Genomic DNA, 57,671 nt, shown 5'->3' with positions numbered 1-57,671 from the left:
AAAACTTGCTCGTTCGTGGTAAAACTTCTTTGATCATTGCTTTATCTTCATTTGGTAATTGGTGAAAGACAACCCAATCACCAACCGTTGGATAGTCCGCCTCATGTTGAACATGAAAGTGATAATTGCCAGGGAGGCTAGCGGGTAAAAAAGTTTGCTCTTTTGTCAATATTTTGTACATATGGTTATAGGCGATAGCAATTCGCCCGATGAGTTGTTTTTCATTGTTTTTTTTCACATTCATTTCCTCCATTTTTGTGATAAATAAAAAACCTTATGACCCGCAATTAAAGGATCATAAGGTTTATCCGCACATAAATGAAAGAAATGAATAATAGGGTATTAACCTATTTCCAATGAGCATGATAAATATGAAAACTTTAATTGCTTCGGTATGAAAAAGTTAATTAGATTCATCATGCTCACCCACTTTCAATATTTAGTAGCTTTAGTATATAATGCTATTTGAAAAATAGCAATAATTATTTTTTTTAGAAAAAGGAAGACGCCTTTATATGTACGGAAATTACATATAAAAGCGTCTATAGGCTATTTCTTATTGAGGTTCAAACGTTTTACAGTCAGTTTCCTTGCTCGTAGATGCCTGGTCTCGATGGCTGACTACATAAATTTGATCAGCACCACATAGATTGCCTTTTTCCCAGAAAGTACAATTATTGACTTCACATAATACATCTTTTGCCATCATTTTCACTTCCTTTTAGAAAAATCTTCAGATGGATTTCGCCATCATCACTATTCTTACCATAATTGGCTGATGATATAATCATAAGTTTTTTCAAATAAAGGGAGAGTAAACTAATTATCACTAACGACTTTTCTGATTCAATTGTAAAGCTTGAGATGCCCATCAGATGTGCTTATTAGTCCGGAACCTATATACGATATCTTTTAAAAAAAATAAGAACCAAAGCATTCATTTGCTCTGGTCCTACGATTAATTAGTTTAAACCTTTTTCCAGGTTATCAATATTTCTTTCCATTAATGTAAAATAGTTTTCTCCTTCATTAATATCTGCTTCAGTTAAGACAGCAAGATTATGAAGCTGTAAGCTCTCGGCACCAATTTCAGATTGAACGATTTCAGTTAATTTAGAGCTAACATTTTGTTCGAAATAAATCGTGTCTAATGTATTTTCATTTGCTGTTTGAATAATATTCTGTAATTGTTTTTGGGAGGGTTCACTAGATGTGCTAAGCCCGGCCACACTTATTTGTTCTAATCCATAACGCGATTCCCAATAACCATAGGCTGCATGAGAAACGATGAATTTATTTTTGTCTGCATTTTCAACCATTGAAGTAAATTTATCATTTAATTCATTAAGTTCTTCATTTAGTTGATCAAAGTTTGCAGTAAATTCTTCTTCATGCTCTGGAAGGGCAGTAATTAATTGTGTTTTGATTTCTTCTGCTAATTGCTGTCCGTATACTGGATCGATCCAAACATGTGGGTCAACATCGCCATGATCGTGACCATCATGACTATGACCATCATGGTCGTGTTCATGTTCATGATCATGATCATCGTGTTCGTGCTGCTCTGTGTTTTCTATTGCAAGATGTTCCCCAGCGGCAATCATTTTAACGCCTTCATTACTTAAGATATCTTTCGCTTGATCAACAAATCCTTCTAAACCAAGGCCCAAATAGATAAATAAATCAGAATCGGCCATTTTAATCATGTCCTTTTGTGAAGGTTCGTAAGTATGTTCATCAGAACCGGGAGGGTAAACAGTTTTTACATCAACAAGGTTTCCACCGATTCTTTCTGTGAAATATTGTAATGGGTAGACTGTCGTATAAACAGTTAACACTTCTTCTGATGATTGTGTTGTCCCCTTGTCACTCGCTGTTGAATTTGAGCATGCAGCAAATATGAAAATAAAAGGAATAAGTAAAATAAATAATTTCTTCATAGGTTTCTCCCCTTAATGTATCAAATCGTATTTGTTACGATTTATTTCTCGTATTAATCCGTAATCATTCCGATTCACATATGTAATCATACAAAAACTAAATCCAAAAATCAAGTATAAAATTTGTTAAAATGGATACTATTTTGTATCATAAAGGAAGAGCAAGCGATTTAACACATATTTAACAATATACGTAGTGGAGATGAAAAAAATGAGTCTTTTACAAGAGGTATTAGCATTTAATAAGGAGTTTGTGGAAACAGAGCAATATCGTGAATATGCCACAACGAAATATCCAAACAAACGAATGGTTATTTTAACATGTATGGATACAAGATTAGTGGAACTATTACCGAAAGCATTAAATGTAAAAAATGGTGATATAAAAATCGTCAAAACAGCAGGGGCACTTGTAAGTCATCCGTTTGGCAGTATTATGAGAAGTATTCTCGTTGCGCTGTATCAATTAAAAGCAGACGAAGTATTAGTTATCGGCCACCATGATTGTGGGATGAGTGGAATGAATGCCAATGCAATGATTGAAAATATGAAGGAAAGAGGCATTTCAGAAGAAACAATTTCTACTTTGAATTATTCTGGGATTGATATTGAGAGCTGGTTAGAAGGCTTTAATAAAGTAGAGGACAGTGTCTCACACAGTGTGGATATGATTAAGAACCACCCGCTGATTCCAGCAGTACCAGTACATGGTCTTGTCATCGATCCTAGTACAGGCAAACTGGACTTAGTAGTGGATGGATACGAGAGGAAATAAGTTACTTGCTTTGTTTGCGAGTTGGCCATTCTTCTGGCACGAAATCAACTCCACCAGGATGGAATGGGTGACATTTTAAGATTCGTTTGATGGTCAAATATCCGCCCTTGATTGCACCAAACCGTTTAACGGCCTCTAATCCATAATTGGAACAAGTAGGATAAAAACGACAAGTAGGTGGCTTGATGGGTGAAATGGCTACTTGATAGAATTTAAAAAATCCAAGCATGATTTTTTGTAACATATGAACCTTCCTTTGAAAAAGTTGCTCTTTTAGCACCAAGATATCATATAATAGGGTGAAAAGTCCAAATCATTGACTATGTATTTAAAGTTGATGAAATTAGTCGGATATTATAGTATAATGAAGGCAATGATGATAAAGGAGTGTATTTTATGCCATCAGTTGAAAGTTTTGAATTAGACCATAACGCTGTCAAAGCTCCATATGTGAGACATTGTGGCGTGCATAAAGTAGGAACAGACGGAAAGATTAATAAATATGATATTCGTTTCTGTCAACCAAACAAAGCGGCCATGAAGCCAGATTCTATTCACACACTTGAACATTTACTTGCGTTTAACATTCGAACACACGCAGAGAAATATGATCATTTTGATATTATTGATATCTCGCCAATGGGTTGTCAGACTGGCTACTATTTAGTTGTAAGTGGCGAGCCGACAGTGGAAGAAATTATCGACCTTTTAGATGCAACAATGAAGGATGCTGTAACAATTGAAGAAATACCAGCAGCAAATGAAAAACAATGTGGTCAAGCGAAGCTACATGACCTAGAAGGTGCAAAGAAGTTAATGAAATATTGGCTTTCTCAATCAAAAGAAGAATTAAAGCAAGTATTTGCTTAAATAGTTCTCCTTCCATCATTTTTGATGGAAGGTTTTTTATTTTTACTGAAGTGATTTGTTACTTCACCCACGCAAACAGAAAGTATAAACCTTCTCTGAACCAAGAGCCATTTTAAATCTAAAGGACGAAGAGAAATTAAATCTGTCACTCGTATAAAAGAATATCCACTCCAGTTATTACAGGTCATTACCCTTCTACCTTTATTTTTTATTAAAATTTATCTAGATTTTATAGAGAACCTGGAGGAATAATTTCAGTTAGCAGTAAGATGTAGAATATAAGTCCGATAAGAAAAAAAGTGAGGGAAGCGATAAAGAATGGTCCTCTTCTAAATATAGTTGGTGGTTCTACAAATGGTGTAAAGCCCGTTTCTGCATGAGTCTTGGCATCTTGTTGCTCCTTGATGTAAGAGAGCCCTCCAGAAAAGTAAATGCTTGTGATAAGAAATACAATGCCCGTAAAGAACATGACTTCAATAAAGCGAACAGAAAACTGAGAAGAGAGAAAATAAGTGATACCTGTTTCAATGGCAAAGGTAATGAGGAAAATAGTCCAAAACTTTATCTTCATCAACATGACTCCTTTTTTATCCATATATTTCTATTTTATGTTATCGATGTCCATAAATCTATACCAAAATCACCGACTCACAGAATCGGTGATAGTAGGCGCGATATAGATTCCTTGAACTTAATATAAAAGGAACGGTTATTGTAATCATCTAATGTAAGGTTACGTGATACTCTTACATCATTATAGAAGCTAGCTGCTACTTCCTCAGCTATCTTGCGGTCATAAATAAAGGCATTGACCTCAAAGTTGAGTCTAAAGCTTCGAACATCGATGTTGGCTGTCCCAACAGATGCAATTTCATCATCAATGACGATTGTTTTCGCATGAATAAAGCCATTATCATAAATCAGTACTTTTGCCCCGAGTTTTAATAATTCGCCAATGTACGAATAGGTAGCCCAATAAACAAACATATGGTCAGGTTTATTAGGAATCATAATTTTTACATTCACACCTGACAAAACAGCTATTCTAAGCGCATCAACAACACTGGCATCAGGTATAAAATAAGGAGTTTGAATAAGAATGGTTTCTTTTGCAGACATAATCATTTTTATATAACCAAGTTTGATTTGTTCGAGTTCGTTATCAGGTCCACTTGCTACAATTTGCATAGGGATACGCCCCTTAGTAGTGATAGGGGGATAATACTCAGGTAAATAGTGAATATCATGACGATGAGAAGCTTGATTCCAGTCAAGTATAAAGCGTGTTTGTATCGCATAAACTGCGCTTCCTTCAATCCTTAAATGTGTATCTCGCCAATAACCGAATTTCTTATTTAAACCTAAGTATTCATCTCCAACATTAAAGCCCCCAACATAGCCAATTTTGCCATCAATAATCACTAGCTTGCGATGATTACGATAATTTAACCGTAAATTAATAAAGTGGAATTTAGAAGGAAAGAACGCCTCAACCTCTCCTCCAGCCTCACGTAAGCTCTTAAAAAACCGTTTGGTTAAACTTCTTGATCCTAAATCATCATATAAAATGCGGACCTTTACACCTTCACGGGCTTTTTTATTCAGAAGTGTGATTAGCCTTTTGCTTAATGCATCCCTTCTTAAGATATAGTATTGAAGATGGATATGGTCAGTAGCGCCTTCTATATCTTTAAATAAAGCATCAAACTTGTCTTTGCCATCCGTATACATTTGTATATCATTATCTTGCGTGAGTACAGCATCATTATTGACTAATTGCATATGAATGAGGTCATAATGATTTTGAACCTGCTCATTCTCTGCAGGCAAACTGCGATTATGAAGCGCTGATATTTGCATTTTGAGCATTTCATCAATGCCTATTTTCTTACGATCTTCCCATTGAAACATTTTCTTCTTTTTAGAGAAGTTTTGTCCGAATAATAAGTAAATGGCAAACCCGAGTAGCGGGATAAAGAACAAAACGAGTAACCATGCCCATGTGGATGCGGCATCTTTTCGTTCAAGAAAAATAACGACAATGGCAAGAATCATATTTAAAAGGTAAATGAGTCCAATAAATATGGAGTAAATATCCATAGAAGTGCAGATTCCTCTCAAAAAGTATTAGTGTTACTTTATATCCTTGTCCTCTTGATTGGGTGCCTTATCCTCTTCTGAAAGAGGTTTAGGTAGAGGATCTACGGTATGTTTGAATGTGTAAGCTTTGGATGTTGTCATTACACTTAAAATAAGGATTGTAAAGACAATAATAATTGATATCATAATGACAATAATATAAGTCATCAATAGTCTCCCCCTTTACAAAAGCTATTTTACCATTTCTCTCTTTTAATCTGAACTAAAATATCTTTCCTTATCCGATAGTTATGTGTTTGAAAATTGGATAAGCGGGTATCTTATAAGTGGAGGTTGATAAATATGAGCGAAAAATTAATCCAATCAGTAAACAAACAAGTAGCAAACTGGACTGTAATGTATGTGAAGTTACATAACTACCATTGGTATGTTAAAGGAAGCAACTTCTTCGTATTACATGAAAAATTTGAAGAACTATATAACGAAGCTAATGACCATATTGACGAATTAGCGGAAAGAATACTTGCTTTAGGTGGAAATCCTGTAGCAACAATGAAGGATTGCTTAGATACGGCTTCAATTGAAGAAGCAACAGGTAAAGAAGACGCAAGAGACATGGTACAATCTGTATGGAGTGACTTCGAAAAAATGTTAGACGAACTACAAGAAGGTATTGAACTAGCTGATGAAGCGAAAGATGAAGCCACTGGTGATATGCTGATTGCAGTTAAACAGAGTGTGAAAAAACATAACTGGATGCTTAAAGCATTTTTAGGATAAGCGGAAAAAAGATCTCTTTTAAGAGGTCTTTTTTATTTTTGGGAAATATAAATGTGCAGGGAGAGACGATATGAAAGAATGTGGAATCTGAAAGACCCGAGTGTAAAGGAGATCTGAAATTGCGAACTTAAGTGGGCTGAAAAGAGCCGAGAATAGTTGTTAAACAAGAATACGAACACAAGGAAGTGTAAAGAATTGAGAACTCAAGCATTGACTTGACTAAGCTGTGGATTCTGCACAGATAAGTAGCGATTCGGGCAAAATCGCGACTAAACTATGGAACTCCGTCGAGATGAGTAGCGATTCGAACAAAATCGCGACTAAACTATGGAACTCCGTCGAGATGAGTAGCGATTCGGGCAAAATCGCGACTAAACTGTGGTTTTTCGTGGAGATAAGTAGCGATTCGGGCAAAATCGCGACTAAACTTTGGATCTTCGTCGAGATAAGTAGCGATTCGGGCAAAAGCGCGACTAAACTGTGGATTACCGCCCAGATGAGTAGCGATTCGAACAAAATCGCGACTAAACTATGGATCACCGCCCAGATAAGTAGCGATTCGGGCAAAATCGCGACTAAACTATGGAACTCCGTCGAGATGAGTAGCGATTCGAACAAAATCGCGACTAAACTTTGTATCTTCGTCGAGATAAGTAGCGATTCGAGCAAAATCGCGACTAAACTTTGTATCTTCGTCGAGATAAGTAGCGATTCGAACAAAATCGCGACTAAACTTTGTATCTTCGTGGAGATAAGTAGCGATTCGAGCAAAATCGCGACTAAACTATGGATCTTCGTCGAGATAAGTAGCGATTCGGGCAAAATCGCGACTAAACTATGGAACTCCGTCGAGATGAGTAGCGATTCGAGCAAAATCGCGACTAAACTGTGGTTCTTCGTCGAGATAAGTAGCGATTCGAACAAAATCGCGACTAAACTTTGTATCTTCGTGGAGATAAGTAGCGATTCGGGCAAAATCGCGACTAAACTATGGAACTCCGTTGAGATAAGTAGCGATTCGAGCAAAATCGCGACTAAACTATGGAACTCCGTCGAGATAAGTAGCGATTCGAGCAAAAGCCCGACTAAACTGTGGGTCTTCGTTGAGATAAGTAGCGATTCGGGCAAAAGCCCGACTAAACTGTGGATCACCGCTAAGATGAGTAGCGATTCCATCATCTTCCCGACTCAACGATGCATCTCATTCAGATGAGTCGTAATTCCAGCATTTACTTGAATCAACATCAAGCGAGAGAAGACCAAGATGCTTCTACCATGCCACTAACTAATTTGGCAATACAGCAGGGTTAAAGATAAATGGGTGAATATTCAGCTTCACTTTTAAACATGACACCAAGTTTAGCCTTATTTCCGAACCTATCCCTTTCTGTACCATGCCACTTTTGTATCCGAGGCCTATGTAGACTCAATGATAGTTTTGAGGCTTTGTAAAATCACTTTCTGCAAATTTTCCTTTAAGGGATTCAATAACGTAAAGACCCATTAAATTATATAGTTCTTGGTTATCCAGTTCTTGAATTAATGTAAGGATATCTTCTCGGGACATTTCCTCTAAGAAAGCAAACGTAAGCATATCAATATCTTCTTCGTCACCTGTAAGCTTATTACGATAATAGTCGTACAGTTCATCAATAATTTTCATTATTTGCACCTGCCTATTTTCTTCTTATTTTACGTTTAGTATATGTTAAGTTCATGGTTTTGCTCATTTTTCGTATAAATTCATTCATAATGAGGGAAACAAATAATAAGAAGAAAGGGGCTGAAAGTGTGGATCAGAAGAAAACTTATTATATTACGGTGAATGATGGTGAAATCTCACAAAGTTCTACTTCCTCATCATGGAATTTTAAAATAGAGGCAACTGATGATGAAATTATCGAATTAAGAGAGTTGTTTGATCAAAATTACTCAACAGAATGGGAAGGTTTTTTCCGGGCTCATGTCCCTTATTTACAGTATCATTTCGACAGGCAAAATGATAAGTATGATGATGGTTTAACGCAAATATATAGCGCCATTTATCGATTAGGCGATGAAGAAGCGAAAAATCATATTGTCAATATGGGGATTCTTCCCCCTGAACAACAATAAAGCTGTGCTCTAAACACCGTTATAAATATTGACGGTGTTTTCACCTTTTCCTGTACGTTACGTTTCTTTCAAAGTAAAATATACCAATAAGTATATGTAAAGTGAGAGGATTAAATGGAATATTTTATCGATCAGAACGGGAATCGTGTAGCACTCTCATTTAATGAAGAAGGATTTGAAATGGAGCCGCGTCATGTGTTGGTGTTATGTAAAAAAGGCGATGACTGGTTATTAACGAACCATAAAGAAAGAGGATGGGAGTTTCCAGGTGGAAAGGCGGAGGAAGGAGAAGATATATATTCAGCTGCAAAGAGAGAAGTAAAGGAAGAAACCGGAGCAGTCTTGTCTTCTATTGAACATATTGGTACATATCAAGTAATGGAAAAACATCGTTCCTTTATAAAGGCAATCATGTTTGCAGAGGTTGATTATTTGCAAAAAGTAGACCATTATTTCGAAACGGATGGTCCAAAATGGGTAGCGATTAATCAGCTCATGAGGGAGATTCATCAACCCAATTATAGCTTTATAATGAAAGATCGAGTAGTCGAGAGAAGTGTAGCTTATCTACAAAATCGCTTGAAATAAAGGGCTGCACGCTCATGCAAGCCCTTAGTTGTTTTTTATTAATTTCTTCTCTAAAAATTCTACTGCTTGATACATAATGGTAGCTAATACAGCTATGACAAGCAGAGAGAGCATAACTAAAGTAAAGTTAAATACTTGGAATCCGTAAATAATCATATAACCTAATCCTTTAGAGGCGACGAGAAACTCCCCGACGATCACCCCGACCCAAGATAAGCCGACATTGACTTTAAGTGTGGAAATAATTACAGGAAAGGATGACGGAAGAATGGCTTCCTTAAATATTTGGAAGCGGGTTCCACCAAAAGTTTGAAGCACTTTAATATAATTTGGATCTACCTCTCTAAAAGATGTATAAACGACGATGGTTGTGATAATAACGGAAATAATCGTTCCCATTGCTACAATCGACGTGAAGCTAGGTCCAAGAGCGACAATTAAAATCGGTCCTAAAGCCACTTTCGGCATACTGTTTAAAATGACGAGATAAGGGTCTAGAATCTTAGAGAGAAACGGTGACCACCATAGAATCGCAGCCAAAATCGTTCCCAATAATGTCCCTAAAATAAAACCGAGTATGGTTTCTGATAAAGTAAAACCTAAATCAAAAAACAGCGTACCATCTTGAACTTTAATTAAAAAGAGCTCCCATACTTTTGAAGGTGAACTGAAAATGAGAGGGTCGATCCACTTGTTTCTACTGGCAATCTCCCAGCCCGAGAAGAAAATAAGAAAAATAACGAGTTGATAAAATCGTACCCAATACTTTTCTTTCTTAAGGGAGCGGATATACGCATTATGGAGTGCTTTTGTGTGACTCTTGTGATCCAAGGGACTCCATCTCCTTCCAAATCGTTTGAAAAATTTCTGCATTCATTGGGTGGTTTCTAGTATCAAATGGAGAGCATTCTCTTAATTCCTCAGGTATTTCAAATACTTTATGAATCTTACCAGGGCTTGGTGCGAATAAATAGATACGATCGCTCATCGCAATTGCTTCACCGATATCATGTGTCACAAGAATAGCTGTTTTTCCAAATGATTTTAATGTGTCAGATACAAGATTTTCTAAATGCAATTTTGTTTGATAATCGAGAGCGGAAAATGGTTCATCTAACATGAGAAGTTTAGGTTCTGTTGCCAGCGTCCTTACAAGTGCTACCCTTTGTCGCATGCCGCCTGATAATTGTTTAGGATACAATGACTCCACATCTGATAAGCCCATTTGCATTAATAAATCTTTTGCATAAGCTTTTTTTTCTTCATCTAAGTGATGATTGATCTTTAGACCCAAAAGAATATTTTCCTCAATGGTTTTCCAAGGGAATAGATAATCTTGTTGCAACATATATCCTATTTCACTCTTTAATGTAGCTACCTGCTTTCCTTCTAACTCTACACGGCCCTCCGTTGGTTGGAAAAGACCAGCAATGATAGATAACAAGGTTGTTTTGCCACATCCGCTCGGTCCTAAAAATGAAATGAATTCTCCTTCATTCACTTGAAGTGAGATATTAGAGAGAGCCGTCACTGCATTTGATTTCGTAAAGTAAGTATGATGAATATCTTGCACTTTTAAGAATGTCATCTTGCAGTCTCCTCTTTTTTTTCTGGATGGTTGAGCGAACAGAATCATTCTATCCGCTCCACATAGTACTATTCTTTAATCACTTTCTCAGCAATGGATGTGTTGACAAGAGTTTCATAATCCACTCGAGCAGGCAGTTCACCTGCTTCATCCATAATATTTTGCAAGTTCTCCCATTCTTCTTTTTCTAAAATAGGATCGGTCGCAAAGGACCCTTGACTTTTATAACGATCAATTGACATGGTTAAAATTTCTAAATCGGTATTATCAAAGTATTTTGTAATGATTTTAGCTGTTTCTTCTGCTGAATGTTCATCTACCCATTGTTGCGCTTTATAGATGGCACGTGTAAATTTCTCTACTGTTTCTTCGTTTCCATTGATGAAGCTATCCTTTGTCATATATGCTGTATAAGGAAGGTGGCCAGATTCTTCACCGAAGGAAGCGACGATATGTCCAATGCCTTCTTTTTCAAACACACTCGCAGTCGGTTCGAATAATTGTACAAACTCACCAGTACCAGATGAAAAGGCAGGAGCGATATTGGCAAAATCAATATTTTGAATTAGCTCTAAGTCAGCATGTGGATCAATATCATGTTTTTTTAACGTATACTCACCAGCCATCTGCGGCATGCCACCTTTTCTTTGCCCGAGGAAAGTACTATCTTTTACCATATCCCAAGTGAAATCTTGGATATCTTCCCTTGCAACAAGGAAGGTGCCATCTGTTTGCGTCAGTTGGGCAAAATTTATGACAGGATCATTTGCTCCTTGCGCCTGAACATAAATGGATGTTTCAGAGCCAACAAGAGCAATATCAATACTATCGGATAATAGCGCAGTCATCGTTTTATCGCCGCCGGCAGTCGTGGTTAACGTAACATCCAAACCTTCCTCTTTAAAAAATCCTTTTTCAATTGCAACATATTGGGGAGCATAAAAAAGAGATCTTGTGACCTCACCGATACGTATTTTTGTCACATCCTCTTTTCCACAGGCTGCAAGAGGAATGAGTAAAACAGAAATACAGAGAAGCATGAAGCTCCATTTAAGCCATTTTTTCATTTGAGAACCTCCTCATTCAATGTTTCTTAGATTTTTGCATCTAAACTATCTTATGAGGGTGAAAAATTTGTGTGATTGCCCATGTGAAATTTTTACTATATGTAAAGGAGGGAAAAGCATTGATAATCGATAAATGGCGGTTTCCATCTCCGCATCCTCAAGTGAAATTATCAATCATTACATACTTATCTAATGATCTAAAAATTAAAGGTCTATTAGCTGAACCAGAAAATAAAAACGTATCAGAAGGTTTTCTATATTTAAGAGGTGGGATTAAGAATGTCGGTAAAGTGCGCCCAAGTCGGATTGTGCAGTTTGCCCTCCAAGGTTTCATCGTATTTGCGCCTTTTTATCAGGGCAATCAAGGAGGGGAGGGAAATGAAGATTTTGCAGGTGATGATCGTTATGACGCTTTTTCAGCTTTTCAACTTTTAGCAGAACACCCTCGGGTAAAAAGGGTACATGTCTTTGGGTTTTCTAGAGGAGGTGTAATGGCGTTATTAACAGCCTTACATATGCCTGAAGCGGCGTCAGTTGTTACTTGGGGTGGTGTAAGCGATATGTTCCTCACATATGAAGAAAGAGTGGACTTGCGTAAAATGATGAAACGGGTCATCGGTGGAACGCCCCATAAATACCCAGAAAGATATGAATTTCGGACGCCATTATATGAACTTAATCAACTGCAAGCAAATGTATTAATTATTCATGGGGTCTTAGATCATAATGTTTCTGTCGAGCATGCCTTCCGCTTAGAGAAGCGATTAAAAGAGTTAGGTAAACCTGTAGATACATGGTATTTCAAAGAATATACGCATTATTTTCCGCCAGCTATCAATAGACAGATTGTCCGTGATCTTGGGCGGTGGATGAAAGAACAATAAGCTTTATTGTATAGAGATTGTAAGATACAATAGTAATATAAAACTCGATGAACAAGGAGCAAAACAATTATGGGTATGCCTTTAGAATTGAATACAATGATCGTTACGAAAGGAAGAGAAGAGAGGCTAAATGAAAACCTTTTTACATTAACAAAAGAAGGATACCGCCTCTACCCACTAAATATTCCACTTGAAGTAAAGAAAACAAGAGACGGTGAAATCAGTGGAATGGGAAGTATCCAAAAGTTAGAAATGGAAAATGATTGTACGAAAATCTTTTATCAACTGATTTCGCTAAAAACTACAAATTAAAAATTGGCCCGACTGCTTTTGCAGTGTTGAGCTTATTTATATTGAAGCTTTGCATGAATATAAATATAAGTATTTATTAAGCAGTGACGAATTTAAATTAGAAGCTAATTTGTAGACTCATATCAAAGGGCGAATATTGAATACATTCAAGCCTCGATTGCAACTTGGTGAGATTAGCACTTACTAATCAATCGACCTAAGTTAATTGCAATTAGTAAATCGAAGCCCATTGATGCGGTATTTTGACCCTCAAAAATAAACAGTGGGTGAAGAGTGAAGTGAAATTATTGTAACAAAAAACCTTCGAGTCGGATGCTCGAAGGTTTTTTAAATTAAGCAATAGGACCGCCTTTTTCAGCGATTTCACTAGAGATATTACCGAATTTCTTGAAGTTTTCACGGAATTCATTTGCAAGTTCTTTTGCTTTTACATTATATGCGTCTTGGTCTGGCCAAGTTTTGTTAGGCAATAGTACTTCATCTGGAACTCCAGTTACGTGTTGAGGGATTTCTAAACCGAATACTTGGTCAGTTACTGTCTCAACAGAATTAAGTTCGCCTTCTAGAGCAGCTTCAACCATTGCTCGTGTATAAGCAAGCTTCATACGGCTGCCTACACCATATTCGCCACCAGTCCAACCAGTGTTTACTAGGAATACTTTCGCGTTATGCTCGTCAATTTTTTTACCAAGCATTTCTGCATATTGTTGAGCTGGTAATGGTAAGAATGGTGATCCAAAACAAGTGGAGAAAGTCGCTTGTGGTGAAGTAATACCACGCTCAGTACCAGCCAGTTTAGAAGTGTATCCACTTAGGAAGTGATACATTGCTTGTTCTTTATTCAATTTAGAGATTGGAGGTAATACACCAGAAGCATCAGCTGTTAAGAAGATGATAGTGTTCGGGTGACCTGCAATACTTGGGTCAACAATATTGTCAATTGCTTGTAATTGGTAAGCCGCACGCGTGTTTTCTGTTAGCGTATTGTCCGCATAATCTGCTACGCGTGTTTCTTTGTCTAATACAACATTCTCAAGTACTGCGCCAAAACGGATGGCATCGAAAATTTGTGGTTCTTTTTCACGTGTAAGGTCGATACACTTCGCATAGCAACCACCTTCAATGTTGAATACTCCATTTGGAGACCAGCCATGCTCATCATCACCGATTAAACGACGGTTTGGATCAGCTGATAATGTTGTTTTACCAGTTCCGGAAAGGCCAAAGAATAAAGCAACATCACCTTCGCGGCCAACATTGGCTGAACAGTGCATAGGGAGAATCCCATTTTCAGGAAGCATGTAGTTCATAACAGAGAAAATAGATTTTTTCATTTCACCAGCATACTCAGTACCACCAATAAGTACAATACGGCGTTCGAATGAAACGATGATAAAAGTTTCTGAAGCTGTACCGTCAACTGCTGGGTCTGCTTTGAAATTAGGAGCTGAAATAACTGTAAATTCAGATTCGTGATCTAATAAATCTTCTTCTGTAGGACGAATAAATAATTGGTGTGCAAAAAGGTTATGCCAAGCATATTCATTAATTACTTGGATTGGCATACGGTGTTTTTTATCCGCACCAGCAAATCCTTTGAATACGAAAACTTCTTCTTTCTCTTTTAAGAAAGCAATCACCTTGTTGTATAAGTTATTGAAGACTGCTTCAGAAATTGGTTGGTTCACACTTCCCCAGTCAATTTTATCTTTAGAGCTTGCTTCTTCAACAGTATATTTGTCTTTAGGTGAACGACCTGTATACTTACCTGTTGTCGCGCGAATTGCACCAGTAGATGTAAGAACACCTTCGTTTCTGTTTAATACTTTTTCAACTAGTTGCGGAACAGATAATTGAACTTGGATGTTTTCGCCTTTTAGTAAATCATTTAACTCAGTTATCGATACAGAATTCATCTGATGAATACCTTCCTTTATATAATATTATTTAAGAGATATGCATCTCAGTCGCTATTTGTGATTATTTCTTCAAAAATAGTATAACACATTTATTCATTCAGTCTATACTATATAAATCATTTTTATATAATTAATGAAATTGTCACAAATACAGGCAGTATTCATTATAAATAGCTTTTGCAAATTTAAAAAGGATAATCAGCAAATTTATTGTAATTTTTATATATATTAAGGAAAAAGAACGGTATGATCTTAACTAAAATTATCCGTTATCAAAACTAAAGTTTATAGAGTCGGATATGACAATTTTTACATGGAATTGTTAATGAAAAACATTTGACTATATTCCATGTGTAAGTTATGATGAATCCTTGAACGGATACTCTCTTATCCCGAGCTGGTGGAGGGACAGGCCCTATGAAACCCAGCAACCTGCCAACTACATTTTCATGAGCAAAGGTGCTAACCTGATGCAAGGATTTATTACTCACTATCCTTGAACGATAAGAGTGAAAGGCGCGAATCATTTTGCTTCAACCTTTTCACTAAATCAGAGAAGAGGTTTTTTTTCATGCTTTTTAACATGATGTTGGCGAATACGAGGAGCGGCTTTTGGAATGTACTATTTATGTATGGGAAAAAGACCAACCATTTTATTCTCAATATTCCAAGTTAGCGCATAGGTTATTAAGGGTATGAGATAAACATTGGCCCATAAATAATGAAGATTCAAATAAGGGAATGAGTTCCGTATCAAAAATAAAGACTATAATAAAGTCTTATTGATTCGATAAATAAGGAGGAAGTCAGATGTCAACAAAACGTAGATTGTTTACTTCTGAATCAGTAACTGAAGGTCATCCGGATAAGATCAGTGACCAAATATCTGATGCAATATTAGATGCTATTTTATCACAGGACCCAAATGCGAGGGTTGCTGCGGAAACGTCTGTTACTACAGGTCTTGTATTGGTTGCAGGAGAAATCACTACATCCACATATGTAGATATTCCAAAAATCGTTCGTGAAACCATTAAGGAAATTGGTTATACACGTGCAAAATATGGCTTTGACTCTGAAACATGTGCTGTATTAACTTCTATTGATGAGCAGTCAGCAGATATTGCTATGGGTGTAGACCAAGCACTAGAAGCGCGTGAAGGACAGATGACTGATGCAGAAATTGAAGCTATTGGTGCTGGAGATCAAGGTTTAATGTTTGGCTTTGCATGTAATGAAACAAAAGAGCTTATGCCATTACCTATTTCATTAGCGCATAAACTTTCTCGCCGTTTAGCTGAAGTAAGAAAAGAGGAAATCTTACCTTACCTTCGCCCAGATGGTAAAACACAAGTAACAGTAGAATATGATGAAAACAACAAACCTGTACGTATTGATACAATTGTTATCTCTACGCAGCACCATCCAGAGATCAGTTTAGAGCAAATTCAACGCAATTTAAAAGAGCATGTAATTAACCCAGTAGTTCCTACTGAATTAATTGATGAAAACACAAAATACTTCATTAACCCAACAGGTCGTTTCGTTATTGGTGGACCTCAAGGTGATGCGGGCTTAACTGGTAGAAAAATTATCGTTGACACATACGGCGGTTATGCACGTCACGGTGGTGGTGCATTCTCTGGTAAGGATGCAACGAAAGTTGACCGTTCAGCTGCTTACGCAGCTCGCTATGTAGCAAAGAATATTGTTGCTGCTGGACTAGCTGACAAAGCAGAAGTACAATTAGCATATGCGATTGGTGTTGCTCAGCCGGTATCCATCAGTATTGATACATTTGGAACTGGAGCAGTATCTGAGGATGTTTTAGTTGAAGTTGTTAGAAACAATTTTGACCTCCGTCCTGCTGGCATTATCAAAATGCTTGATTTACGCCGTCCGATTTACAAGCAAACAGCTGCTTATGGACATTTTGGCCGTACAGATATTGATTTACCTTGGGAGCGCACAGATAAAGCGGAAGAATTGCGTAAGGAAGCTTTAAAATAAATTAGAAAAGTTATGGCTGTAGAAAACTCCTTTAATGAGTTTTCTACAGTTTTTTTATGTGGGAAAGGGGCTATCATTAAATTTTTATAGACCTACAATTGAGGCGAAGCGATTAGCTCGAATATCAAGAAGTGGAATGGTCAAAGATAGCGGCGGCGCAAAAGCGATTAGCTCGTATATCAGAAGTGAAAAGGACCGAAGATAGTAGAGCAATAGTCGTTTTTTTAGATATTACATTAGCAAAATAAATATAATATTTTAGACTACCGATATTTTACAGAAATCCTTAAGAAAACGATTTCATAAAAATTTAAAATGAATGTCATCTTTTCGTCTTAAATTGTGGGTAAGGAATAAACAACCTTAAGTATATGAAGAAGAAAACATGAACATACTGCCTAGCATAAATCATTCCATTTTTTTTTTCGAAAGGTGAAACTTTTTAAAATAACTTATCGTCTATACAAGGTATGGAAAAAATACAAACTAGATGAAATAAAAAGTAGGTGACGTACATAATGTGTGGTTTTATTGGTTGTATACATGATCAAGCACAAAAAGTACAAGAAGCAGATAAACAATTTGAGAATATGAATAACATTATTACTCATCGTGGACCAGATGATTCAGGATATTATCGTGCAGACCATATCCAATTTGGTTTCCGTCGATTAAGTATTATAGACATTGAAAGTGGTCATCAACCACTCACTTATGATAATGGTAAATATTGGATTATTTTCAATGGAGAAGTTTATAACTATGTTGAACTACGTGAGGAATTAATCAATAAAGGACTAACTTTTGAAACTAATTCGGATACTGAAGTGATTATTGCTTTATACAGTTATTACAAAGAGAAGGCGGCAGAAAAACTGAGAGGTATGTTTTCCTTCGTTATTTGGGATAAAGAAAAACAAGAAGTTTTTGGAGCGAGAGACCCTTTTGGAATCAAACCATTCTATTATTTTGAAGATGGTGAGACAACTTATTTTGCCTCTGAAAAGAAAAGTATTCTGCTGGCATTGAAAAACGATGTCATTAATTATGATGCTTTGCAGTATTATATGACTTATCAATTTGTACCTGAACCGATGACTATGTCAGTGGGTATAAAGAAACTTGAGCCAGGTCATTATTTCAAGAAGAAAATCGGTGGCTCAATGCATATCCAGCGTTATTGGAAAGCACATTTCCAACCTGTACAAAAAGAAGAATCTCAGTTTATTAAAGAGATTCAAGATGTTTTAACTGACTCAGTTAAAATGCATATGCGCAGTGATGTACCTGTAGGTTCGTTTTTATCGGGCGGGATTGATTCTTCTATTATTGCATCCATAGCAAAACAGTTTCACCCCAATATTAAAACGTTTTCAGTAGGTTTTGAAAGAGACGGTTTTAGTGAAGTGGATGTGGCTAAAGAAACAGCCGAAAAACTAGGTGTTGAAAATATAAGCTATATCATCTCTCCAGAAGAATATATGCAAGAAGTACCTAAAATTATGTGGCACACGGATGATCCATTAGCGGACCCTGCTTGCGTTCCACTTTACTTTGTCGCAAGGGAAGCAAGAAAACATGTAACGGTGGTATTATCAGGCGAAGGTGCTGATGAATTGTTTGGTGGATATAATATTTATCGTGAACCACAGGACTTAGAAATTTTTAATAAAATGCCTTCAGCAGGAAGAAAGTTATTGCGTACCCTTTCTCGAATCATGCCAGAGGGGATGAGGGGTAAGAGCTTTATTGAACGAGGAACGACGCCAATGGAAGAACGCTACATTGGCAATGCGAAAATGTTCTTAGAACATGAAAAAAGAGAATTATTGCAGGTTTATAATGAGAAGAATGATTTTAAAGATATTACCCGTCCATTATATGCAGAAAGTGCAGCCTATGATGCGGTTAATCAAATGCAGTATATTGATATTCATACTTGGATGCGCGGAGATATTCTTTTAAAAGCAGATAAAATGACGATGGCACATTCATTAGAATTGAGGGTACCATTCCTTGATAAAGAGGTCTTTAATGTGGCTTCAACCATCCCAACTCATTTAAAAACGTCACATCAAACAACGAAATATATCCTTCGTAAGGCAGCGGAAGGTATTGTGCCAGAACATGTGTTGAATCGTAAAAAGCTAGGCTTCCCGGTCCCTATCCGTCATTGGTTAAAAGATGAGATGTATGATTGGGCGAAAACGTTAATTAAAGAAAGTCATACAGACTATTTAATTAATAAAGAGTATGTAGTAAATTTACTCGAATTGCATGCACAAGGAAAAGCAGATTATAGTAGGAAAATCTGGACGGTACTTATGTTTATTGTGTGGCATGATGTTTTTATTGAAAAGAAATATGATTTCGAAAAGCAATTTATTTCAGCAACAACAGCACACCTTTAAGTCAACAACTGTGAAAAAGAAAGAAAACCCGGACTCAGTTCGGGTTTTCTTGTTGTTAAAGTAAAAAATGCTAAATGTCTTAACTGCACTTTACTTTTTTTAATTTAAATAAGTAATTGCCTGCCTGCCCATTTGTTCCCAACCCGCCTGGAACTCTTTGATAGGTGCTTTCTTATTTTTTATATTAGAGAAGGGGTCATTAAAGTATATATATTGCTCATCGTATCCAGTCACTAAAACGGAATGTTCTTTATACGTAATGTCAATCACTCCGCTTGGTGTGTGCCATGTCTGAAAATAAGCATCAGGCAGTTCATTGTATTTCGTATTAATGATCACCCAGACAGGCTTCTCATTAGAGAGATGTGTTTTGATTGATGAAAAGTCATCACCAGTAAAATCATGAATCTTCTCTGGTAAATAGTTTTCTGCCAGCTCTTTAATAGGCGTATGGTAAACACCGAGACCTCGATTGTTAAAAGAGTACATATCACCAATAAAACCGTCATTGGGGTGACCATAATAAATCTTGCCATCTTTTTTTTCAAAGGTTGCAGGGTTTTTCTTAATTTCTTTAGCTAAAGTCATTTTATCCACAGTTACGCCTGCGTGGTTGAGTAACATCGCAAGGCTTGTAACCTCACATCCGCGAGGGAGTTCTGGAAATTGTGATATGACCGGAATGTCTAATAATACTTGTTGTTTTATTTTTACGATAAATTCTTCATTGTTTGTTCCTTCCGCCCATTTGTTCTCTCGGAAAAGGGCAGCATCAGCGTGTTCCGTTGTTGCTTTCGGAGAAGGAAGAAGGAAAATTAAAATAAGAAGAGGGATAAGCAGTTGTTTAGCACCATTTTTTAGCAGTTTAATAAATAAATAAGCTAACAAAATCAATGCCAATCCAATAATAAATTCCAACAATTACACCACCTAAAAAATGTCTTCCACTTATTATCGGCGATTGAGCAAAATTTATCAGAAGTTATTGCCTTTCTTTTTTAAGTGCTTTGTAGTACTGCCCTTTCTCAGTATATTCCCGTACAATCCGTTCCATATCCTTTATATCATCATCATTTAATTCACGGACTACTTTTGCTGGACGACCAAATGCTAAAGTGTTGGGAGGGATGATTTTACCTTGAGGAACAAGACTACCTGCTCCGATAAATGCACCTTCACCAATTTCTGCTCCATCTAAGACGATGGAACCCATGCCAATTAATGCTTTTTTTCTTATTTTACAACTATGTAAGATAACTTGGTGTCCAATTGTTACTTCATCTTCCAGAATGAGTGGGTTATTAGGGCTTTGGTGAAGAACTGAATTGTCTTGTATATTCACTCTTTTTCCAATATAAGTGGGTGCAACATCACCGCGGATGACTGTATTGAACCAAACGCTTGATTCTTCGCCAATTTCTACATCACCCGTAATAGTTGTATAATCAGCAATAAATACATCATCAGCAATTTTGGGTTGTTTGTTATGAAAAGGATAAATCATTGTTATCATAGCTCCTTTTTACCTTAGTCAATTTAGAATGACTGTTTTCTAGCCATTCTGTTCTTTTTTAATATTATATCATGGAGAAATCATGAGAAATCGTGAAGATTTTTAAAAGGTAGGATATAATAAAGGGTAACAAACTTGAACGAAACAGAATTGTTTTTAGGAGGATCAGACGATGTGGAAATGGGAAGCTGAGGGTGAGGCAAAAGGTGTGATTGTGATGGTTCATGGGGCAATGGAACATCACGGCAGGTATGGTTGGTTAATAGAAATGTGGAGAGTATCAGGATTTCACGTTGTTATGGGTGACCTTCCGGGTCAAGGAATGACGACTAGATCACGAAGAGGGCATATTGATTCTTTTCAAGAGTATCTTATTGAGGTAAAGGATTGGATACAAGCTGCTTACACCTTTGATTTACCTGTTTTTCTTTTAGGTCATAGTATGGGTGGTTTAATAACAATACGCTTGTTACAAGAAGAAAGATTAAAGCTTGCGGGCGTTATTCTTTCATCTCCATGTTTAGGGCTTATGAAAAATCCACCAAAGCTACTCGAGATTGCGTCGTATCCTTTAAATAAAATTGCTCCTACATTGAGAGTCAATTCGGGGTTAACTATTGATATGGCAACAAGGAATGCTGATGTAAGAGAAATGGATGTAAATGACACACTGTATATTACCAAAGTGTCTGTACGATGGTTTCGTGAACTACACCAAACAATCAATCTGGCATTTGAAGATATAAAAAAGGTGCAAGATGTTCCTTTACTGGTTATGCAAGGTGGAGATGACAAGATCGTTAATAAAGTTCCTGTTAAACAATGGTTCAATAAAGCCCCGTTTACTGAGAAACGTTTTAAAGAATGGCCAAAATGCTATCATGAAATCTTTAATGAGCCGGAGAGGGAAGATGTATTTGATTACGCAAAGGATTTTGTAATGAGTAGTTTGCGGTCTATCGGGTATATCGTTTAGTAAAGAGTAAAGGGAGTCCATGTAATGAATGTTCCAACAATGCCGATCAGCTTAATGACAAATGCATATAAAAAAGTGATGCCTGCTGTGAATGAGGAGTTAAACAAATGGCGCAAATTGGCGGAATCAATCCCCAATGATGAATTAAAGTCACAAGCACTTTCTAGCATAAAAGATAAAACCTTTCACTGTGAGGGTGGGGCCATCATGTCACTTTTGGCCGTTGATGACTATCGTCAAGTCATAACGTTTATTGTTGCCTATCAAACCATTAGTGATTACTTAGATAATCTATGTGATAGAAGTACATCGATGGACCCAAAAGATTTTACGGCAATACATGAAGCGATGCGTCACTCATTGTTAATCGATGAGCAGTTACCTAAGGTGAACTATTATCGTTATCGGGATGACCAGGATGATGGTGGGTATCTGTTAGCATTAGTGATGACTTGCCGTAAAGTTTTATCTTCTATGGAAAATTATCCATTGATTAAATCTTATTTGACAGAGCTTTGTCGTTATTATTGTGATTTGCAAATACATAAACATGTGGCAATTGAGGAAAGAGTTTCTCGTCTGCAAAGTTGGTATAAAGAACATCAAGATCTCATCCCACCTATGAGCTGGTATGAATTTTCTGCTTGTTCGGGTTCTACACTCGGTATTTTTTGCTTAGTTGCTTATGCAACGAGAAGGGACTATAAGGAAAGTTACGGGGAGATTATACGTAATGGGTATTTTCCATATATTCAAGGTCTGCACATTTTATTAGACTATTACATTGATCAAGAGGAAGATAAGGAAGCCGGTGATTTAAACTTTTGCTTTTATTATGAAGATGAAAAAGAATTATTCGAGCGCATACGTTATTTTGTAAAGTGTGCAGATGAGCATACGGACAAGCTTCCTCATAAACGATTTCACCTTTTAATTAATCGAGGATTATTAGGGTTATACTTATCCGATGAAAAAGTCGGGAGAAGACAACAAATGAAAAAACTAGCAAGAAAGATGATTAAATCTGGTGGATTCTCAAGCCTCTTTTTTTATATTAATGGTCGTGTCTATCGCGCATTAAAAAGTAGACAGGCGGTAGTGCGTTCATGAATCCAGTGGATAGAGTAAAATCATGTCTAACGATAAAATTTGCAGAATAAAGTTCTCCTCCCCATAAAACTTGTCATCAACGTAGGACATTAGAAAGGGGCTTCTGACGCAATAGAGATCGGAAGCAATCCACAAGAGAAAAGCAGGAACAGGATAGTCTAACTCGAAAAAATCTGATTCGCAAGCGGCATCTAGTCAACCATCAAGAAAAGGCTACAAGTTTGACTAGAATAACTTAGATTCAATTCAAACAAAAGTAAACGAGAAAAAATAAAAAACAAGAACAAATTTGTTCTTGTCTGTTCGAGTGTTTATTTGTCTTAACTTACCTTTTCTCAATCGCAACAATAAAAGGTGGCCGGTTAGCTTGGTTAATGAATTGATATTGCAAAATATGAGCAGTATTTTGATCAATGGTTTTCAAGTAACGCAAAATATAGTCACGCTCAACAGCACCTTCTGGATGACCGTGATAAATCACCAAAATAATAATGCCTTCAGGTGCCATCATATCAATTAACTGTTCAATCGCGGAAATGGTTGTTCTCGGTCTTGTGACAATCGTTTTGTCTCCACCAGGTAAGTACCCGAGATTAAAAACAGCTCCAGTGATACGTCCGAAATGGATTGGTGGAATGCAAGCAGTCACATGCTCATGGCCACGATTAAATAGAACAGTCCGATTAGAAAGTTCATGTTCATCCAGTTTTATTTGGGTAGACTGTATGGCTTCATCTTGGATATCGAATCCATAAACTCTGCCATGTTCGCCAACGAGCTGAGCTAAAAATAATGTGTCATGTCCATTTCCAAGTGTAGCATCAACCACGACGTCTCCTGGTGCAATTGCTTTCTGTAGTAGTTCTCTCGCAAATGGTAGAATACGTTCTAGCTTCAAGAGCTCACCTCCTCGGTAAATGGTTGATGATATTTACCTTGCCAGCTATCTCTTCGCTTCAGTTCATGATCAATGCCATTTAGCACATCCCATTTATTCACACTCCACATAGGACCAATCATAAGGTCGATGGGACCATCGCCAGTGATGCGATGAATAATCATCTCTTTAGGTAAAATCTCTAATTGGTCACAAACTAACTGAATGTATTCATCACGGCTAAGGAATGAAACCATTCCCTTTTCATATTGCTTAACCATCGGTGTTCCTTTTAATAGATGTAATAAGTGTATTTTAATTCCCTGCACATCTAATTTTGCAACCTCTTGTGCTGTTTCCATCATCATTTCAGGTGACTCTTCAGGTAAACCATTAATGATATGAGAACAGACACGTATATCATGTTGACGAAGTTTCTTTACTCCTTCTTTATAGCAATCATAATCATGTGCACGATTAATTAATTGGGCTGTTTTTTCATGAACGGTTTGTAGGCCTAATTCAACCCATAAGTATGTTCTTTTATTAAGGTCAGCTAAATAATCTATGACATCATCTGGTAAACAATCAGGCCTTGTGGCAATAGATAAGCCAACAACCCCTTCTTGTTTTAAGACAAATTCATACTTTTCTTTTAGGACTTCAACAGGTGCATGGGTATTTGTGAATGCCTGGAAATAAGCAATGTATTTTCCATTTTTCCATTTCTTATGCATGCTATCCTTGATTTTAATAAATTGTACGTCTAATGGTTCTGCACGATTACCGGCAAAATCACCTGAACCTGCTGCGCTGCAAAATGTACAGCCACCATGAGCGACAGTGCCATCCCGATTAGGACAATCGAAGCCTCCATCCAAAGCAACTTTAAAGACCTTGTGCCCGAAATGTTTTTTTAAATGAAAGTTCCATGTATGATAACGTTTTTGATCATTTGTATATGGAAATTGAGTCAGTAAATCCAAAGTCAGCCCTCCTAAAGTCACCACTGTGACAAATTCAATATTATCATGAAAGAAATCATCAACTCAATTACACATTGATAACATTTCAATTAGTAGAAATCGAACACTCGGTAAATACTATCATTGAGGCGTATTTGCTTCGTACACTTCATTAAAAAAGAGGGGGAAGGCTTTTATGGCAACCCGTGAATCCGTACAACAATTAATGCAACAATGTGAAGAAGTCATTCAATTTGCTAACATGCAGTTTAAAGATGGGCAAATGCAAGAACATTATAACGATCAAGACTATGCTAAAGCGCTTGCTCATATTGAACAAGCCTATAATGATTTGATGACGATGTCTCATAGTGCCACAGATGCGCAGAGGGAAGAACTTCATCGAATGAGATTACAGCTACAGCAGTTACAAAATCAAATGATCATTACTCCCCATTAAGAGGTGAACAACAATTGGTTAGAAAAAAATCAAAACAAAACAATCCAGAGCAAAAAACAAGAAATGGTATCAATAACCAAGAGGTAGAATTCGGTAGTGCGAATGTGATCCCTCGATCTAAAAAGAAATATGAGGAAACAGGTGGGCAACCCGTTAAATCTAAATTTCATCCAGAATAAATAATATGTATTTAGTAAATGATCTGTACACAAGCAAATCTCATGGAGTTTGCTTGTGTATGGCTATGATAAATTTAAAAATATTATTGTATATTTCATACATAATGTCATCCATTCCTTCTGTTTATGCTTAATTTCAAGAGTAATTATTCATTTTTATGTATAGATAAGAAAGATGTCTAAATCTGTCACAAAATTAGTATTGAATCGATCATAAAAAACGAATAGAATTTATTTTGGAATTCGAAATGGAATGAATTGAATTAGAATGTGAAAGGGGTATGGATGATGCCTCGAGCTTTGTGGTTATTAGTAATTGGGATGGCTGTTAATGTAACAGGTTCCTCTTTTTTATGGCCTTTAAACACCATTTATATGCATGAAGAATTAGGAAAGTCTTTATCGATTGCCGGCATTGTTTTAATGATCAATTCAGCAGCAACAGTCATAGGCAATCTAGTTGGTGGTGTGCTGTTTGATAAATTAGGTGGCTATCGTTCGATTTTATTAGGCATAGTCATTTCGTTATCTTCACTCATTATTATGGTCTTTAAACATGGATGGCCGGAATACATTGTATTATTGACGATATTAGGTTTTGGCTCAGGGATCGTGTTTCCTTCTATGTATGCATTGGCAGGAAGTGTATGGAAAGAGGGCGGCAGAAAAGCGTTTAATGCGATGTATGTAGCGACAAATCTAGGAGTAGCATTAGGTGCAGCAATGGCGGGGTATATAGCTTCATTTTCTTTCAATTATATCTTTATCGCTAATTGTCTAATGTATATCTTGTTTTTCTTGATAGCAATCACTAGCTATCGAAAAATGGAAGTAAAGTCGGTTAGTCAACCAAATGAAATAAAAACAGCACAAAAATTTCGCGGTAATCCTAAATTAAACGCTTTATTCGTTTTGTTAATCGGTTATCTATTATGTTGTATTGGCTATGTGCAATGGCAATCGACTATCTCAGCATATACTCAACAAATTGGGATTTCATTAAAACAATACAGTATGCTTTGGACAATAAATGGCGCCATGATTGTACTTGCGCAACCATTAATTAGTCTTCTAGTTAAAAGGATAAAATCATTAAAAGTACAAATTATTATTGGTATTTTTATTTTTGCTATCTCTTTTGCTGTTGTAGGAAATGCAGTTGCCTTTTCCGGCTTTGTCACAGCAATGATTATTTTAACCATTGGGGAAATGCTCGTATGGCCAGCGGTACCTACAATTGCTAATGACTTAGCACCTAAAGGTAAAGAAGGGTTCTATCAAGGAATTGTTAACAGTGTCTCTACAGGAGGAAGAATGATTGGGCCATTACTTGGTGGCGTACTCGTGGATGTATACGGTGTGAAGATGCTTTTTGGTATATTAATGGCATTACTGCTCATTTCCGTATATACAACTGTTGTTTATGATAAGAAGCTTAAAAAGAAAAAAGTTGTGCCAGCTATACCTTCATAAAAAGCGAGCCCCGTAGATAAAAACTCTAGGGGCTCTTTACTTAACCATTCAGATAATATCCTGGTAATGATGTGATTGAACTTCATCTAGAAAAATGACTTTATGAAAGAAACTTTTCAAGATCAACCAACGAGCGGGATAGGCCTCGATAAAACTTTCAATGACTTTTTCGGAGTAGAGTATCAGACAATCTAACTTTGGTTTGGTTTGTTTTAAATCATAATATAAGGCATGTGGAATGGTGTAGTAATCATGTAATTGATAAGGATTCAATTTAATGGTTTTCATTTGGTTATTTTCAATGAACGTCTGGATGGATTGCTTCTGAACTTCAAGGCTTTCATCTAGCGTTTTAAAATCATTCATAATCCACTTTTCATTAATAAAAGCGATACCTTTCATAATATGAAATCACCTTTCCTTATTTTTTACTATAGTTATGGGCAAAATAAGGAAGAGTAATACATGGATTAAAAAATTGACACGTTTTCGATTTTCTTGAATAGCTTATACTTATCTATAGTAACTTGTGAAAGCCTACTTGCATCAACCATTGAAATTGATTACAATGTCAATATGAATATTTTATAACTGCAATGATGAGGAATAGTAATGCTAGGAAGCCTGATATTAGAGAGCTAGCGGTTGGTGTAAGCTAGTCAGCTCCTTGCATGAACTCACCTACTGAGCAGCAAGTGTGAAAATGACAGTAATGCTTGTCGTACTCCGCGTTAAGGATGAATGAAGTGAACAGTTAACTGTAAACTGTTAATGTGGGTGGTACCGCGGGAGATATACATAATCCTCTCGTCCCTTTTTGAGGGATGAGGGGTTTTTTTATACTTAAAAACGTAGCATTTTTAGGAGGAAAGAAGATGAGCTTTAATCATCAGCAAATTGAAGGTAAGTGGCAACACTATTGGGAAGAACAAAAAACATTTAAAACGGGTGAAGAAAAAGGGAAGAGAAAGTTCTATGCGTTAGATATGTTTCCTTATCCGTCTGGTGTAGGTTTACACGTAGGACACCCTGAAGGATATACAGCAACAGATATTCTTGCCCGTATGAAAAGAATGCAAGGGTATAATGTTCTTCACCCAATGGGATGGGATGCATTTGGTTTACCTGCTGAACAATATGCCCTTGATACAGGGAATGACCCAGCTGAATTTACCGAGAAAAACATTAATACATTCCGCCGTCAAATTAAATCATTAGGATTTTCTTATGACTGGGATCGTGAAATTAACACAACAGATCCGGAATATTATAAATGGACGCAATGGATTTTCTTAAAGCTTTATGAAAAAGGTCTTGCTTATATCGATGAAGTAGCAGTGAACTGGTGTCCTGCACTTGGAACTGTGCTTGCTAATGAAGAGGTAATTGATGGGAAAAGTGAACGTGGAGGCCATCCTGTTGAAAGAAGACCGATGCGCCAATGGATGTTAAAAATAACAGCTTATGCTGACCGTTTACTAGAAGATCTTGATTTACTTGATTGGCCAGAAAGCTTGAAGGATATGCAGCGTAACTGGATTGGCCGTTCTGAAGGTGCTGAAGTGACTTTCCATATCGAAGGTGACAAAGGTACGTTTGAAGTGTTTACGACACGACCAGACACATTATTTGGTGCGACATATGCTGTCCTTGCACCAGAGCATAAACTAGTTGATGTAATTACAACAGAAGAGCAAAGTAATGCAGTTGAGACTTATATTGAAAAAGTTAAAACAAAGAGTGATTTAGAAAGAACAGATTTAGCTAAAGAAAAAACAGGTGTATTCACAGGTGCTTATGCAATTAACCCTGCTAACGGTGAAAAAATGCCAATCTGGATTGCTGATTATGTGCTTGCTTCGTATGGTACAGGTGCCATTATGGCTGTTCCAGCTCATGACGAGCGTGATTATGATTTCGCGAAAGAATTTAACTTGCCTATTAAAGAAGTCGTAGCTGGTGGAGATATTTCTAAAGAAGCTTATGCCGGTGAAGGAGAACATATTAATTCTGATTTCTTAAATGGCTTAGGTAAAGAAGAAGCAATTACAAAAATGATCGCTTGGCTAGAAGAGAAAGAGATTGGGACGAAAAAAGTGACATATCGCTTACGTGATTGGTTATTTAGTCGTCAAAGATATTGGGGTGAACCGATTCCTGTTATTCATTGGGAAGATGGTACAATGACGGGAGTTCCTTACGAAGAGTTACCGTTAATTTTACCAACAACAACGGAGATTAAGCCATCTGGTACAGGTGAATCACCGTTAGCTAATATTGAAGAGTGGGTTAATGTTATTGACCCTGAAACAGGTAAAAAAGGTCGCCGTGAAACCAACACGATGCCACAATGGGCAGGTAGCTGCTGGTACTATTTACGTTATATTGATCCGAAAAACAGTGAGGCATTAGCTGATGCGGAAAAATTAAAAGAGTGGTTACCGGTTGATATTTATATTGGTGGCGCTGAACATGCGGTTCTTCACTTATTATATGCTCGTTTCTGGCATAAAGTATTATACGATATCGGTGTAGTGGATACGAAAGAACCATTCCAAAAATTATTTAACCAAGGCATGATTCTTGGGGAAAATAATGAAAAAATGAGTAAGTCAAAAGGGAATGTTGTTAACCCTGATGCCGTTGTAGAAAGCCATGGAGCGGATACGCTTCGTTTATATGAAATGTTTATGGGACCACTAGATGCTTCCATTGCTTGGTCTACAAATGGATTAGATGGTTCTAGACGCTTTTTGGACCGAATTTGGCGTTTGATTGCTGAAGAAGATCATAGCTTAAGTAGCAAAGTGCAGGATGTAGAAGTATCTCAACTAGAAAAAGTGTATCATCAGACAGTCAAGAAAGTAACAGAGGACTTTGAAGGTTTGCGCTTCAATACAGCTATTTCACAAATGATGGTTTTCGTCAATGAAGCCTACAAAGCTGATATTCTTCCAAAGGCTTATGCAGAAGGGTTCGTAAAAATGTTGGCTCCAATTGCTCCACATATTGCTGAAGAACTATGGGAGATACTTGGTCACACAGGAACCATTTCTTATGAAGCTTGGCCAGCATATGACGAAGCGAAAATGACAGATGATGAAGTGGAGATCGTTATCCAAATCAATGGTAAAGTGAAGGCTAAATTAATGGTACCCGTTGATGCACAAAAGGATGTGCTAGAACAAATTGCCATGGATGATGATAAAATCAAAGAACAAATTGATGGCAAAACAGTAAGAAAAGTCATTGCTGTTCCTGGGAAGCTAGTGAATATTGTCGCTAATTAAGATTATTTAGGAAAGGAGGTAGCTTAATGAAAAAGAGCTACCCCTTTCCCTATGAGACTGTAATATTCGCATTTCGATCAACACTTCTTTAGAATAAAGATAACGATAATGGAAAGGGTGGTTGATGATGACTGAAATGAAAGAAATCACAACAGAAGCATTGCAGAAAAAGTTAGAAGCAGGAGAACAACTTGAACTTGTAGATGTAAGGGAAGATGACGAAGTAGCTCAAGGAATCATTCCTGGTGCGAAACATATTAGAATGGGCACAATTCCTGAAAACCTAGATAAGTTTGATAAAGACAAAGAGTATATTATGATTTGCCGTTCAGGGAATCGTAGTGGACAAGTTTGTCGTTTTATGCAAGAACAAGGCTATCAAGTGACCAATATGGTCGGGGGTATGCTTGAGTGGGAAGGCGAAACAAAATAATTGTTACTTTTGAAGAAGGCCTCTTTTTAGGAGGTCTTCTTTTTTTCGTTATCGTTTAACTATATAAGAGATGGACGTAAGTACTATGCTAAGGTTTTGATTCATGAAGTATGTAAGAATTACGAGGTGTGTACATAACTTTCCGTTTGCTTTTACAATATGCCAAGCTTGTCATGAAATGTGTTCATCAATTGAATACTATCCAACACGCTGGATTTCTCAGAGTTGTGAGGCATTTTTATTTAGCTCTCATCAATTTTTTGAGCTGAGTTTGTTTTCAGGCGTTAGCGACAATCATTAGTTGATTGATTTTCTCAGCAACTTCTTTTGTATTTGTGATTGGTAAGAAATGATAGCCATTATTAATGTGGTAGACGTCTGTGTTAGGGTGCTCTTTTGTAAAGGCTGTCAGTTTGGTCTTACTAATTTCATCGAGGTTTAAATCAGCTATTAATAATTGCAAGGGTATATCACATTTCCTTAAATAATAGGATGAATCCGTATGAATTTGTTGTATGAGACGATTTACGGCCTTTTCATCACTATGATGCTTATACTCCTCTCCTGTTAGGATAAAATTGTTTTTCAAATAAGAAAATAGCACTTCACTTGTTTCGTTCGTTAACTTGCTCATTTGTTGGCAATGTTCTTTTATCGCAGGGATAAAATCATTCTTATGGATGATGGGAAGCTGAATGTATTCGCTGGGCCTTTCATTTATTGGATAGTAACCACCATCTAATAAGGTAAGACTTAATACTTCCTTTGGATATGTACCGTAATATTTTTGAATAATCCATGCACCAATAGAGTTCCCGATAAAATGGGCTTCACTTATTTCCAGTTGATTTAATACATGATGAATGCCTTTTAGATAATTAGTAAGAGACATATCAACTTCACCGTTGTGTCCAGGCAAATCAAATGAAATGATACGATGGCCACTTAACACACTGCCAAGAGAGGAGAAAATTTCCTTTCTTTCACCAAGAGGTGGAAGAGCGATTATCGCTTCCTTGCTTACGCTTGCGCCACCATAAATTGCATATTGCATATTTACACCACCTGTTAACAATTTACTCTATTATAGGTATAATATTATAAAAATTCAATTTATTTACTTCAGACGATTGTTCAAATAGATGCGAAAGGAGAAAGAATGAGTAAAAAAATCATCCCTTTTTTATCGGTAATTGTCCTATTATTTTTGTCCATGGGTGTATATCAATTTTATCTTTCTCAAGAAAAGCTGGGTTTTAATGAGGTCGTACTGGTATCGGAGGAAAACCTACATTCCATCATTATAGCTACTAGTGAAACAACAGAAACTGTATCTTTAAATAAGGACGATCATGATAAGCAACTAAAAGAAATTCGCTCACTTTTGGCAGATATTGAATTAAAAAGGTATCATCGCACAGCATCTAAAGAACTGTATAGAATTGGTTTTGTAACGAAAACAGCTGGAAAAAGTGTTAGCGTATATGATGAAGTAATCGCCATTCACTACAAAAACAAAAAACCTACTTTTTATAGAGTTCTAAATAAAGAACCACTCACACAAATCATCGATATCCTATTATCAGAAAATAAATAAAAGAGTTTTATAAACCCTCCAATATACCACCACCCTTCATTTCTTTTGCTATGATGTGAATCTATTCTTAGAAAAGGGTGTGAGTTGATGGTTCTGAAGGTAAAAGAATTGTCCGTTAGTTATGGAGAGAAAACGGTAGTTGATAAGATTAGTTTCTCCCTTCAAAAAGGGGAGGTACTGGGAATACTAGGAGAAAATGGCGCAGGAAAGACATCGTTGGTAGAAGCTGTGCTAGGAATTAGGCCTGCTGTTTATAAGGAAGTCGCTATATTAGGACAATCTCCAATTCATAATAGAAAGCAAGTATTTGAGAAAGTGGGTGTGCAATTTCAGGAATCGCATTTTCCAGATAAAATGACCGTTTCTGAAGCATGTCAGCAATGGAGTGTGTTATACAAGGCAACCGCGCCATATCAATTTTTATTGACCAAATTTGGCCTACAAGATAAGGAGAAATCATTAGTTAAATCATTGTCAGGCGGTGAAAAGCAAAGATTAGCGGTGTTATTAGCATTGTTACCCAACCCAGAATTAGTCTTTCTAGACGAATTGACTACGGGTTTAGATACGAAAGCAAGAAAAAAATTGTGGCAAACGCTAAGAAATTATAAGCGTGAGGGATTATCTATTGTCCTTACCTCTCACTATATGGATGAAGTAGAAGCACTCTGCGACCGCGTTATGATTTTAAAGGGCGGACATATCATATGCGAAGGAACGATAGCAGAAGTGATCAATTATTCAGGACAAGCTTCGTTGGAAGCTGCCTATTTAACTTTAACAGATGAAGAGGGGGAAGGATGATGACATTCTATACTTTAACAAAAATAGAAGCGAAACTCGTTTGGAGAGGTTTAGATATACTGATCTTCGGTATCATTTTTCCAATCATTGTTGCCTTATTATTTGGTTATATTATGAATAATGAACTGTTTACCCAAGGAAATACAATGTTCCTCCATTCTTATCCAGCGGTTGTAACTATTAGTATATTAGCTACAGGTGTAATGGGACTGCCCCTTACCATTGCTGATTACCGTCATCGCCATATTTTAAAAAGGTTTCAGGTGACCCCAGCTTCGCCTTTAACTTTGCTTTGTGCGCAGGCATTGGTTCAATTTATTGCCTCTATGTTGTCTTTCCTAGGGGTGACTGCGGTATATCTTTTTGTTTTCAATTATGAAATGACTGGTTCCTTTGGTTTGTTTCTTTGTAGTTATTTATTTGTTTTAATGGCTATGTATAGCATTGGTATACTCATTGGGAGTATTGTTCCAGATCAAAAAGCAGCGAATCTATGGGGGTCGTTAGCCTATTTCGGCATGCTTCTTTTTTCAGGTGCTACTATACCTTTTGAGATTTTCCCGCAAATTTTACAGAATGTCTTTGCATTCCTTCCTTTATCACAAGGTATTCAGTTGCTTAAGGAAGTAAGTTTAGGCGGAGTTCTAAGCGACATGATTTTTCCCATAGTCACAATGATGGCTTGTGTATTCATTAGTGGATTCCTTTCGATTAAATATTTTAGATGGAAGTAGTGAGATATCTTGGTTTATTCAACTAAAGAAATCGCTGATAGTATGGGCGTTCATCCTAATACGGTGAGAGTTTACGAGGAATGGGGATATCTTTCCCCTGCTCCTCGTGCTGATAATGGATACAGACAATATGATGACATACATCTTTTTCAATTGAAAATAGCGAGGTTCGCTTTTCGTTGTGAAATCATTCAAGGCAGTATTCGTAAAAGTGCAAGAGAGATTGTGCTCCTTAGCGGTCAGAAGCAATTTCTCAAAGCTTACGAGCAGGCTGAAGAACATTTACTGCATTTAAACAAGGAATATGAAAGAGCGGTTGAAGCAGCTGATATTGCAGAGAGTTGGTTATATTCAACTAAGGAAATTCAAAGTGAAGGATTGTCAAGACAACAAGTAGCTGAAAAAATTCAACTTCATCCAGAGCTAATAAGAAATTGGGAAAGAAACGGATTAATTACTATTCCTCGTAATGAAAAGGGGTATCGTGTTTTTACAGAAAAGGAAATAAATATGTTAAAGGTGATTCGAGTATTAAGGATGGCTCATTATTCTTATGCATCTATTTTACGCCTAGTCCAACAAGCAAAAATGGCTCATCCAATTCATATCAAAGAGGTATTGAACCTACCAGAAAATCAGGAGGATATTGTATATGTTACGGATCGCTTATTAATGTCTTTAAAAGAAGCAATCGCAGATACAAAAACCATCCTTACCATGTTAAGAGAAAAAAATGACGGAGATTAATCAATCTTTTCTACGTCTACGATATTTATTCTTCCAGGATAAGACTCTAAAATGCTTGTATACCAAATGCGAACTTGATCGCCTGAATCGAATGAATGGTAATCAAGCAAAAATGTCGGTCCGTTCGGTATATAGTCAGGTTGATAGGTCGTGTTAGATGCTGCCTCTTCATTTATCTGGACAGTGGGCCGTTTTTCTTCGTCGATAAAGTAAATCATGCCTTTTTCTTTTATCAAAATGGCGTCGATAAAACCAGCACCATTGTATTTAGTAATTGAATTACTGATACCTCCAATTACCCACAAGCCATAAAGACAAATGGTAGTTAAAAGTATTCGTTTAACGGCGCTCATTTCATCACCACCTACCTATGTATATATTATGAATTTTCTGTTAATAATAAATGAAAATACTCATTCCCATGAAGGGAGTTTTCATCAAATGATCAAGGTGAAGTTATTCGACCAAGAGCATGAAAAAGATTTAGAGGTTGCGATGAACCGTTTTTTAGAAAAGGTGGAAGAACAAAAGCTTGTTGATATTAAGTATAATATTGCTGCAATGCAAGAAGAAGATGAGGAGCAAATTTATTGTTTTTCGGCGATGGTCATTTATAGAGCGTAACTACTTTTACTTATCAAGTAGTTACGCTTTTACATATAGCCGCATTACTGCCAGCTAAACGTCCAGTTACAAGGGCTGAGGTAATATTGTAGCCACCGGTATAGCCATGAATATCAAGAATTTCTCCGCAGAAATATAAACCAGTCATTTTTTTTGACGCCATTGTTTGTGGTTCAATTTCTTTAACAGAAACGCCGCCACCAGTTACAAAGGCCTTTTCTAATGGTAATGTCCCATCGATTTCAACACGGAAATCATGTAGACGGCTAACGAATAAACGGAGCAGTTCATTCGTGATACTCACTGCTTGTGCCGTTGGATCAATACCTACTTCTTCTAAATGAAAGAGAAGATATCTCTCAGGAACGATCCCTTTTAGCAAGTTTTTGATACTCTTTTTTGGCTCTGATTTTTTTAGTGATATGATCTCTTGGAAGGTTTTCTCGCCATTTTGCCCAGGTAAGGCATTGATGCGTACGCTTACCTTTTTTAGCTTCCATTTTTTCATGGCTTTGACAACGAATTGACTACATCTTAAAATCGCAGGACCACTCAGCCCGAAATGGGTGAATATCATATCCATTTGATGTGTAATCAACGGCTTGTCTTTAGGGTTCAATACACTTACTTCTACATCGCGTAAAGAGAGTCCTTGTAACGCTTTGTTCTTAATAAATAATTCACTTGACGTTAAGGGGACTTCTGTCGGGAATAAGTCTGTAATCGTATGTCCAGCTTTCTCTGCCCAACCGTAGCCATCTCCTGTAGATCCTGTATGAGGAACAGATTTGCCTCCCACTGCTAGCACAACTGCTTTTGCATGAAACTGTTCACCGGAATGTAATTTGACTGTATGGCTTTTCTCCGGTTGGAATTGAATATCAGCAACAGGGCTATTTGTTTTTATCGTTACTTTCAATTCGTCTAGTCGTATAAGTAGTGCATCGACAACGGATTGTGCTTTATTACTTACTGGGAACATTCTACCGTGGTCTTCCTCTTTTAAGGCGATACCAAGCTTCTCAAAAAAAAGGATAATATCTTCATTACTAAAAATGGAGAAGGCGCTATGAAGAAAGCGACCGTTACCAGGAATATGTTTAATGATTTCATCGATTGGGAGCCGATTAGTCACGTTACAACGACCACCACCTGAAATCGCCAGTTTTCTACCTAATTTATTTCCTTTATCAATAAGTAAAACTTTTGCTTTATTCTCTGCAGCACCAATGGCAGCCATTAGTCCAGACGGTCCACCGCCAATGACAATGACATCATATTGTGTTTGTTTCATTTTCTTCACCAACTTTTTCTCTTTCATTGAAAATAGCATACCTTTGCTATTATAAAGCAAAAGATAAAACATCTAAACATCTTCTTAAAAAATCATCAAGAATGAAAAGGGTCTTCTGAGATAAAAATATGTCTATTATTGTCGTAACATATGGTAGAATGAGAAGTTGTATAGTTTAATTTTGCGAATGATAGAAAACACCACGCTTTTGGTAGCGCTTGGACAATAGAGGAAGGGATTATATGTCGTCTAAGCTTTTACGAGGAACATTTATTTTAACTCTTGGTACATTCATATCTAAGTTTCTTGGATTATTTTATGTGATTCCATTTTATCAAATCGTTGGAAACGAAGGAACAATCCTTTATAACTATTCTTATGTACCGTACACAATCTTTATTAGTGTGGCGACTGCGGGTGTACCGCTTGCCGTCTCAAAGTTTATTTCAAAGTATAACGCATTAGAGGAGTATGCTGTAGGTAGGAAGCTATTCAAATCCGGTTTAATTATTATGCTTTGTAGCGGAATTGTCTGTTTCTTAATCATGTATATGGGAGCGCCTACTCTAGCAAAGATTTTTGTGGACCCAGAAGATGTAGCAATGCTACAAGATATTGTCTCCGTTATTCGAGCGGTCAGCTTTGCCTTAATCATTATCCCGTTTATGAGCTTAATTCGCGGATTCTTCCAAGGTCATCAATCCATGGGACCTTCAGCCGTATCTCAGGTCGTTGAACAAATTGTACGAATTGCCTTTCTACTTGCTGGGGCATTTGTCGTCCTTTATGTAATGGATGGCGATTTAGTTACAGCAGTCAGTGTAGCTACTTTTGCAGCCTTCATAGGTGGTATCGGTAGTTTAGCTGTTTTGTTTATTTATTGGTACAAAAGAAAGCCTTATTTAGATCAACTATTGGCTAAAGATAAAGGTACAATGGATATCTCTCTTACAGATATGTATAAGGAAATCATTCTTTATTCGATTCCGTTTGTCCTTGTCGCATTGGTTAATCCGTTATTCCAAATGATTGATTTATCAACGTTTAATAAAGCGATGCAATCGATAGGATATTCTGGTAAAGAAGCAGGAGAAGCCCTTTCCGTATTGAACTATCAAACGCATAAATTAGTGATGATTCCTGTCACTTTAGCAACGGCGTTTTCATTAACACTGGTACCAACCATTACGAATTCCTTTATGAAAAATGATCGTTTGACGATGAATCGTCAATTGAATCAAACGTTTCAAGTGATCTTGTTTTTAATATTACCGGCGGTTGTTGGCCTTGCATTATTAGCCGAACCAGTATACACATTGTTCTATGAGCATAGTGAGTTAGGCACTGCTGTACTTCGGGCCTATGCCCCAGTAGCAATGTTATTTGCCCTTTATGCAGTTACAGCTGCGATTCTCCAAGGGATCAATGAGCAGCGCTTTACCATTCTTAGTTTATTAGTAGGAATTTTAGTAAAGCTTGCATTAAATATACCCCTAATTAAGTGGTTAGAAACAGAGGGAGCAGTTCTAGCAACAGCACTTGGTTATGCTGTGGCAATTTTAATCAACTTGATTGTCATTAAAATATTCTCAGGCTACCAATTTAGATTTGTATTCAGGCGCAGTTTATTGATTATTATCCTTACATTGGTTATGACTGTCATTACGTGGGTCCTTTATCAAATATTGATGATTTTCTTAAATCCAGCTTCTGGATGGCATGCAATTATCATTGTGTTTGTTTGTGGAGGAGTAGGTGCAAGTGTGTACTTCTATCTTGCAAATAAGGTTCGACTATTACCACTATTGTTCGGAGATAGAATCGATCGGATATTAATTAAACTGAAGCTGAAGAAATAGTATCTATCTTTTAGGCACCCAGCCATCTATACTGGGTGCCATTAAGTTTTTACTGCTTCCTCTTATGCAATGTTTTCCTCCAGATAAATGTTAATGCCCAATTGGGAAATATTTGTTGCAGTCCTAAAAGGACAGTTCATAAATATTACCTTGGCCATTTTCTTTAATCGTTTCCGTTAACAGATGGTTACTTCACTTGTAATGATTTTACCGCTTTGGTGGTTCATATGTTCAACCCCGCTTTCACAATTCTCTGGATTCTCCCATTTGATTATATATTTATTTCCTTTCTGTTCAATTGAAACGATAGTTACATTCCCAATTGTTCTTGTGTTCTTTTCAATAACGATGGACTTGGCTTGTTGTTCGGAAATTTTAGGTTCTGGTGCTGTCGAACAGCTACTTAAGAAAAGTAGTAATAGAAATAGCAGTAGACGAGACGTTTTTTTCATCAAGTTCATTCCCCTTTTTATGAGTAGACGGAATGATGGGGTGGAAGTTTCATAGGAGTTGGGAAATACTGAAAATTTTCACTAAAAGGAAATGGCACCCGTAAGTACGGCAATAATCGTCATCACAATCGTGGTCCCAAACGCCCACTTAAATAGGAACTTCTGATGCTCCCCAAAGTCTACACCAGATAGCCCGATGAGAATAAAGGTCGCAGGAACTAAAGGAGACAGAGGGAAGCCTGTTGTTGAATGACCGAGTAATGCTGCTCTACCTATTTCCACTGGGTCGATGCCAAAGTTGGCTGCTGTTTCACTTATAATTGGTAAAATGCCAAAGTAATAAGCATCAGGTGGGAAAACAAACACTAACGGTAAACTGGTTATCGCAACAAGGACAGGAAGGTAAGGACCAAGGCCTTCAGGTATGATAGAAACAATGGAAACTGCCATCGCGTCCATCATTTGCGTTCCATTTAGGACACCTAAGAATATCCCTGCAGCAAAGATTAATGTACTGATTAATACAAAGTTATTTGCATGACTTAAAATTTGTTCTTGTTGCGCTTTTGGATCCCGGAAGTTGACAAAAAGTGCGATAGAAAAAGCAATGGCAAATAAAATTTGTAATGGCAATACGTCCATAATAAGCATGATCATTAATGCGATTGTCAAAAGTAAATTAAACCAGAATAATGTGGGGGACGTTTTTTTCTGTTCGATTGTACTCGATTGTTCTGTGAAACTCTCAGTGTATATTTGAATGACACCGATTCTTTCTCTTTCCTTCTTACCTAGAATATAAGCAGAGAAAAATGTCCAGACTAGTCCGCCGATCATCGCTGGGATGAGAGGGATAAATAAATCACTCATTTCCACATTTAAACTAGCAGCGGCTCTAACTAAAGGACCTCCCCAAGGTATCATATTCATTACCCCTGCAGCTAAGGCAACAACACATGATAAAATAAGGCGGTTCATGCCTAACTTCTTATAAAGAGGTAGCATCGCTGATATGGTAATCATGAAAGTGGATGAGCCGTCCCCGTCTAAACCAACAATCATTGTAATAAGAGCTGTAGCTATCACTATTTTTAATGGATCCCCTTTGACATACTTTAAAATACGTGAAATCATTGGGTCAAATAGCCCTACATCAATCATTAATCCAAAATATAGGATCGCAAAAACAATCATTATCGCTGTAGGGGTTACTTGGATAATCCCATCCATCATCAGTTGGCCCATTTCGTTGCTGAATCCTCCGATAATGGCAAAAGCAACTGCAACAAAGACAAAAGCAACAACAGGTGAAAGTTTTTTAGTCAGAACTAAAAGAAGAAAAGATATCATCATGCAGAAGCCTAATAGAGATAGCAAGTTTACATTCACTCCTTTTAATATATAAATAGATGTGTTTTTTTCTTCTATATAATCCCTTTTTCTCTTAATTTTGCGATTTGCTCTTTTGTGAGTGATAATTCTGACATTAAAACATCTTCTGTATGCGACCCTAAGTTTGGACCGGCCCACTTTATCTCACCAGGTGTTTTACTCAATTTCGGTACGATTCCTGGCATTTTCAAAGTTCCGATTCCATCAATAGGTACTTCTTGTATCATATTTCTGTTTTGATAATGTGGATCATTTACAATATCTTCGATTGAATAAATCGACCCAGCTGGTACACCAGCCTCATCTAAGAGCTCTTTGACTACAAGTAGTGGGTGCTGACTCGTCCAAGCTTCAATCAGCTGATCTAAATACTTTGCATGTTTAGAGCGACCGATATTATTTTCAAAGCGAGAATCTCTTGAAAGCTCTTCTCTGCCAATGGTTTTCATTAACCTTTTGAAAATCGTATCTCCATTCGCACCAATGACGATATATTTGCCATCCGAACAAAGGTATGTATTGGAAGGAGTGATACCTGGTAGTGTGCTACCCGTACGCTCTCTGATTACCCCATTTCTTCCGTATTCAGGTAGGATGCTTTCCATTAAACTAAACACCGATTCATAAAGGGCGACATCAATGACTTGTCCTTCTTCTGAATGATTTACGTCACGGTGATAAACCGCTATTAGTGCACCAATTACTGCATATAGAGCAGATAGGGAATCACCTATACTTATGCCTACCCTCACTGGGGGGAGGTCGGGATAGCCCGTTATAAAGCGAAGTCCACCCATTGCTTCTCCAATTGATCCAAACCCAGGTTTATCTTTGTATGGTCCATCTTGTCCGTAACCAGACACTCGTACCATAACCAATCGTGGATTAATTTTTTTTAATTCCTCATATCCAATACCCCATTTCTCAAGGGTACCTGGACGAAAGTTCTCAATTAAAATATCAATTTCCTTCACTAATGCGCGGAGAACTTTTTGACCTTCTTCTTTTTTTAAATCCAGTGTAATTGATTTCTTATTCCTAGATTGCACATACCACCAAAGGCTAGTCTCATCTTCTATTACTCTCCAAGTTCTAAGAGGGTCTCCTTTTGTAGGAGGTTCAATTTTAATGACATCTGCACCGAATTCAGCTAATAATTTCGATGCGAAGGGTCCAGCGATTAGCTGTCCCAGTTCAAGAACCTTTAAACCAGATAACGCTTTATTGGACATTTTTTTCACCTCAATGAATGATTAATAAATAAATTTACTTATAGATTGCTTGTAAAGAGAGTAAATCTTGTTCAATATGATTGTACATTTCATTGGCTGCTTTTAAGCTATCTCGTTCTTTAAGTGCGGCTAGAATTTGAGCGTGTTCCTCGATACAACTCTCGTCTCGTATGCCGATTTTAATCCCACTATTTCTGAAATAGGTTACTTTATCACGAATGGTATTAGTTAATGAAACTAAATGATCATTTCCAGATGAGCTTAAGATGATTTCATGAAACTGTATACTAAGTCTTACGACATCCTCTTTCGCCTGCGATAACCATGCTTGTTTCGTTTGATCAATAATACTTTCTAAAAGTTCTAAGTCAGAATTTTCGATGTTTTTAGCGGACAACTTTGCTGCGAACGACTCCAATTGCTGTCTAATTTGATAAATTTGTATCATATCTGTTAGGGAAGGACTAAATACTTTAAGGGTGTTTCCGTTTTGTACAACTAATTCTTCTTGGATGAGCATTTTTAATGCTTCACGTACTGGCCCTCGGCTAACGTTAAATTCTTCAGCGATTTTTACTTCTATTAATCTTTCTCCTCCAGGATAATATCCGTCTAATAATCTCTTTTTTAAATGCTGATACACTTGTACTGTTAATGTTTCTCTCATAATGGAAATCAAGCAAACCAATCCTTTCAACAAAAAATGTAAGCGCATTCAATATGTAATTATCATAAGAATATAAATGTATACTGTCAACAGTAAATTTTCAGTATATTTAATATTTTCTAACTAAAGCATTCTTCCTACTTTTTATTGATAATGTGAATGAAAAACAAAATGAAATGTAATTACTAAAAAGGGAGAGAAGTGGATCCTTCGCGTATTTCGTTGAAAGAAGTGAATAAAATGGAGTCATTTGGATTATTAGGAATTATTCTCGTTATTGCTTTAGGGGTCTTTTCGCAGTGGTTATCATGGAAAATTCAATGGCCTTCCATTGTGATTATGTCGATTGCTGGATTAGTAATCGGTCCAGCATTCGGACTATTGAACCCAGAACAAGATCTAGGAAGTCTTTATAGCCCTGTTATTTCTTTAGCTGTAGCTGTCATATTATTTGAAGGTAGTACAACACTTGATATTCGTGAAGTTCGTAGTATTTCCAAATCTGTTTTTCGGGTAGTTACTGTTGGGGCGTTTCTTGCTTGGATACTTGGATCTTTGGCAGCTCACTATATCGCAGGCTTGAGTTTAGAGGTGGCTTTTATCATCGGTGGATTATTTATCGTTACAGGGCCAACTGTTATAATCCCTTTATTAAGGCAGTCCAAACTTAAACCACGAGTGGGTGCTTTATTAAAATGGGAAGGTATTATTGTCGACCCAGCAGGACCACTACTAGCCTTATTTGCTTATGAGGTTATTAAAGTATTAGTAAGTGATACGTTAGGCATGATGGAGCTCGGAAAATTCTTGTTAGCTTCATTATTAGCGATTGTGATCGGTTACATATTTGCAAAGGTTTTGAGCTGGATGGCTAACAAAGGGTTGTTTCCAGAATACTTGAAATCCCCTATTACTTTATCACTTGTGTTCATTTGTTTTGGCATAAGTGAAGTGATTATGCATGAAACAGGCATGCTTGCTGTGACAGTGATGGGACTCGTGCTAGCTAGAGAGAAGAAAAGGGTATCTGCCCTTGGGAATATTAGTCACTTCATTGAAAATGTCTCTGTAATCTTAACATCTACAATATTTATTCTATTAACAGCTTCTTTAACAAGAGAGACAATTGCAGAAGTGTTTAGTATCCAAATCATTGGCTTTGTAATCGTGATGTTATTTGTTGTTCGTCCACTATCAATTTGGATATCAACAATAGGGACAGAGCTAACCAATCGAGAGAAAACTTTAATTGGATGGATTGCCCCAAGAGGAATCGTGGCATTAACGGTTTCTGGTTATTTCGCAACGACATTAATGGATGATGGTTATCGAGAAGCGGGATTACTTACAACATTAACTTTTGCTCTCGTTTTTATTACGGTTTGTGCTCATGGTTTTACATTAGCACCGCTGGCAAAGAAATTAAAATTAGCATCTGAATCAGAGCCAGGTGTACTGATCGTTGGAGCAAGTAGTTTTTCAATTGCTTTAGCATACAAGTTAAAAGAGTTGGGTAATCCTGTACTAATTAGTGACACATCAAGTGGCAAGTTAAAGCTTATCCGAAAAAAGGGGATTGAAACTTACTCGGGACAAATACTAGATGAGCATAGTCAATTCGAAATCGATTTAACACCTTACGAATTCATCCTGGTAATGTCTGATGATCCTAATTACAATGCACTGGTAACACAGTCATTTCTTCCGGAGTTTGGCTATAATAAAACGTTTACCATTGCGACTGAGCGGATGGATGAGGAAAAGGATGGAAGGTTACCCACAACTGTGAAAGCTCATATGCTTTTTGACGAAGAGCATGTGTTCACAGAGTTAAATAAGAAGATAAATACAACTTATTCGATAGAAAGTAAACAAGCAAACGACAATTATGAAAAAATAGAGGAAGCACAAGTGGGCGGTTATCCTTTATGTGTTCGTAAAAAGGATGGATCGATCGATTTTAAGACCTTAAAGGATTCACCTTCTGTTGATATAGAAGACATTATCATTTATTTGGAGGAAGTAAAATAAGCACAAGATTGCATGATGAAATCATGCAGTCTTGTTTCAGTTTCTATTGTGTATTAATCACTTATTAAAGGACTTACATAGAATATTTAATAAAACTGAATGAAGAGGTGAGGAAAATGTTAGTTAACAGGAAAAAACACACGTCTCATCACTATGGGCAACAGAAATTAGGTTCCCTTTGTCATTTAAATGAAAACAGACAAAAGCATGGAGATAACAAAGAAATAAAGAAACGTCCTCTCACAAATAGTAAGAGTGTATGATCAGGATGTATGTGTAAGTTACATTATGTTAGGTAGATGATATACTAGGGTTAACTAGGAGTAACTGACAAAAAGAGGATATGTAGAAAGAGGAAAAACTTCCTCTTGATCTTTCCTCCTTCCTCAATAAGGGCGAGGAGAGGGTGGCGGATTACTAATACCAATGCGCCGTTCCACTCTTTCTAATCTTCTTTCTAAACGATCGAATTGTTGCTCTAAGCGTTGTACTTGATTTTCTAAACGCTCTATTCTACGGTTGGTATTGCTCGGCGGGAAGCCTGGAATAGGGAAAAACGTTGGTTGTTGACGATAGTAATACATGTTTCTTGCACTCCTTTATCGATAAACTATGATGTTAGTCTATGTTGATAAAGGCAATATGTGCGTAGGAACGATGATATAAAAGGAGTAAGTAAGATGAGAATAGATAAAATGTTAGCAAACTTAGGTTATGGAAGTAGAAAAGAAGTAAAGCAATTATTAAAGCAAGGAGCAGTAAAGGTAAATGGGGCGCAGATTAAAGATGCTAAACAACATATTGATCCAAAACAGGACGAAGTGGGTATTCATGGGGAGATAATTGAGTATAAAGAATACATATATTTAATGATGAATAAGCCTAACGGGGTAATTTCTGCCACAGAAGATACGATGCATCAAACAGTCATTGATCTATTAGAGATGGAAGATATCGTTTATTCTCCATTTCCTGTAGGTAGACTGGATAAGGATACAGAGGGACTATTACTAATAACGAATGATGGTAAGCTTAGTCATCAGTTATTGTCACCAAAAAAACATGTGCCAAAAACATATTATGCCATTATTAATGATAGAGTAACAGAGGCAGATATTCATACCTTTTCTAAAGGTGTGAAGCTTGATGATGGTTATGAAACGAAGCCAGCAAAACTAGAAATATTAAAAAGTGAGACAAACTCTGAAATTCATTTAACGATTACAGAAGGGAAATTTCATCAAGTCAAACGCATGTTTGAGGCAGTAAATAAAAAGGTGATTTATTTAAAAAGGCTTACAATGGGTCCGCTTCAACTTGATGATTCTCTTGCGTTAGGAGAATATCGAGAATTAACGGATGAAGAATTAGAAGAATTATTATCTTATGATCCAAGTAATGAAATGTAAGTACTAAATATACTTTGTAACAAAAAAAGAAGCCTGAATAAGAGCTTCTTTTTTTCGCTTGTCATTTTCTTATGATGACATCTTCACTTTCTTTTGTGTAATAGTCCATTTTCCTCGGCTTGGACTTTTCACCAAGTCATTATAAGCTAAAACATTTAAATCTCGCTGTATCGTACGAGGAGTGATACCGAATTCCTCTACAAGCTCCTGAGTTGTTACAGTTCCGTTTTTCCGAATAAACATATAAACGGATTTGATACGGTTTAACATCCGGTTAGTCGAAGGTTTCAAAAAACCACTCCCTATCCAATTTATAAACCCATGGCAAGTGCCTGCAACCGACAGTTTCAGTTAAGAAACATGTCCTTTCAGTTATATGTAGTCTTCTTTTTCCCGAGACAACTCCTTTTTTGGTTTAACAGAAGAAATAATCAAGATGTCATACTAATTATTAATATTGTAAACCTATTTTCAGATAATTTCTAGTCACTTGCATGATTTTACATTATTTTTCTCTTTTTCCTGCTAAATATACAAAAGCATCCTCCATTCTTTTTAACATCATATATATGGCTAAAGGAGCCTGTTTTATGTTCTAAATATTCAAAAAAATAAAAGAAAAACTTTTTTATTGGTTTAAAGAATGAAATGTTAGGGAAGTTATTATAGATTGAAATTATCTAGTTGGAGGAAACTCATGATTACATTTGCTGGTGTGTCTAAGGCTTTTGGAGAAAAAGAAGTCGTCACTTCTTTGGATTTCTCCATAGAAAAAGGAGAACTATTTGTATTAATAGGTCCAAGCGGCTGTGGTAAAACAACAACACTAAAGATGATTAACCGCTTAGAAGAAACGAGTGGTGGATCAATTACAATAAATGAAAGGAATATTAGTGATTATGCTCTTCATGATTTACGTTATGACATCGGCTATGTGTTGCAACAGATAGCTCTCTTTCCGCATATGACAGTAGAAGAGAATATAGCCATTGTACCAGAATTAAAAAAATGGAATAAAAGTAAAATTCATCAACGTGTGACAGAATTATTAGACTTAGTGGGATTGGATGCAGGTACGTATCGTAACCGAAAGCCAGCTGAGCTATCTGGTGGTCAGCAACAAAGAGTAGGTGTCGCCCGTGCTTTAGCTGCCAATCCTGAAGTGATATTAATGGACGAACCATTTAGTGCGCTTGATCCGATTACGAGAGTGAAGCTACAAGATGATTTATTGTTAATGAAGAGAAATATAAATAAAACAATTGTCTTTGTGACACATGATATGAAAGAAGCGCTAAAGCTAGGTGATCGCATTGCTATTATGAATGAAGGAAAAATGGTCCAAATTGGTACACCCGAAGAGCTGAGGTATCAACCTGAAAGTCAATTTGTTGAAGAGTTCATCACTTCAACTGACCAAACAGTTGATCGATTTGCCATTAATCATGTGATGATTCCTTTTGATACGAGCGATGTATCAATCACTGAAACAGTAACTACAAACATAAGTAAAGAGCAAGTGCTAGATCAACTGGTCACACATGAAAAAATAGCAGTGGAAGAAGATGGTGTTATCGTTGGGATGATTACAAGGGAGAGTGTCATTCAGTTTTTAGCCACTCAAGCGAAAGATGTGGGTGGAGAGTATGAATGAACTTATTAACGTTTTATCAGAGAGACAAGACCAATTGCTCAATGCATTAATTGAGCATATGCAAATTTCATTTATTAGTTTATTATTTGCCGTGATTATTGCAATCCCACTAGGGGTTATCTTAACGAGGAATGAAAAGGTAGCAGAACCCATTCTTGGCATTGCGGCAGTTATTCAAACAATCCCTTCATTAGCTTTACTTGGCTTATTAATTCCCTTATTAGGTATTGGTAAAATCCCAGCTATTATTGCTTTAGTTGCCTATGCTCTTTTACCAATCTTACGAAATACATATACAGGAATTAAAGAAGTTGATCCAGCCTTAAAAGAGGCGGCCAGTGCGATGGGAATGAAATCTGCACAACGGTTGATGAAAGTTGAACTCCCTCTAGCGCTACCTGTCATTATGGCTGGAATCCGTACAGGTATGGTTCTAATTATAGGAACGGCAACTCTAGCAGCACTTATAGGTGCAGGAGGCCTAGGAGATATTATTTTACTAGGGATTGACCGCAATGATTCTACACTAATTGTGATTGGCGCTATTCCAGCGGCCCTTTTAGCTATTTTATTTGATTTTATTTTAAGAAGGTTCCAGAAATTATCATTTAAGAAAGCGCTGGTAGGTGTCAGTATTGGAGCTATAATTGCCTTGTTTGTAACGGTGTCTCCTTATATCTTTCAACAAGAGAAAGACTTGAAGATTGCCGGAAAACTTGGATCAGAACCTGAGATTCTTATCAATATGTATAAATTATTGATTGAAGAAGAAACAGACTTAACGGTTGAGCTCCAGCCAGGACTGGGTAAGACTTCTTTTGTATTTAAAGCTTTAACTTCCGGTAGTATTGATATTTATCCTGAATTCACTGGTACAGTGATTGCTGAGTTTTTAAAGGAAGAAGCAGTAAGCACAGACCAAACAGCCGTCTATGAACAAGCGAAAGAAGGAATTCAAGAGGAATTCGATTTAGTTCTATTAGAACCAATGGAATATAATAATACCTATGCATTAGCTGTGCTTAATGAATTTGCCGAAGAACATGAACTTCAAACAATATCCGACTTAAAAGCAATTGAAAGCATGATGAAACCAGGATTTACACTCGAATTCTCTAATCGTGAAGATGGTTACATCGGTATTCAGGAGTTGTATGGCTTAAGTTTTTCTGAAGTGGTGACAATGGAGCCTAAATTAAGGTATACCGCTTTGGAAAATGGTGAAATCAATCTTGTTGATGCCTACTCAACTGATTCTGAGTTAGAAGAGTATGGACTAACTGTTCTAGAAGATGATCAATCACTATTTCCTCCTTATCAAGGTGCACCGTTATTGAGACAAGAAACAATTGAGAAATATCCGGAAATTGTTGATCCTCTCAACCAGTTGGCAGGGAAGATAACAGACGATGAGATGCGAAAAATGAACTATGCAGTGAATGTTGATGGGAAAAGTGCCAAAGAAGTAGCAGAAGAATATTTAAAAGAGAAAGGTCTTATCCAGTAGTGAACAAGAAAGATAAGAAAGTCCGAACAATGTGATGTGTTGTTCGGACTTTTAACGTTTATTAAAGAAATGATCAATAATGAATATAAGATGTAGACTTTGAAATAGAAACATACCGTACATATCGTTATATTTTTAAGGGTAGTGTTATAATAACCATGAAAGCACTTACTTTATTAATCCTTTTAAAAGAGAAGGATGTTGATTACATATAGCAGGAGGTTTTTACATTGGGTGATATTAATTGGCAAGAAGAAGTTATGAAAAGGAAGGACGACTTAATTAAAGATACACAAAAGTTATTGCAAATTAAAAGTGTGCTAGATGAGGAAAATGCCACATCTGATGCGCCGCTCGGTAAAGAGGTAAAAGAAGCGTTAACCTATCTATTGAACTTAGGTGAAACCGATGGATTTATAGCAAAAAATGTTGAGAATCTTGCTGGTCACCTAGAGTTTGGACAAGGTGAAGAGTTACTCGGCATACTTTGTCATGTCGATGTTGTTCCTGAGGGAGATGGCTGGTCCAGTGATCCTTATGCTGCCGAAATAAGAGATGGTAAAATCTTTGCTCGTGGAGCGATTGATGATAAAGGACCAACAATGGCTGCGTATTACGCAATGAAAATTGTCAAAGAGTTAGGCCTGGATATGAACAAACGTGTAAGGATGATTATTGGTACGGATGAAGAGAGTGATTGGCGTTGTGTGGACCGATACTTTGAAGTGGAAGAAATGCCAACTTTAGGTTTTGCCCCAGATGCAGATTTTCCTATTATTTATGCAGAAAAGGGCATTGCTGACTTTGACCTTGTGCAAAAAGAAATTATTCGTGGCGTCGCTTCCTCACAAGTAAAAGTGCTCTCACTCCAGTCAGGTAAAAGATACAATATGGTTCCTGATTTTGCTAAAGCATCACTTATGGTTCAATATGAGCCAACTGAAGTTGTACAAATGTATGTTGACTTTTTAAAGGAAAAAGAACTTCAAGGTAAATATTATATGGACAATGGTGAACTTATTCTTGAGCTTGAAGGTGTATCTGCACATGGGATGGAGCCGAATTTGGGTGAAAACGCCGGACTATTATTAGCAGATTTTCTCTCAAGTTTAAAGCTAGATCAACAAGCAGACCAATTTATCGGTTTCATAGCGAAGCATTTTGCTAATGATTCTAGAGGTAATCAGTTAGGTATTGCCTTCTCGGACGATATCACGGGAGACTTGACAATCAATGTAGGTAAAATCTATTACAAGCAACAAACTGGAGGTAGATTGGGTTTAAATATGAGATATCCAGTTACTACTGATATTGAATCTACATTGAAGAAAATTGAACAAAAAGCTCAAACATTGGGGATGCTATTTGAAAACCTAGATGATTCAAGACCACATCACGTAGATGGTGACTCTTTCCTCATTCAAACATTAAAAAAAGTGTATACAGAACAGACTGGGGAAGAAGCTGAATTACTTTCGATAGGTGGAGGAACCTATGCGCGTTCATTAAAAGCTGGAGTAGCTTTTGGTGCGTTATTCCCTGGGAGAGAAGATGTAGCCCATCAAAAAGATGAATATATGTATATTGAAGATTTATTGAAAGCAACGGCCATCTATGCAGAAGCAATATACGAATTAACAAAATAATCTATTGATAAATGCTGTTTTCCTTGGTAAGATAGCGTTGAAGTTTAGCACTTTAAAGGAAAAATGAAATCGTTGAAGGAGATGCTCTATCATGAATTATGTCATTTTTAATGGCAATATCATTGAAAGATCGGAAGCAAATGTTGATATTGAAGACCGTGGCTACCAATTTGGTGACGGAGTGTATGAAGTCATTCGCGTCTATAATAGCAAAATGTTTACAGCGACAGAACATTTGGAGCGAATTATTTTAAGCGCAAAAAAAATTGGCATGGAGTTAACTTATACTGTTAATGAAATGAAAGAGCTGTTAACACAATTAATAACAAAAAATTCATTAGAGCATGGAACGATTTATATACAATTCTCAAGAGGAGTAGCTCCACGTAATCATCCATACCCTACTTCTGATGTAGCTCATTCATTTGTGGCTTATACGAAGGAAGTAGCGCGTCCGCTTGCGAATTTAGAAAATGGTGTCAAAGCCATATTAAAAGAAGATATTCGCTGGTTACTTTGCGATATTAAAAGCTTAAATTTACTTGGTAATGTCATGGCTAAACAAGAGGCTGTGTCAAAAGGATGTTATGAAGCGATTCAACATCGTGGCGAAGTTGTAACAGAAGGTAGCTCATCTAACATTTCTATTATTAAAGATGGAACACTTTACACACATCCTGCTTCCAATCTGATTTTAAATGGCATCACTCGTCGTAAAATGATTGAGGTTTGTGAAAAGGATGGTATTCCGGTAGTGGAAGAGCCGTTCTCGTTAAATGATTTAAATACAGCGGATGAAGTATTTTTATCTAGCACAACTTCAGAAATTACACCTATTATTCAAATAAATGAAAAACTAGTAGGTGAAGGTGTACCTGGCGTTTTAACGAAGAGAATTCAAGGATTATTTGATGCAGCGATTGAAAGCGAATGCGGAAGATTAACAACGACAGTGTAATGATTATCAATATAAAGGGAAGATAGAATTCTTTCTAACGATAAGTAATATCAAAAACTGCACCCCACTTGTTAGACGGTATCTAACAAGTGGAGGTGCTCTTTTATTACTAGCAGGCCTTTTCATGAATAAAGTCAGCTATATTTAATACCTTTCTTGATTGCACACAAATCATTAATCGTCTTCATGAGTATGAAAAAAACCGGGCGTGGAGCTGCTTCTTTAGCTGCATAGGATGCTCAAGCAAATTTCCACTTTCAAGGACATTATTGTAAAATTACCAACTTTAATATCTCTAAATATCCAGCACTTTTCAAAAAATCGTACCAAATTTTTCATGATTTTCGAGTGTAGACTTTTTGTTCTTTCAGAGGACTAGTATATAATTATGACATGAAATAAACAGAAGAATTGATGAAAAGAGGATGTTTTATGAAAAGAAGTCATGCTTGGATGATTGTACGAGCTGGCGTGCTTATACTCACTTTGGTGTTGGTCGGCTGGTTCGTCATAAAAACATTCACCCTTACCTATCCTTTCTGGTTGGCTGCCTTATTTGCCTGGTTTTTACAGCCCCTTGTTCGGTTATTACAAAGTAAATTACGCTTTTCTTCAGGATGGGCAAGCTTCGTTGGCTTGTTAGGCGGTGTTCTTGTTATATGCGGTATGATTACTGGCCTACTGTTCTTACTAATCGCCAATTTTAAAACCTTTTTCTTGCAAATCCCTAACTGGATAGAGGGCGCTTCTATTAATGTGCAACACTTTTTTAATACGGTTATTTTACCTTTTTGGCAAGATGCGTCAGGGTTATTTAACTCAATTGGTTCGGGTAATAATCAGGCAATGAAGCAAGGAATAATGGAACTTGGTTCACAGGTTGGTTCTATTTTAGGAGATATTGGTCAAGGAGTTGTTGATTGGTTATCTCAGTTGCTACTCAGCTTGCCTACTTTTTTTGTTGCCTTTATTTTTTTCTTATTAAGCATTTACTTTATGGGAAAAGATTGGGGACAATATAGAAGTTTTTTTAGGAGAATTCTCCCTTTTCGTATGAGAGTGAAGGCAAAAGAGTTTAACTTTGCCATAAGAAACCGACTGTTTGGTTTTATACGAGCGCAGTTTATTCTAATGATCGCAACAGGAATTATTGTCTTCATTGGTCTTGCTATTTTGCGAGTAGAAAATATATTTACACTAGCGGTTATTATAGGTATCGCAGAACTTCTACCTTATTTAGGCACAGGGACAATCCTCATTCCTTGGAGTGTTTATCTACTCATTACAGGAGATGTCAGACTTGGGGTTGGCATTGCCATTGTTTATGGCGTGACATTAGTCGTAAGACAATTGTTAGAGCCCAAAGTTTTATCGAGCAGCATGGATTTAAATCCGGTTGCTGTGTTAATCTCTCTTTTTGTTGGTCTCCAATTATTCGGAGCATTTGGCTTATTTATTGGTCCAGTCACACTTGTTTTGCTTATCATTCTTCACGATATAAAGATTACACATAGTATTTATTACTTTATAAGAGATGGGTTTAAGAATGAAAAAGATGGTTAGTTTGGTGAAATAGAAAAAACGAACAATTTGTTCGTTTTTTCATTTACAGTGGTTTTATGTACCAACGATCCATAGCTGAATGTTCTGACCCTTTTAGTGGCTCATGAAGTAATTCAAACCTATATGATTGATATAGGCGATCCGCAATTGTTAGTGTATTGTGTGTTTCTAAATAACAATACTGATAATGTTGTTTTGCGAATGTGAGTGCAGTATCCATTAACTTTTTGGATAAGCCCAGTCCTTTAGCTTTAGGTGAAACATATAGTTTTTGTAATTCACATATTCCTTCGTCTAAGTCAAAAGGAGCAATGCCGATACCTCCAATGATTTCTTTTTCCATTTCAACAATCCAATAGGCTGAGCCTGGGGTTTCTTCATAGTATTGATGGAGCGAATCTAATTGAGGATCGTAATAAGCCGTTCCTGAAATAGCTAAATTGGCTGACTCTAATGCTTCTTTTATAATTGCTGCAATCTGTAAGTTATCTTTCTGCTTAATTTTTCGAATAGTGATCATAGGAACCTTCCTTAATTAAACGGTTAATCATATTGATTGTTTGCATGTGGATTCCCTCGTGAAAGATGGTTCTGATGAGGACATCCTCAATGGTGCACATACCCATATCAATAGGCTGATATTCGCGATTTAAGAAATCACCATAATGATGTTCAATAACTGTCGGTTGGTCACGAAGTAATCTGATTAGATCTTCATAAGAAGGTGTGCATTCATTGAAATCAGTTGGGGTTGTACCGAAACCAAAGAACGAATGATAGGCTGATAAGTCTATGATGACCTCCCTTGTTAACGATTGTATCCATAAGTACTGATCAAGGTAAATATGCCCCATATGCCATCTGATGTTATTGCGGAAACCGAAAGGAATGATTTCTGCTTGTTCTGCAGATACATCCTTGAGGATTGATAGCACTTCCTCACGATACGTGTGTAATTGATTCATAAGAACAGTATGACGTCTGATCAACGGAATCACCTTGTAATATTTTTTAAACCATCTTGTACATTAAAACATCGTCAACATATACATCATGACTAAGCTTAATATCTTTTATTTTTCGTCCTTCTTCCACAAAGCCCATTTTTTTATAAAGATGGATAGCGGGGTAATTAGTAGAAAACACTCCTAAGCATAATTTTTCAATGACAGGATGTCCCTCAGCCCATTTAATCAGTGTTTGCAATAATTGCATGCCAATGCCCTTTTTACGATAGCTTGAGTCAACATATATACTAAAACTACCATGATGAGCTAGTCGGGATATGGATGATGAGCGAAATATTATACATCCAACGACTCTTTGATCAGACTTAGCGACAAAGACAACCGCGTGTTTTTTGCTATGTGTGATGATTGCAGCTAATTTCTTTCTTTCTTCAGCTATATTTGCTAAAAATTCTTCGTTTGTAGTAATGAAAAAACGATTTTCTTCAACGATCTCTTTCTGCAAAGTAAGAATATCATCTACATCAGCTAACAACGCTTGGTATACTTTCAACAGCAACCACACTCCTTACTTTTGCTACAATCAATAAAATTATACGAAATATTCATACAAATAGTAAAGTGAAAATGTACCATGAGGGTTGCCACATAAGTATTTTGGCAATATGATATACTAATAAATAGGTGAGAAAATTCCCTTTTATAGGAATTTATTTACGTTCTATATAGAACATGGGCATCTAGTGTGAATAGATGCTCTTTATTGTTTTAATTTTAAGGTTGTAAGTGAGGTTATATAAATGAGTGAATATACAGAAAAAGGAAATGTATCACTTCTTCAACAAGCTCTAAAGGTGAACAAAAAACCTTTTCCATGGGTAAAGGCTTTTCTAGCTGGATTAGCTGCAGGTCTTCCAGTTATTATTGGTATCCTGTTTGGAGAGCTAGAGTATGGTTTATTAACAGGTATGGGGGGGTTTACCTATCTTTATGTATTTAATATCCCTTATGCCCAAAGAGCAAAAAAACTATTTTTCGTTGTCATAGGTATTACTTTATCCTCCTTCTTAGGGACAATTGCTGCACCGTTTCCACTTGCTGTTGCAATCATTATGGGTATAATTGCTGCAATGGCCACGTTTGTCTTTGGAGCGTTACGGTTTACTGGGCCAAGTGCGATCTTTTTTGTATTAGTGTTCGCGATGACTTCTGGAATGCCTACAGAGCCTGAGCTAGCGTTTCAGCGTGCTGGGTTTGTGTTTTTAGGTGGTGCACTTTCATGGGTGATTGCGATGGCAGGATGGTTTGTGAATCCTTTTGGACCTGAAACAGATGTTGTTAAGAGGGCTTATAATGAATTAATCATTTTGATAAAAAGTATTGGTACAGAGCAGTTTGATGAACAGAGGTATAAAGTGATGTCCTCCTTAAATGAAGTCGAGGATATCTTAATTGCTGGCTACTTACCTCTTAGAAGGCAGAAGAGATATGATCGTTTATATGTGTTAAATGATCATTTGAATCGCATTTTTCTAGAGGTGATTAAAAACTTTTTAAACGAGAAAACAGCGCCACCACAAAAATTAATAGAACAGCTTCAAGTTTTATCGAATTCAGTTGATAAAAGCAGATTGGATATAATTGAAATCGAAGAAGATGAAGTAAGAGGCTGGCACGCCAAGTATAAACAATTATATGCAATTATTAAACGCCTCGATTGGGATACAGAAGATATATCTTCTCATGTGAAAGAAGAAATAGAAATTTCTAAACCCACTGTTAGAAAAGCTTTACTTCATTCATTTGATAAGAACTCGATTGTATTACTGTCTGCTATGAGAATTGGAATTATGACGATCATTGCAGGAATTATCGCTTACCAATTTCATTTTGAACGTTCATTTTGGGTTCCTCTTTCTTGTGTAGCTGTCATGTCTGGAGCAACAGTCGTTGCCACTTATCATCGTGCAATTCAACGTGGAATTGGAACAATAGTGGGGATCTTAATCGCTAGCTTTATACTTAGTTTTCACCCTACAGGACTTGTCATAGCCATATTAATCTTTTTACTTACCTTTATTACAGAATTATTTATTGTGAAAAACTATGGATTAGCAGCAATCTTTTTTACACCTAATGCGTTGATGATGGCAGAAACAGTAACCCCAGGTGATTTTGCTTTTACTTATTTCGCACAAGCAAGAATAATTGATGTTTTTATAGGTAGCATCATTGGTTTATTAGGTGTTTTAATTTTTGGGAGGAGCTCAGCCTCTAGTAGGCTACCCCACCTCATTTCAAAAACAATTCGTAGTCAAGCTCAGCTCATGTTTACAATGTTTTCAAACCATACAAAAGATGGTCATGTATCAGAAAGGGAACTATCTAAATTGAAAACAAATATTCAAGGCTTAAAGACTGTATATAATACAGCAGCTGGTGAAATCCCAATCGATCGCAGCGCATTAACCTATTATTGGCCAGTTGTTTTTTGGTTAGAGCAAATCACCTATTTTCTTGAAAAAACAGCAGAAGAGAAAGAGCAGCAGGTGAAATTATCTGATGAGGCTTTAGCGAAACTCTTGTATTCTTATGAATCTTTAGCTAATGCAGCGTACAGAGAGCACGCTCCAGCAAATTTGTCCTTTCCTAAAATGCAAGGTTTATCTAACTTGAAAAATGACATGATTCATCTTCAAAGGTCATTACAAATGCACGAAGAAAAGCATCCATCATAGGGTGCTTTTTTTTAATGATAAAACGCTAGTATGTCATAAAAGAAACCTGTATATAGGCGTTGGCATTAAAATGATCAATGTGTTGATTCCCTCTTTTTTATAATTATTATTTAAAAAAAATGATTATTTTTGTTTTAGAAAGAATAGGGAGGGTAAATAGAAACAACTATTCCTTAAAAATAATTACATAATAAAAGGAGAGAATCACTATGTCTAAAAATGATAAAGACAAACAACTTGAAAATTTTAGAAGTAATGACAATAAGGATAAAGACTTAACAACAAACGGTGGAGTAAAACTTTCAGAAGATGATCATTCTTTAAAAGCTGGTACAAGAGGTCCAACATTACTAGAGGATTTCCATTTACGTGAGAAGTTAACACATTTTGACCATGAAAGAATTCCTGAACGTGTTGTTCATGCAAGGGGGTTTGGCGCTCACGGTGAGTTTCAAGTTTATGATGATTCAATGAAGGCTTTCACGAAAGCGAAATTTTTAACTAATCCTCATACGACAACGCCTGTTTTTGTCAGATTTTCAACAGTTGTTGGTTCGCGTGGTTCACTTGATACGCCGAGAGATGCGAGGGGATTTGCAACGAAATTTTATACAGAAGAAGGAAATTATGATTTAGTAGGTAATAATATTCCTGTGTTTTTCATCCAAGATGGTATTAAATTTCCTGATTTAATTCACGCAGTGAAACCTGAACCGCATAATGAAATGCCACAAGCTGCTTCTGCACATGATACTTTTTGGGATTGGGTTTCGCAAAATCAGGAATCTGCCCATATGGTGATGTGGGTGATGAGTGACCGTGGTATTCCGCGAAGTTATCGTACAATGGAAGGATTCGGTGTTCATACATTTAGATTGGTTAATGATAAAGGCGAAGGTCACTTTGTTAAGTTTCACTGGAAACCAGTATTAGGCACACATTCCCTTGTTTGGGACGAGGCACAAAAGTTAGGAGGAAAAGACCCTGATTTCAATCGCCGTGATTTATGGGAGTCTATCGAAGCAGGCGACTATGCTGAATACGAACTTGGTGTGCAAATTTTAGAAGAGAAGGATGAATTTTCGTTTGATTTTGATATTCTGGATCCAACGAAGATTTGGCCAGAAGAAGAAATTCCGGTTCGTAAAATTGGTAAAATG

The 57,671-nt window shown here is 36.7% G+C and carries 61 protein-coding genes, 1 riboswitch and 1 other annotated feature (2 of these 63 cut by a window edge); of the genes, 31 read left to right on the top strand and 30 right to left on the bottom strand.

Annotated elements, in window-relative coordinates; translation table 11 throughout:
- The 3 genes from rsgA to LCM23_RS22245 all read right to left on the bottom strand — a co-directional run.
- Positions 1-244: the 5' portion of a ribosome small subunit-dependent GTPase A gene (rsgA, locus tag LCM23_RS22255; RefSeq protein ID WP_224938843.1), read on the bottom strand. 755 nt of this gene lie to the left of the window's left edge; the window shows 244 of its 999 coding nt (coding positions 1-244); the start codon lies at positions 242-244; its stop codon lies beyond the left edge, outside the window.
- A gap of 312 nt (positions 245-556) precedes the next feature.
- Positions 557-706 (bottom strand): DUF1540 domain-containing protein, encoded by a 150-nt coding sequence (locus LCM23_RS22250; RefSeq protein ID WP_095372149.1) that lies wholly within the window; start codon positions 704-706, stop codon positions 557-559.
- A gap of 256 nt (positions 707-962) precedes the next feature.
- A complete protein-coding gene (locus tag LCM23_RS22245) occupies positions 963-1,940 on the bottom strand; it encodes a metal ABC transporter solute-binding protein, Zn/Mn family (protein WP_224938842.1) in 978 nt (325 codons plus the stop codon).
- Between the two features lie 211 nt (positions 1,941-2,151).
- Between LCM23_RS22245 and LCM23_RS22240 the strand changes: the two genes are divergently transcribed.
- A complete protein-coding gene (locus LCM23_RS22240) occupies positions 2,152-2,715 on the top strand; it encodes a beta-class carbonic anhydrase (protein ID WP_224938841.1) in 564 nt (187 codons plus the stop codon).
- A gap of 1 nt (position 2,716) precedes the next feature.
- On the opposite strand, the gene yidD is transcribed toward LCM23_RS22240, so the two are convergent.
- Positions 2,717-2,959, bottom strand: coding sequence for a membrane protein insertion efficiency factor YidD (yidD, locus tag LCM23_RS22235; RefSeq protein ID WP_095372152.1), 243 nt, complete (start codon positions 2,957-2,959; stop codon positions 2,717-2,719).
- Between the two features lie 152 nt (positions 2,960-3,111).
- Between yidD and LCM23_RS22230 the strand changes: the two genes are divergently transcribed.
- Positions 3,112-3,585 carry an S-ribosylhomocysteine lyase gene (locus LCM23_RS22230; protein WP_224938840.1) on the top strand — a complete coding sequence of 158 codons (474 nt, stop codon included), beginning with the start codon at positions 3,112-3,114 and terminating at the stop codon, positions 3,583-3,585.
- Positions 3,586-3,814: 229 nt separating this feature from the next.
- Here the strand turns inward: LCM23_RS22230 and LCM23_RS22225 are convergent, their stop codons facing one another.
- The 3 genes from LCM23_RS22225 to ytzI all read right to left on the bottom strand — a co-directional run bounded on the left by LCM23_RS22225 (position 3,815) and on the right by ytzI (position 5,892).
- Positions 3,815-4,156 carry a hypothetical protein gene (locus tag LCM23_RS22225; protein WP_224938839.1) on the bottom strand — a complete coding sequence of 114 codons (342 nt, stop codon included), beginning with the start codon at positions 4,154-4,156 and terminating at the stop codon, positions 3,815-3,817.
- Between the two features lie 77 nt (positions 4,157-4,233).
- Entirely contained in the window at positions 4,234-5,685 is a 1,452-nt protein-coding gene (gene cls / locus LCM23_RS22220; protein WP_224938838.1) for a cardiolipin synthase, read from the bottom strand.
- Positions 5,686-5,718: 33 nt separating this feature from the next.
- Entirely contained in the window at positions 5,719-5,892 is a 174-nt protein-coding gene (gene ytzI, locus LCM23_RS22215; RefSeq protein ID WP_095372156.1) for a YtzI protein, read from the bottom strand.
- A 135-nt stretch (positions 5,893-6,027) separates the two neighbouring features.
- On the opposite strand from ytzI, the gene LCM23_RS22210 reads away from it, so the two are divergent.
- Positions 6,028-6,465 carry a Dps family protein gene (locus LCM23_RS22210; RefSeq protein WP_224938837.1) on the top strand — a complete coding sequence of 146 codons (438 nt, stop codon included), beginning with the start codon at positions 6,028-6,030 and terminating at the stop codon, positions 6,463-6,465.
- Between the two features lie 219 nt (positions 6,466-6,684).
- On the opposite strand, the gene LCM23_RS22205 is transcribed toward LCM23_RS22210, so the two are convergent.
- Positions 6,685-7,644, bottom strand: a complete 960-nt coding sequence (locus tag LCM23_RS22205) for a hypothetical protein (protein ID WP_224938836.1) — start codon at positions 7,642-7,644, stop codon at positions 6,685-6,687.
- A 247-nt stretch (positions 7,645-7,891) separates the two neighbouring features.
- Positions 7,892-8,128 carry a DUF6154 family protein gene (locus LCM23_RS22200; RefSeq protein ID WP_224938863.1) on the bottom strand — a complete coding sequence of 79 codons (237 nt, stop codon included), beginning with the start codon at positions 8,126-8,128 and terminating at the stop codon, positions 7,892-7,894.
- A gap of 89 nt (positions 8,129-8,217) precedes the next feature.
- Here LCM23_RS22200 and LCM23_RS22195 point away from each other — a divergent pair, with 89 nt between their 5' ends.
- Positions 8,218-8,580 (top strand): hydrolase, encoded by a 363-nt coding sequence (locus tag LCM23_RS22195; protein ID WP_095373621.1) that lies wholly within the window; start codon positions 8,218-8,220, stop codon positions 8,578-8,580.
- Between the two features lie 114 nt (positions 8,581-8,694).
- A complete protein-coding gene (ytkD, locus tag LCM23_RS22190; protein ID WP_224938835.1) occupies positions 8,695-9,168 on the top strand; it encodes an RNA deprotection pyrophosphohydrolase in 474 nt (157 codons plus the stop codon).
- Between the two features lie 24 nt (positions 9,169-9,192).
- Here the strand turns inward: ytkD and LCM23_RS22185 are convergent, their stop codons facing one another.
- The 3 genes from LCM23_RS22185 to LCM23_RS22175 all read right to left on the bottom strand — a co-directional run bounded on the left by LCM23_RS22185 (position 9,193) and on the right by LCM23_RS22175 (position 11,823).
- Positions 9,193-9,999, bottom strand: coding sequence for an ABC transporter permease (locus tag LCM23_RS22185; RefSeq protein WP_224938834.1), 807 nt, complete (start codon positions 9,997-9,999; stop codon positions 9,193-9,195).
- Positions 9,965-10,756 (bottom strand): ABC transporter ATP-binding protein, encoded by a 792-nt coding sequence (locus tag LCM23_RS22180; RefSeq protein ID WP_224938833.1) that lies wholly within the window; start codon positions 10,754-10,756, stop codon positions 9,965-9,967. Before LCM23_RS22180 ends, LCM23_RS22185 begins: the two co-directional genes overlap by 35 nt.
- 68 nt (positions 10,757-10,824) lie before the next feature.
- A complete protein-coding gene (locus LCM23_RS22175) occupies positions 10,825-11,823 on the bottom strand; it encodes an ABC transporter substrate-binding protein (RefSeq protein WP_224938832.1) in 999 nt (332 codons plus the stop codon).
- A gap of 119 nt (positions 11,824-11,942) precedes the next feature.
- Between LCM23_RS22175 and LCM23_RS22170 the strand changes: the two genes are divergently transcribed.
- Together LCM23_RS22170 and LCM23_RS22165 are read left to right on the top strand one after the other, a co-directional pair.
- The gene (locus LCM23_RS22170) at positions 11,943-12,707 is read left to right on the top strand and encodes an alpha/beta hydrolase family protein (protein WP_224938831.1); all 765 of its coding nucleotides are present in this window, start codon (positions 11,943-11,945) and stop codon (positions 12,705-12,707) included.
- 69 nt (positions 12,708-12,776) lie between these two features.
- The gene (locus LCM23_RS22165) at positions 12,777-13,019 is read left to right on the top strand and encodes a DUF2584 domain-containing protein (RefSeq protein WP_095372163.1); all 243 of its coding nucleotides are present in this window, start codon (positions 12,777-12,779) and stop codon (positions 13,017-13,019) included.
- A 332-nt stretch (positions 13,020-13,351) separates the two neighbouring features.
- Here LCM23_RS22165 and pckA read toward each other — a convergent pair whose 3' ends face one another.
- Positions 13,352-14,935: a phosphoenolpyruvate carboxykinase (ATP) gene (gene pckA / locus LCM23_RS22160; protein WP_095372164.1), complete on the bottom strand. Its 1,584-nt coding sequence runs from the start codon at positions 14,933-14,935 to the stop codon at positions 13,352-13,354.
- A gap of 387 nt (positions 14,936-15,322) precedes the next feature.
- Positions 15,323-15,448: riboswitch (SAM riboswitch) on the top strand.
- Positions 15,449-15,748: 300 nt separating this feature from the next.
- Between pckA and metK the strand changes: the two genes are divergently transcribed.
- Both metK and asnB read left to right on the top strand, forming a co-directional pair.
- Positions 15,749-16,948 carry a methionine adenosyltransferase gene (metK, locus tag LCM23_RS22155; protein ID WP_224938830.1) on the top strand — a complete coding sequence of 400 codons (1,200 nt, stop codon included), beginning with the start codon at positions 15,749-15,751 and terminating at the stop codon, positions 16,946-16,948.
- Positions 16,949-17,466: 518 nt separating this feature from the next.
- Positions 17,467-19,359 (top strand): asparagine synthase (glutamine-hydrolyzing), encoded by a 1,893-nt coding sequence (gene asnB / locus LCM23_RS22150; protein ID WP_224938829.1) that lies wholly within the window; start codon positions 17,467-17,469, stop codon positions 19,357-19,359.
- Between the two features lie 99 nt (positions 19,360-19,458).
- Here asnB and LCM23_RS22145 read toward each other — a convergent pair whose 3' ends face one another.
- Positions 19,459-20,277, bottom strand: a complete 819-nt coding sequence (locus LCM23_RS22145; RefSeq protein WP_224938828.1) for a C39 family peptidase — start codon at positions 20,275-20,277, stop codon at positions 19,459-19,461.
- A gap of 64 nt (positions 20,278-20,341) precedes the next feature.
- Positions 20,342-20,863, bottom strand: a complete 522-nt coding sequence (locus LCM23_RS22140) for a gamma carbonic anhydrase (RefSeq protein WP_224938827.1) — start codon at positions 20,861-20,863, stop codon at positions 20,342-20,344.
- A 181-nt stretch (positions 20,864-21,044) separates the two neighbouring features.
- Between LCM23_RS22140 and LCM23_RS22135 the strand changes: the two genes are divergently transcribed.
- A complete protein-coding gene (locus LCM23_RS22135) occupies positions 21,045-21,848 on the top strand; it encodes an alpha/beta hydrolase (protein WP_224938826.1) in 804 nt (267 codons plus the stop codon).
- A 24-nt stretch (positions 21,849-21,872) separates the two neighbouring features.
- Positions 21,873-22,958 carry a tetraprenyl-beta-curcumene synthase family protein gene (locus tag LCM23_RS22130; RefSeq protein ID WP_224938825.1) on the top strand — a complete coding sequence of 362 codons (1,086 nt, stop codon included), beginning with the start codon at positions 21,873-21,875 and terminating at the stop codon, positions 22,956-22,958.
- 325 nt (positions 22,959-23,283) lie between these two features.
- Here LCM23_RS22130 and LCM23_RS22125 read toward each other — a convergent pair whose 3' ends face one another.
- Positions 23,284-23,856 (bottom strand): class I SAM-dependent methyltransferase, encoded by a 573-nt coding sequence (locus LCM23_RS22125; RefSeq protein WP_095372170.1) that lies wholly within the window; start codon positions 23,854-23,856, stop codon positions 23,284-23,286.
- Entirely contained in the window at positions 23,853-24,821 is a 969-nt protein-coding gene (locus tag LCM23_RS22120; RefSeq protein WP_224938824.1) for a TIGR01212 family radical SAM protein, read from the bottom strand. The genes LCM23_RS22125 and LCM23_RS22120 overlap by 4 nt, the downstream gene beginning before the upstream one ends.
- Before the next feature lie 175 nt (positions 24,822-24,996).
- On the opposite strand from LCM23_RS22120, the gene LCM23_RS22115 reads away from it, so the two are divergent.
- From LCM23_RS22115 to LCM23_RS22105, 3 genes are all read left to right on the top strand, one after another.
- Entirely contained in the window at positions 24,997-25,260 is a 264-nt protein-coding gene (locus tag LCM23_RS22115) for a YtzC family protein (RefSeq protein WP_191809788.1), read from the top strand.
- 14 nt (positions 25,261-25,274) lie between these two features.
- Complete coding sequence (locus tag LCM23_RS22110) at positions 25,275-25,439, top strand: glycogen biosynthesis protein GlgD (protein ID WP_095372173.1); 165 nt, start codon at positions 25,275-25,277, stop codon at positions 25,437-25,439.
- A 288-nt stretch (positions 25,440-25,727) separates the two neighbouring features.
- Positions 25,728-26,912 carry an MDR family MFS transporter gene (locus LCM23_RS22105; RefSeq protein ID WP_224938823.1) on the top strand — a complete coding sequence of 395 codons (1,185 nt, stop codon included), beginning with the start codon at positions 25,728-25,730 and terminating at the stop codon, positions 26,910-26,912.
- Positions 26,913-26,960: 48 nt separating this feature from the next.
- On the opposite strand, the gene LCM23_RS22100 is transcribed toward LCM23_RS22105, so the two are convergent.
- Positions 26,961-27,314 carry a hypothetical protein gene (locus tag LCM23_RS22100; RefSeq protein ID WP_224938822.1) on the bottom strand — a complete coding sequence of 118 codons (354 nt, stop codon included), beginning with the start codon at positions 27,312-27,314 and terminating at the stop codon, positions 26,961-26,963.
- Positions 27,315-27,499: 185 nt separating this feature from the next.
- Positions 27,500-27,730 (top strand) — a binding site (T-box leader).
- Between the two features lie 57 nt (positions 27,731-27,787).
- Between LCM23_RS22100 and leuS the strand changes: the two genes are divergently transcribed.
- Positions 27,788-30,202 carry a leucine--tRNA ligase gene (gene leuS / locus LCM23_RS22095; RefSeq protein ID WP_224938821.1) on the top strand — a complete coding sequence of 805 codons (2,415 nt, stop codon included), beginning with the start codon at positions 27,788-27,790 and terminating at the stop codon, positions 30,200-30,202.
- Positions 30,203-30,329: 127 nt separating this feature from the next.
- Positions 30,330-30,635 carry a rhodanese-like domain-containing protein gene (locus tag LCM23_RS22090; protein ID WP_224938820.1) on the top strand — a complete coding sequence of 102 codons (306 nt, stop codon included), beginning with the start codon at positions 30,330-30,332 and terminating at the stop codon, positions 30,633-30,635.
- Positions 30,636-30,912: 277 nt separating this feature from the next.
- Here the strand turns inward: LCM23_RS22090 and LCM23_RS22085 are convergent, their stop codons facing one another.
- The gene (locus LCM23_RS22085) at positions 30,913-31,689 is read right to left on the bottom strand and encodes an alpha/beta hydrolase (RefSeq protein ID WP_224938819.1); all 777 of its coding nucleotides are present in this window, start codon (positions 31,687-31,689) and stop codon (positions 30,913-30,915) included.
- 105 nt (positions 31,690-31,794) lie between these two features.
- Between LCM23_RS22085 and LCM23_RS22080 the strand changes: the two genes are divergently transcribed.
- The 4 genes from LCM23_RS22080 (at position 31,795) to LCM23_RS22065 (ending at position 34,517) form a co-directional block, all read left to right on the top strand.
- The gene (locus LCM23_RS22080) at positions 31,795-32,232 is read left to right on the top strand and encodes a hypothetical protein (RefSeq protein ID WP_224938818.1); all 438 of its coding nucleotides are present in this window, start codon (positions 31,795-31,797) and stop codon (positions 32,230-32,232) included.
- Between the two features lie 87 nt (positions 32,233-32,319).
- Entirely contained in the window at positions 32,320-33,036 is a 717-nt protein-coding gene (locus tag LCM23_RS22075) for an ABC transporter ATP-binding protein (protein ID WP_224938817.1), read from the top strand.
- Positions 33,036-33,770: an ABC transporter permease gene (locus tag LCM23_RS22070; protein WP_224938816.1), complete on the top strand. Its 735-nt coding sequence runs from the start codon at positions 33,036-33,038 to the stop codon at positions 33,768-33,770. The genes LCM23_RS22075 and LCM23_RS22070 overlap by 1 nt, the downstream gene beginning before the upstream one ends.
- Before the next feature lie 9 nt (positions 33,771-33,779).
- A complete protein-coding gene (locus LCM23_RS22065) occupies positions 33,780-34,517 on the top strand; it encodes a MerR family transcriptional regulator (protein WP_224938815.1) in 738 nt (245 codons plus the stop codon).
- Here the strand turns inward: LCM23_RS22065 and LCM23_RS22060 are convergent.
- A complete protein-coding gene (locus tag LCM23_RS22060) occupies positions 34,514-34,870 on the bottom strand; it encodes a YobA family protein (protein WP_224938814.1) in 357 nt (118 codons plus the stop codon). The two genes, LCM23_RS22065 and LCM23_RS22060, sit on opposite strands and share 4 nt — an antisense overlap.
- An 88-nt stretch (positions 34,871-34,958) precedes the next feature.
- On the opposite strand from LCM23_RS22060, the gene LCM23_RS22055 reads away from it, so the two are divergent.
- Positions 34,959-35,141 carry a sporulation protein Cse60 gene (locus tag LCM23_RS22055; protein ID WP_095372184.1) on the top strand — a complete coding sequence of 61 codons (183 nt, stop codon included), beginning with the start codon at positions 34,959-34,961 and terminating at the stop codon, positions 35,139-35,141.
- 13 nt (positions 35,142-35,154) lie between these two features.
- Here the strand turns inward: LCM23_RS22055 and LCM23_RS22050 are convergent, their stop codons facing one another.
- Positions 35,155-36,435: a BaiN/RdsA family NAD(P)/FAD-dependent oxidoreductase gene (locus LCM23_RS22050; RefSeq protein WP_224938862.1), complete on the bottom strand. Its 1,281-nt coding sequence runs from the start codon at positions 36,433-36,435 to the stop codon at positions 35,155-35,157.
- Between the two features lie 242 nt (positions 36,436-36,677).
- Here LCM23_RS22050 and LCM23_RS22045 point away from each other — a divergent pair, with 242 nt between their 5' ends.
- The gene (locus LCM23_RS22045; RefSeq protein ID WP_224938813.1) at positions 36,678-38,294 is read left to right on the top strand and encodes a putative polysaccharide biosynthesis protein; all 1,617 of its coding nucleotides are present in this window, start codon (positions 36,678-36,680) and stop codon (positions 38,292-38,294) included.
- 176 nt (positions 38,295-38,470) lie between these two features.
- Here the strand turns inward: LCM23_RS22045 and LCM23_RS22040 are convergent, their stop codons facing one another.
- The 4 genes from LCM23_RS22040 to LCM23_RS22025 all read right to left on the bottom strand — a co-directional run bounded on the left by LCM23_RS22040 (position 38,471) and on the right by LCM23_RS22025 (position 42,049).
- Positions 38,471-38,746: a hypothetical protein gene (locus tag LCM23_RS22040; protein WP_224938812.1), complete on the bottom strand. Its 276-nt coding sequence runs from the start codon at positions 38,744-38,746 to the stop codon at positions 38,471-38,473.
- An 81-nt stretch (positions 38,747-38,827) separates the two neighbouring features.
- Complete coding sequence (locus LCM23_RS22035; protein WP_404826631.1) at positions 38,828-40,123, bottom strand: CitMHS family transporter; 1,296 nt, start codon at positions 40,121-40,123, stop codon at positions 38,828-38,830.
- Between the two features lie 47 nt (positions 40,124-40,170).
- The gene (locus LCM23_RS22030; RefSeq protein WP_224938811.1) at positions 40,171-41,370 is read right to left on the bottom strand and encodes a CaiB/BaiF CoA transferase family protein; all 1,200 of its coding nucleotides are present in this window, start codon (positions 41,368-41,370) and stop codon (positions 40,171-40,173) included.
- 34 nt (positions 41,371-41,404) lie between these two features.
- Entirely contained in the window at positions 41,405-42,049 is a 645-nt protein-coding gene (locus LCM23_RS22025) for a GntR family transcriptional regulator (protein ID WP_095372189.1), read from the bottom strand.
- A 228-nt stretch (positions 42,050-42,277) separates the two neighbouring features.
- On the opposite strand from LCM23_RS22025, the gene LCM23_RS22020 reads away from it, so the two are divergent.
- Positions 42,278-44,068, top strand: a complete 1,791-nt coding sequence (locus LCM23_RS22020; protein WP_224938860.1) for a cation:proton antiporter — start codon at positions 42,278-42,280, stop codon at positions 44,066-44,068.
- Between the two features lie 386 nt (positions 44,069-44,454).
- Here LCM23_RS22020 and LCM23_RS22015 read toward each other — a convergent pair whose 3' ends face one another.
- Positions 44,455-44,652 (bottom strand): hypothetical protein, encoded by a 198-nt coding sequence (locus LCM23_RS22015; protein WP_224938810.1) that lies wholly within the window; start codon positions 44,650-44,652, stop codon positions 44,455-44,457.
- Between the two features lie 96 nt (positions 44,653-44,748).
- Here LCM23_RS22015 and LCM23_RS22010 point away from each other — a divergent pair, with 96 nt between their 5' ends.
- The gene (locus tag LCM23_RS22010) at positions 44,749-45,477 is read left to right on the top strand and encodes a pseudouridine synthase (protein ID WP_224938809.1); all 729 of its coding nucleotides are present in this window, start codon (positions 44,749-44,751) and stop codon (positions 45,475-45,477) included.
- A 69-nt stretch (positions 45,478-45,546) separates the two neighbouring features.
- Here the strand turns inward: LCM23_RS22010 and LCM23_RS22005 are convergent, their stop codons facing one another.
- Positions 45,547-45,768: a DeoR family transcriptional regulator gene (locus LCM23_RS22005; RefSeq protein WP_095372193.1), complete on the bottom strand. Its 222-nt coding sequence runs from the start codon at positions 45,766-45,768 to the stop codon at positions 45,547-45,549.
- A 406-nt stretch (positions 45,769-46,174) separates the two neighbouring features.
- Between LCM23_RS22005 and LCM23_RS22000 the strand changes: the two genes are divergently transcribed.
- The 5 genes from LCM23_RS22000 (at position 46,175) to ytvI (ending at position 52,805) form a co-directional block, all read left to right on the top strand.
- Complete coding sequence (locus LCM23_RS22000; RefSeq protein ID WP_224938808.1) at positions 46,175-47,131, top strand: ABC transporter ATP-binding protein; 957 nt, start codon at positions 46,175-46,177, stop codon at positions 47,129-47,131.
- On the top strand, positions 47,124-48,638 hold the full coding sequence (opuFB, locus tag LCM23_RS21995) for an osmoprotectant update ABC transporter permease/substrate-binding subunit OpuFB (protein ID WP_224938807.1): 1,515 nt from the start codon (positions 47,124-47,126) through the stop codon (positions 48,636-48,638). The genes LCM23_RS22000 and opuFB overlap by 8 nt, the downstream gene beginning before the upstream one ends.
- Positions 48,639-48,868: 230 nt before the next feature.
- Positions 48,869-50,284 carry a dipeptidase PepV gene (gene pepV / locus LCM23_RS21990; RefSeq protein ID WP_224938806.1) on the top strand — a complete coding sequence of 472 codons (1,416 nt, stop codon included), beginning with the start codon at positions 48,869-48,871 and terminating at the stop codon, positions 50,282-50,284.
- Between the two features lie 91 nt (positions 50,285-50,375).
- Positions 50,376-51,242, top strand: a complete 867-nt coding sequence (gene dat / locus LCM23_RS21985; protein WP_224938805.1) for a D-amino-acid transaminase — start codon at positions 50,376-50,378, stop codon at positions 51,240-51,242.
- A gap of 432 nt (positions 51,243-51,674) precedes the next feature.
- Positions 51,675-52,805, top strand: a complete 1,131-nt coding sequence (gene ytvI / locus LCM23_RS21980) for a sporulation integral membrane protein YtvI (protein WP_224938804.1) — start codon at positions 51,675-51,677, stop codon at positions 52,803-52,805.
- A gap of 43 nt (positions 52,806-52,848) precedes the next feature.
- Here the strand turns inward: ytvI and LCM23_RS21975 are convergent, their stop codons facing one another.
- Genes LCM23_RS21975 through LCM23_RS21965 form a run of 3 tightly spaced genes read right to left on the bottom strand, consistent with a single transcriptional unit; the run spans position 52,849 to position 54,326 of the window.
- Entirely contained in the window at positions 52,849-53,322 is a 474-nt protein-coding gene (locus LCM23_RS21975) for a GNAT family N-acetyltransferase (RefSeq protein ID WP_224938859.1), read from the bottom strand.
- Positions 53,303-53,794 (bottom strand): DinB family protein, encoded by a 492-nt coding sequence (locus LCM23_RS21970; protein WP_224938803.1) that lies wholly within the window; start codon positions 53,792-53,794, stop codon positions 53,303-53,305. The genes LCM23_RS21975 and LCM23_RS21970 overlap by 20 nt, the downstream gene beginning before the upstream one ends.
- A gap of 22 nt (positions 53,795-53,816) precedes the next feature.
- Positions 53,817-54,326, bottom strand: a complete 510-nt coding sequence (locus LCM23_RS21965) for a GNAT family N-acetyltransferase (RefSeq protein ID WP_224938802.1) — start codon at positions 54,324-54,326, stop codon at positions 53,817-53,819.
- A 247-nt stretch (positions 54,327-54,573) separates the two neighbouring features.
- Between LCM23_RS21965 and LCM23_RS21960 the strand changes: the two genes are divergently transcribed.
- A complete protein-coding gene (locus tag LCM23_RS21960) occupies positions 54,574-56,511 on the top strand; it encodes an FUSC family protein (RefSeq protein WP_224938801.1) in 1,938 nt (645 codons plus the stop codon).
- Positions 56,512-56,720: 209 nt separating this feature from the next.
- A protein-coding gene (locus LCM23_RS21955) for a catalase (RefSeq protein WP_224938800.1) crosses the window boundary here: on the top strand, positions 56,721-57,671 show its 5' portion. Its footprint extends 1,092 nt past the window's final position; the window shows 951 of its 2,043 coding nt (coding positions 1-951); the start codon lies at positions 56,721-56,723; its stop codon lies off the right edge, out of view.

This window comes from Cytobacillus kochii, from assembly GCF_020171845.1.
GTDB lineage: Bacteria > Bacillota > Bacilli > Bacillales > Cytobacillaceae > Cytobacillus > Cytobacillus kochii.
Note: the sequence above shows the minus strand (reverse complement) of the source record. Positions and strands in the feature narration are given on the sequence as shown.

Coding starts and splice junctions, on each gene's coding strand:
- LCM23_RS22135 (WP_224938826.1), top strand. CDS start 21,045: ATGTGGAAATGGGAAGCTGAGGGTGAGGCAAAAGGTGTGATTGTGATG.
- opuFB (WP_224938807.1), top strand. CDS start 47,124: ATGAATGAACTTATTAACGTTTTATCAGAGAGACAAGACCAATTGCTC.
- LCM23_RS22225 (WP_224938839.1), bottom strand. CDS start 4,156: ATGAAGATAAAGTTTTGGACTATTTTCCTCATTACCTTTGCCATTGAA.
- pckA (WP_095372164.1), bottom strand. CDS start 14,935: ATGAATTCTGTATCGATAACTGAGTTAAATGATTTACTAAAAGGCGAA.
- ytzI (WP_095372156.1), bottom strand. CDS start 5,892: ATGACTTATATTATTGTCATTATGATATCAATTATTATTGTCTTTACA.
- LCM23_RS22010 (WP_224938809.1), top strand. CDS start 44,749: ATGAGAATAGATAAAATGTTAGCAAACTTAGGTTATGGAAGTAGAAAA.
- LCM23_RS22090 (WP_224938820.1), top strand. CDS start 30,330: ATGACTGAAATGAAAGAAATCACAACAGAAGCATTGCAGAAAAAGTTA.
- LCM23_RS22055 (WP_095372184.1), top strand. CDS start 34,959: ATGATCAAGGTGAAGTTATTCGACCAAGAGCATGAAAAAGATTTAGAG.
- LCM23_RS22115 (WP_191809788.1), top strand. CDS start 24,997: ATGGCAACCCGTGAATCCGTACAACAATTAATGCAACAATGTGAAGAA.
- metK (WP_224938830.1), top strand. CDS start 15,749: ATGTCAACAAAACGTAGATTGTTTACTTCTGAATCAGTAACTGAAGGT.
- LCM23_RS22195 (WP_095373621.1), top strand. CDS start 8,218: ATGAGGGAAACAAATAATAAGAAGAAAGGGGCTGAAAGTGTGGATCAG.
- leuS (WP_224938821.1), top strand. CDS start 27,788: ATGAGCTTTAATCATCAGCAAATTGAAGGTAAGTGGCAACACTATTGG.
- LCM23_RS22250 (WP_095372149.1), bottom strand. CDS start 706: ATGGCAAAAGATGTATTATGTGAAGTCAATAATTGTACTTTCTGGGAA.
- LCM23_RS22075 (WP_224938817.1), top strand. CDS start 32,320: ATGGTTCTGAAGGTAAAAGAATTGTCCGTTAGTTATGGAGAGAAAACG.
- dat (WP_224938805.1), top strand. CDS start 50,376: ATGAATTATGTCATTTTTAATGGCAATATCATTGAAAGATCGGAAGCA.
- LCM23_RS22210 (WP_224938837.1), top strand. CDS start 6,028: ATGAGCGAAAAATTAATCCAATCAGTAAACAAACAAGTAGCAAACTGG.
- LCM23_RS22015 (WP_224938810.1), bottom strand. CDS start 44,652: ATGTATTACTATCGTCAACAACCAACGTTTTTCCCTATTCCAGGCTTC.
- LCM23_RS22020 (WP_224938860.1), top strand. CDS start 42,278: ATGGAGTCATTTGGATTATTAGGAATTATTCTCGTTATTGCTTTAGGG.
- LCM23_RS22030 (WP_224938811.1), bottom strand. CDS start 41,370: ATGTCCAATAAAGCGTTATCTGGTTTAAAGGTTCTTGAACTGGGACAG.
- LCM23_RS22070 (WP_224938816.1), top strand. CDS start 33,036: ATGACATTCTATACTTTAACAAAAATAGAAGCGAAACTCGTTTGGAGA.
- LCM23_RS22205 (WP_224938836.1), bottom strand. CDS start 7,644: ATGATGGAATCGCTACTCATCTTAGCGGTGATCCACAGTTTAGTCGGG.
- LCM23_RS22080 (WP_224938818.1), top strand. CDS start 31,795: ATGAGTAAAAAAATCATCCCTTTTTTATCGGTAATTGTCCTATTATTT.
- LCM23_RS22045 (WP_224938813.1), top strand. CDS start 36,678: ATGTCGTCTAAGCTTTTACGAGGAACATTTATTTTAACTCTTGGTACA.
- LCM23_RS22240 (WP_224938841.1), top strand. CDS start 2,152: ATGAGTCTTTTACAAGAGGTATTAGCATTTAATAAGGAGTTTGTGGAA.
- LCM23_RS22040 (WP_224938812.1), bottom strand. CDS start 38,746: ATGAAAAAAACGTCTCGTCTACTGCTATTTCTATTACTACTTTTCTTA.
- LCM23_RS22000 (WP_224938808.1), top strand. CDS start 46,175: ATGATTACATTTGCTGGTGTGTCTAAGGCTTTTGGAGAAAAAGAAGTC.
- LCM23_RS22200 (WP_224938863.1), bottom strand. CDS start 8,128: ATGAAAATTATTGATGAACTGTACGACTATTATCGTAATAAGCTTACA.
- LCM23_RS22130 (WP_224938825.1), top strand. CDS start 21,873: ATGAATGTTCCAACAATGCCGATCAGCTTAATGACAAATGCATATAAA.
- LCM23_RS22180 (WP_224938833.1), bottom strand. CDS start 10,756: ATGACATTCTTAAAAGTGCAAGATATTCATCATACTTACTTTACGAAA.
- LCM23_RS22245 (WP_224938842.1), bottom strand. CDS start 1,940: ATGAAGAAATTATTTATTTTACTTATTCCTTTTATTTTCATATTTGCT.
- LCM23_RS22100 (WP_224938822.1), bottom strand. CDS start 27,314: ATGAAAGGTATCGCTTTTATTAATGAAAAGTGGATTATGAATGATTTT.
- LCM23_RS22230 (WP_224938840.1), top strand. CDS start 3,112: ATGCCATCAGTTGAAAGTTTTGAATTAGACCATAACGCTGTCAAAGCT.
- LCM23_RS21960 (WP_224938801.1), top strand. CDS start 54,574: ATGAGTGAATATACAGAAAAAGGAAATGTATCACTTCTTCAACAAGCT.
- LCM23_RS22050 (WP_224938862.1), bottom strand. CDS start 36,435: ATGAAACAAACACAATATGATGTCATTGTCATTGGCGGTGGACCGTCT.
- ytkD (WP_224938835.1), top strand. CDS start 8,695: ATGGAATATTTTATCGATCAGAACGGGAATCGTGTAGCACTCTCATTT.
- LCM23_RS22165 (WP_095372163.1), top strand. CDS start 12,777: ATGGGTATGCCTTTAGAATTGAATACAATGATCGTTACGAAAGGAAGA.
- LCM23_RS22175 (WP_224938832.1), bottom strand. CDS start 11,823: ATGAAAAAATGGCTTAAATGGAGCTTCATGCTTCTCTGTATTTCTGTT.
- LCM23_RS22140 (WP_224938827.1), bottom strand. CDS start 20,863: ATGATTTATCCTTTTCATAACAAACAACCCAAAATTGCTGATGATGTA.
- LCM23_RS22085 (WP_224938819.1), bottom strand. CDS start 31,689: ATGCAATATGCAATTTATGGTGGCGCAAGCGTAAGCAAGGAAGCGATA.
- LCM23_RS22060 (WP_224938814.1), bottom strand. CDS start 34,870: ATGAGCGCCGTTAAACGAATACTTTTAACTACCATTTGTCTTTATGGC.
- LCM23_RS22105 (WP_224938823.1), top strand. CDS start 25,728: ATGCCTCGAGCTTTGTGGTTATTAGTAATTGGGATGGCTGTTAATGTA.
- cls (WP_224938838.1), bottom strand. CDS start 5,685: ATGGATATTTACTCCATATTTATTGGACTCATTTACCTTTTAAATATG.
- ytvI (WP_224938804.1), top strand. CDS start 51,675: ATGAAAAGAAGTCATGCTTGGATGATTGTACGAGCTGGCGTGCTTATA.
- asnB (WP_224938829.1), top strand. CDS start 17,467: ATGTGTGGTTTTATTGGTTGTATACATGATCAAGCACAAAAAGTACAA.
- yidD (WP_095372152.1), bottom strand. CDS start 2,959: ATGTTACAAAAAATCATGCTTGGATTTTTTAAATTCTATCAAGTAGCC.